The 57515-nt window shown below is 58.5% G+C and carries 54 protein-coding genes and 1 tRNA gene (2 of these 55 running past the window's edge); 23 read left to right on the top strand and 32 right to left on the bottom strand.

Features of this window, described 5'->3' with window-relative positions; all coding sequences use genetic code 11:
• Positions 1 to 36 carry the 5' portion of a peptidoglycan editing factor PgeF gene (gene pgeF, locus ACB034_RS15515; RefSeq protein WP_371173197.1) on the bottom strand. The gene continues 702 nt to the left of window position 1, outside the view, so the window shows 36 of its 738 coding nt (coding positions 1–36); it begins with the start codon at positions 34 to 36; the stop codon falls past the left edge of the window.
• Between the two features lie 118 nt (positions 37 to 154).
• A complete protein-coding gene (gene rluD / locus ACB034_RS15510; protein ID WP_371173196.1) occupies positions 155 to 1135 on the bottom strand; it encodes a 23S rRNA pseudouridine(1911/1915/1917) synthase RluD in 981 nt (326 codons plus the stop codon).
• A 118-nt stretch (positions 1136 to 1253) separates the two neighbouring features.
• Between rluD and ACB034_RS15505 the strand changes: the two genes are divergently transcribed.
• Positions 1254 to 2009, top strand: a complete 756-nt coding sequence (locus ACB034_RS15505; RefSeq protein ID WP_042025307.1) for an outer membrane protein assembly factor BamD — start codon at positions 1254 to 1256, stop codon at positions 2007 to 2009.
• A gap of 92 nt (positions 2010 to 2101) precedes the next feature.
• On the opposite strand, the gene ACB034_RS15500 is transcribed toward ACB034_RS15505, so the two are convergent.
• The 6 genes from ACB034_RS15500 to yqhD form a co-directional block, all read right to left on the bottom strand.
• Complete coding sequence (locus ACB034_RS15500) at positions 2102 to 3430, bottom strand: CoA-disulfide reductase (protein WP_342013664.1); 1329 nt, start codon at positions 3428 to 3430, stop codon at positions 2102 to 2104.
• An 81-nt stretch (positions 3431 to 3511) separates the two neighbouring features.
• Positions 3512 to 4912, bottom strand: a complete 1401-nt coding sequence (locus tag ACB034_RS15495) for an L-cystine transporter (RefSeq protein WP_026455966.1) — start codon at positions 4910 to 4912, stop codon at positions 3512 to 3514.
• A gap of 137 nt (positions 4913 to 5049) precedes the next feature.
• On the bottom strand, positions 5050 to 6348 hold the full coding sequence (locus ACB034_RS15490; protein ID WP_371173195.1) for a serine dehydratase subunit alpha family protein: 1299 nt from the start codon (positions 6346 to 6348) through the stop codon (positions 5050 to 5052).
• A gap of 423 nt (positions 6349 to 6771) precedes the next feature.
• Positions 6772 to 8256: a Re/Si-specific NAD(P)(+) transhydrogenase subunit beta gene (gene pntB / locus ACB034_RS15485; protein WP_042025258.1), complete on the bottom strand. Its 1485-nt coding sequence runs from the start codon at positions 8254 to 8256 to the stop codon at positions 6772 to 6774.
• Positions 8257 to 8267: 11 nt separating this feature from the next.
• Positions 8268 to 9794: a Re/Si-specific NAD(P)(+) transhydrogenase subunit alpha gene (gene pntA / locus ACB034_RS15480; protein WP_026455964.1), complete on the bottom strand. Its 1527-nt coding sequence runs from the start codon at positions 9792 to 9794 to the stop codon at positions 8268 to 8270.
• A gap of 506 nt (positions 9795 to 10300) precedes the next feature.
• Entirely contained in the window at positions 10301 to 11464 is a 1164-nt protein-coding gene (yqhD, locus tag ACB034_RS15475; RefSeq protein ID WP_371173194.1) for an alcohol dehydrogenase, read from the bottom strand.
• Positions 11465 to 11610: 146 nt separating this feature from the next.
• On the opposite strand from yqhD, the gene ACB034_RS15470 reads away from it, so the two are divergent.
• Entirely contained in the window at positions 11611 to 12513 is a 903-nt protein-coding gene (locus ACB034_RS15470; protein WP_223379707.1) for an AraC family transcriptional regulator, read from the top strand.
• Positions 12514 to 12531: 18 nt separating this feature from the next.
• On the top strand, positions 12532 to 13044 hold the full coding sequence (locus ACB034_RS15465; protein WP_371173193.1) for a lipocalin family protein: 513 nt from the start codon (positions 12532 to 12534) through the stop codon (positions 13042 to 13044).
• A 61-nt stretch (positions 13045 to 13105) separates the two neighbouring features.
• Here ACB034_RS15465 and ACB034_RS15460 read toward each other — a convergent pair whose 3' ends face one another.
• Together ACB034_RS15460 and ACB034_RS15455 are read right to left on the bottom strand one after the other, a co-directional pair.
• Positions 13106 to 14998: a methyl-accepting chemotaxis protein gene (locus ACB034_RS15460; RefSeq protein ID WP_371173192.1), complete on the bottom strand. Its 1893-nt coding sequence runs from the start codon at positions 14996 to 14998 to the stop codon at positions 13106 to 13108.
• 282 nt (positions 14999 to 15280) lie between these two features.
• A tRNA-Trp gene (locus ACB034_RS15455) sits at positions 15281 to 15357 on the bottom strand.
• A gap of 201 nt (positions 15358 to 15558) precedes the next feature.
• On the opposite strand from ACB034_RS15455, the gene ACB034_RS15450 reads away from it, so the two are divergent.
• The 4 genes from ACB034_RS15450 (at position 15559) to ACB034_RS15435 (ending at position 18463) form a co-directional block, all read left to right on the top strand.
• Complete coding sequence (locus ACB034_RS15450; RefSeq protein WP_042025265.1) at positions 15559 to 16101, top strand: hypothetical protein; 543 nt, start codon at positions 15559 to 15561, stop codon at positions 16099 to 16101.
• Between the two features lie 274 nt (positions 16102 to 16375).
• Positions 16376 to 17296: an aspartate carbamoyltransferase gene (pyrB, locus tag ACB034_RS15445; RefSeq protein WP_042025267.1), complete on the top strand. Its 921-nt coding sequence runs from the start codon at positions 16376 to 16378 to the stop codon at positions 17294 to 17296.
• Between the two features lie 10 nt (positions 17297 to 17306).
• Entirely contained in the window at positions 17307 to 17771 is a 465-nt protein-coding gene (gene pyrI / locus ACB034_RS15440; protein ID WP_026455957.1) for an aspartate carbamoyltransferase regulatory subunit, read from the top strand.
• Positions 17772 to 17971: 200 nt separating this feature from the next.
• Positions 17972 to 18463: an arginine repressor gene (locus tag ACB034_RS15435; RefSeq protein WP_042025268.1), complete on the top strand. Its 492-nt coding sequence runs from the start codon at positions 17972 to 17974 to the stop codon at positions 18461 to 18463.
• 187 nt (positions 18464 to 18650) lie between these two features.
• Here ACB034_RS15435 and ACB034_RS15430 read toward each other — a convergent pair whose 3' ends face one another.
• The 4 genes from ACB034_RS15430 to arcA form a co-directional block, all read right to left on the bottom strand.
• Positions 18651 to 20054 (bottom strand): YfcC family protein, encoded by a 1404-nt coding sequence (locus tag ACB034_RS15430; protein ID WP_026458484.1) that lies wholly within the window; start codon positions 20052 to 20054, stop codon positions 18651 to 18653.
• A 122-nt stretch (positions 20055 to 20176) separates the two neighbouring features.
• Positions 20177 to 21181, bottom strand: a complete 1005-nt coding sequence (gene argF, locus ACB034_RS15425; protein ID WP_042025270.1) for an ornithine carbamoyltransferase — start codon at positions 21179 to 21181, stop codon at positions 20177 to 20179.
• 49 nt (positions 21182 to 21230) lie between these two features.
• The gene (gene arcC, locus ACB034_RS15420; RefSeq protein WP_026456278.1) at positions 21231 to 22157 is read right to left on the bottom strand and encodes a carbamate kinase; all 927 of its coding nucleotides are present in this window, start codon (positions 22155 to 22157) and stop codon (positions 21231 to 21233) included.
• 62 nt (positions 22158 to 22219) lie between these two features.
• On the bottom strand, positions 22220 to 23440 hold the full coding sequence (arcA, locus tag ACB034_RS15415; RefSeq protein ID WP_026456279.1) for an arginine deiminase: 1221 nt from the start codon (positions 23438 to 23440) through the stop codon (positions 22220 to 22222).
• 748 nt (positions 23441 to 24188) lie between these two features.
• Between arcA and ACB034_RS15410 the strand changes: the two genes are divergently transcribed.
• From ACB034_RS15410 to ACB034_RS15400, 3 genes are all read left to right on the top strand, one after another.
• Entirely contained in the window at positions 24189 to 24365 is a 177-nt protein-coding gene (locus ACB034_RS15410) for a hypothetical protein (RefSeq protein WP_371173191.1), read from the top strand.
• A gap of 97 nt (positions 24366 to 24462) precedes the next feature.
• The gene (locus ACB034_RS15405; RefSeq protein WP_026456280.1) at positions 24463 to 25110 is read left to right on the top strand and encodes an AAA family ATPase; all 648 of its coding nucleotides are present in this window, start codon (positions 24463 to 24465) and stop codon (positions 25108 to 25110) included.
• A 1-nt stretch (position 25111) separates the two neighbouring features.
• Positions 25112 to 25480 carry a hypothetical protein gene (locus ACB034_RS15400; RefSeq protein WP_042025272.1) on the top strand — a complete coding sequence of 123 codons (369 nt, stop codon included), beginning with the start codon at positions 25112 to 25114 and terminating at the stop codon, positions 25478 to 25480.
• A 666-nt stretch (positions 25481 to 26146) separates the two neighbouring features.
• Here the strand turns inward: ACB034_RS15400 and hemN are convergent.
• The 4 genes from hemN to ACB034_RS15380 form a co-directional block, all read right to left on the bottom strand.
• Positions 26147 to 27520, bottom strand: a complete 1374-nt coding sequence (hemN, locus tag ACB034_RS15395; RefSeq protein WP_371173190.1) for an oxygen-independent coproporphyrinogen III oxidase — start codon at positions 27518 to 27520, stop codon at positions 26147 to 26149.
• Positions 27521 to 27551: 31 nt separating this feature from the next.
• Entirely contained in the window at positions 27552 to 27992 is a 441-nt protein-coding gene (locus ACB034_RS15390) for a DUF2489 domain-containing protein (protein WP_225634454.1), read from the bottom strand.
• Positions 27993 to 28003: 11 nt separating this feature from the next.
• Entirely contained in the window at positions 28004 to 28576 is a 573-nt protein-coding gene (gene yihI, locus ACB034_RS15385) for a Der GTPase-activating protein YihI (protein WP_216993246.1), read from the bottom strand.
• An 824-nt stretch (positions 28577 to 29400) separates the two neighbouring features.
• The gene (locus ACB034_RS15380; protein ID WP_026456285.1) at positions 29401 to 30018 is read right to left on the bottom strand and encodes a cytochrome c; all 618 of its coding nucleotides are present in this window, start codon (positions 30016 to 30018) and stop codon (positions 29401 to 29403) included.
• Positions 30019 to 30160: 142 nt separating this feature from the next.
• On the opposite strand from ACB034_RS15380, the gene yihA reads away from it, so the two are divergent.
• Positions 30161 to 30817, top strand: a complete 657-nt coding sequence (gene yihA / locus ACB034_RS15375) for a ribosome biogenesis GTP-binding protein YihA/YsxC (RefSeq protein ID WP_223379699.1) — start codon at positions 30161 to 30163, stop codon at positions 30815 to 30817.
• A gap of 778 nt (positions 30818 to 31595) precedes the next feature.
• Here yihA and ACB034_RS15370 read toward each other — a convergent pair.
• From ACB034_RS15370 to ACB034_RS15335, 8 genes are all read right to left on the bottom strand, one after another.
• Positions 31596 to 31856, bottom strand: a complete 261-nt coding sequence (locus tag ACB034_RS15370) for a DUF1488 domain-containing protein (RefSeq protein WP_026458214.1) — start codon at positions 31854 to 31856, stop codon at positions 31596 to 31598.
• Positions 31853 to 32674 carry a shikimate dehydrogenase gene (gene aroE / locus ACB034_RS15365; RefSeq protein WP_223379698.1) on the bottom strand — a complete coding sequence of 274 codons (822 nt, stop codon included), beginning with the start codon at positions 32672 to 32674 and terminating at the stop codon, positions 31853 to 31855. Before aroE ends, ACB034_RS15370 begins: the two co-directional genes overlap by 4 nt.
• Positions 32675 to 32777: 103 nt before the next feature.
• Complete coding sequence (gene hemF / locus ACB034_RS15360; RefSeq protein WP_223379697.1) at positions 32778 to 33686, bottom strand: oxygen-dependent coproporphyrinogen oxidase; 909 nt, start codon at positions 33684 to 33686, stop codon at positions 32778 to 32780.
• 101 nt (positions 33687 to 33787) lie between these two features.
• Positions 33788 to 34348 (bottom strand): Sua5/YciO/YrdC/YwlC family protein, encoded by a 561-nt coding sequence (locus ACB034_RS15355; RefSeq protein ID WP_042025283.1) that lies wholly within the window; start codon positions 34346 to 34348, stop codon positions 33788 to 33790.
• A gap of 596 nt (positions 34349 to 34944) precedes the next feature.
• Positions 34945 to 35502: a topoisomerase DNA-binding C4 zinc finger domain-containing protein gene (locus ACB034_RS15350; RefSeq protein WP_371173189.1), complete on the bottom strand. Its 558-nt coding sequence runs from the start codon at positions 35500 to 35502 to the stop codon at positions 34945 to 34947.
• A gap of 55 nt (positions 35503 to 35557) precedes the next feature.
• Positions 35558 to 36031, bottom strand: a complete 474-nt coding sequence (locus ACB034_RS15345) for a DUF494 family protein (RefSeq protein ID WP_042072540.1) — start codon at positions 36029 to 36031, stop codon at positions 35558 to 35560.
• The gene (dprA, locus tag ACB034_RS15340; RefSeq protein ID WP_371173188.1) at positions 36024 to 37139 is read right to left on the bottom strand and encodes a DNA-processing protein DprA; all 1116 of its coding nucleotides are present in this window, start codon (positions 37137 to 37139) and stop codon (positions 36024 to 36026) included. The genes ACB034_RS15345 and dprA overlap by 8 nt, the downstream gene beginning before the upstream one ends.
• Position 37140: 1 nt before the next feature.
• Positions 37141 to 38232: a LysM peptidoglycan-binding domain-containing protein gene (locus tag ACB034_RS15335; protein ID WP_224210806.1), complete on the bottom strand. Its 1092-nt coding sequence runs from the start codon at positions 38230 to 38232 to the stop codon at positions 37141 to 37143.
• 108 nt (positions 38233 to 38340) lie between these two features.
• Between ACB034_RS15335 and def the strand changes: the two genes are divergently transcribed.
• From def to ACB034_RS15310, 5 genes are all read left to right on the top strand, one after another.
• Positions 38341 to 38853 (top strand): peptide deformylase, encoded by a 513-nt coding sequence (def, locus tag ACB034_RS15330; protein ID WP_026456707.1) that lies wholly within the window; start codon positions 38341 to 38343, stop codon positions 38851 to 38853.
• A gap of 12 nt (positions 38854 to 38865) precedes the next feature.
• Positions 38866 to 39810 carry a methionyl-tRNA formyltransferase gene (gene fmt, locus ACB034_RS15325; RefSeq protein ID WP_371173187.1) on the top strand — a complete coding sequence of 315 codons (945 nt, stop codon included), beginning with the start codon at positions 38866 to 38868 and terminating at the stop codon, positions 39808 to 39810.
• 45 nt (positions 39811 to 39855) lie between these two features.
• Positions 39856 to 41148, top strand: a complete 1293-nt coding sequence (gene rsmB, locus ACB034_RS15320; RefSeq protein ID WP_371173186.1) for a 16S rRNA (cytosine(967)-C(5))-methyltransferase RsmB — start codon at positions 39856 to 39858, stop codon at positions 41146 to 41148.
• Between the two features lie 87 nt (positions 41149 to 41235).
• Complete coding sequence (trkA, locus tag ACB034_RS15315) at positions 41236 to 42612, top strand: Trk system potassium transporter TrkA (protein ID WP_042025290.1); 1377 nt, start codon at positions 41236 to 41238, stop codon at positions 42610 to 42612.
• A 96-nt stretch (positions 42613 to 42708) separates the two neighbouring features.
• Complete coding sequence (locus ACB034_RS15310) at positions 42709 to 44151, top strand: TrkH family potassium uptake protein (protein WP_042072547.1); 1443 nt, start codon at positions 42709 to 42711, stop codon at positions 44149 to 44151.
• A gap of 191 nt (positions 44152 to 44342) precedes the next feature.
• Here ACB034_RS15310 and typA read toward each other — a convergent pair whose 3' ends face one another.
• Positions 44343 to 46154 (bottom strand): translational GTPase TypA, encoded by a 1812-nt coding sequence (gene typA / locus ACB034_RS15305; RefSeq protein ID WP_026456607.1) that lies wholly within the window; start codon positions 46152 to 46154, stop codon positions 44343 to 44345.
• Positions 46155 to 46508: 354 nt separating this feature from the next.
• Between typA and glnA the strand changes: the two genes are divergently transcribed.
• The 6 genes from glnA (at position 46509) to ACB034_RS15275 (ending at position 53147) form a co-directional block, all read left to right on the top strand.
• Positions 46509 to 47918 carry a glutamate--ammonia ligase gene (gene glnA / locus ACB034_RS15300; RefSeq protein WP_371173185.1) on the top strand — a complete coding sequence of 470 codons (1410 nt, stop codon included), beginning with the start codon at positions 46509 to 46511 and terminating at the stop codon, positions 47916 to 47918.
• Between the two features lie 115 nt (positions 47919 to 48033).
• The gene (locus tag ACB034_RS15295; protein ID WP_371173184.1) at positions 48034 to 48612 is read left to right on the top strand and encodes a DUF4124 domain-containing protein; all 579 of its coding nucleotides are present in this window, start codon (positions 48034 to 48036) and stop codon (positions 48610 to 48612) included.
• A gap of 80 nt (positions 48613 to 48692) precedes the next feature.
• Positions 48693 to 49748, top strand: coding sequence for a nitrogen regulation protein NR(II) (glnL, locus tag ACB034_RS15290; protein ID WP_042025293.1), 1056 nt, complete (start codon positions 48693 to 48695; stop codon positions 49746 to 49748).
• A gap of 9 nt (positions 49749 to 49757) precedes the next feature.
• Positions 49758 to 51176 (top strand): nitrogen regulation protein NR(I), encoded by a 1419-nt coding sequence (gene glnG / locus ACB034_RS15285; protein WP_371173183.1) that lies wholly within the window; start codon positions 49758 to 49760, stop codon positions 51174 to 51176.
• A 142-nt stretch (positions 51177 to 51318) separates the two neighbouring features.
• Entirely contained in the window at positions 51319 to 52320 is a 1002-nt protein-coding gene (gene add, locus ACB034_RS15280; protein WP_371173182.1) for an adenosine deaminase, read from the top strand.
• 155 nt (positions 52321 to 52475) lie between these two features.
• Positions 52476 to 53147 (top strand): class I SAM-dependent methyltransferase, encoded by a 672-nt coding sequence (locus ACB034_RS15275; protein ID WP_342013683.1) that lies wholly within the window; start codon positions 52476 to 52478, stop codon positions 53145 to 53147.
• A 110-nt stretch (positions 53148 to 53257) separates the two neighbouring features.
• Here the strand turns inward: ACB034_RS15275 and rmuC are convergent, their stop codons facing one another.
• Together rmuC and ACB034_RS15265 are read right to left on the bottom strand one after the other, a co-directional pair.
• The gene (rmuC, locus tag ACB034_RS15270) at positions 53258 to 54598 is read right to left on the bottom strand and encodes a DNA recombination protein RmuC (RefSeq protein ID WP_371173181.1); all 1341 of its coding nucleotides are present in this window, start codon (positions 54596 to 54598) and stop codon (positions 53258 to 53260) included.
• Positions 54595 to 54810, bottom strand: a complete 216-nt coding sequence (locus tag ACB034_RS15265) for a hypothetical protein (RefSeq protein ID WP_026456343.1) — start codon at positions 54808 to 54810, stop codon at positions 54595 to 54597. Before ACB034_RS15265 ends, rmuC begins: the two co-directional genes overlap by 4 nt.
• Positions 54811 to 54950: 140 nt before the next feature.
• Between ACB034_RS15265 and ACB034_RS15260 the strand changes: the two genes are divergently transcribed.
• Positions 54951 to 55475, top strand: a complete 525-nt coding sequence (locus tag ACB034_RS15260; protein WP_042072556.1) for a ferredoxin-type protein NapF — start codon at positions 54951 to 54953, stop codon at positions 55473 to 55475.
• A 56-nt stretch (positions 55476 to 55531) separates the two neighbouring features.
• Here ACB034_RS15260 and ACB034_RS15255 read toward each other — a convergent pair whose 3' ends face one another.
• From ACB034_RS15255 to ACB034_RS15245, 3 genes are all read right to left on the bottom strand, one after another.
• Complete coding sequence (locus tag ACB034_RS15255; RefSeq protein ID WP_026456341.1) at positions 55532 to 55984, bottom strand: Rrf2 family transcriptional regulator; 453 nt, start codon at positions 55982 to 55984, stop codon at positions 55532 to 55534.
• Between the two features lie 288 nt (positions 55985 to 56272).
• Positions 56273 to 57112 carry a PfkB family carbohydrate kinase gene (locus ACB034_RS15250; protein ID WP_042025299.1) on the bottom strand — a complete coding sequence of 280 codons (840 nt, stop codon included), beginning with the start codon at positions 57110 to 57112 and terminating at the stop codon, positions 56273 to 56275.
• 111 nt (positions 57113 to 57223) lie between these two features.
• Positions 57224 to 57515, bottom strand: the end of a protein-coding gene (locus ACB034_RS15245) for a LysR substrate-binding domain-containing protein (protein ID WP_124239420.1). It continues 680 nt past the right edge of the window; 292 of the gene's 972 nt are visible here — the last part of the coding sequence; its start codon lies off the right edge, out of view; it ends in the stop codon at positions 57224 to 57226.

Raw genomic sequence — 57515 nt, 5'->3', positions numbered from 1 at the left:
AGCCGGTGCCGGCCAGTCGGGTTCAATCCATTTCATCTATGGCTCCTTTTGCATTCGTTCATATAAAAACGGGGCCCCTGGCTACAAGTCAAGGGGCCCCGTTTCGGCAGGAGGCGGCGCGACAACCGGCGTCAGCCCGTCCCCGCCCTCTGCATCATTTCCAGACAAGCTCGTCCGGATTGGCCAGGGTGTCGGCGCGCAGCACTTCCATCAACTCCACCATGTCCTGGGGCGTGGGAGAGTGCCATTGCATCACCTCACCGGTGATGGGGTGGGCCAGCTGCAGCATGGTGGCGTGCAGGGCCTGACGGTGGAAGTTGCGCAGTGCCTGGGTCAGTTCCGGGGTGGCGTTACGCAGCGGGCGCAGACGACCACCGTAGGCCGGATCGCCCACCAGCGGGTGCTTGATATGGGCCATGTGCACACGGATCTGGTGGGTACGACCGGTTTCCAGACGCAGCCGCAGACGGGTGTGGCCACGGAACTTCTCGTGCACCCGGTAGTGGGTGACGGAGGGGCGGCCATTGGGCACCACGGCCATGTGGGTACGCTGGGTCGGGTGGCGGCCGATGGGTGCATCGACGGTGCCACCAGCGGTCATGTGACCGATGGCGATCGCCTCGTATTCACGGGTGATCTGGCGCGCCTGCAGCGCTTCCACCAGGTGGGTCTGGGCCGGTACCGTCTTGGCCACTACCATCAGGCCTGTGGTGTCTTTATCCAGACGGTGGACGATGCCGGCACGGGGCACCTCGGCGATGTCGGGGTAGCGGTGCAGCAGGGCATTGAGGATGGTGCCATCCGGCGTGCCTGCCCCCGGGTGAACCACCAGGCCGGCCGGCTTGTCGATCACAAGGATATGTTCATCTTCATAGACGATGTTGAGCTCGATATCCTGCGCATCGAAGCGGGTATCGTCTGCCAGTTCGACATTCACATGCACCTTCTGCCCGGCCAGAATTTTCTCGCGCGGGGTGTTGGCAACCTGACCATCCAGGGTCACTCTGTCCTGTAAAATCCACTCCTTGATACGGGTACGGGAGTAGTCTGGAAACATTTCAGCCAGGGCCTGATCGAGTCGCTGCCCGAATTGGTGATCCTGGAATTCGCCTGTCAGTTCAATATGCTGGCTCATGTAAGGTCTCTTGAGCGGGGGGGTGTTAATTCGAAATAATCCGGGTATTCTAGCTTTTCTTTTAGCCAAGCATAACGGATACTTTGCCAATTTCGTGGAAATGGACCGGATGTTGTTGATGGGAAAGAAGTCTCACCTGCTGATGTCGCTCGCCTTGGTCGCTACCTTGATCACAGGCTGTTCCAGCACCAAACCCAAGGTACCCGACGAGCCGCCGGAGACCCTGTACCAGAAAGCACGGCTGAAACTGGACGTGGGCAACTACGTGCAGGCCACCGAATTGCTGGAGGCGCTGGACTCGCGCTATCCGTTCGGTGCCTACTCCAACCAGGTGCAGCTCGACCTCATCTATGCCTACTACAAGCAGGATGACACCGCCCAGGCGATCGCCAATATCGACCGCTTCATCCGTCTGAATCCGGCGCACAAGAACATCGATTACGTCTTCTATATGCGCGGTCTGACCAACATGGCGGCGGATTACAACTTCTTCCAGGACATGTTCGGGATCGATCGGGACGACAAGGACCCGGCCTATGCCCGTCAGGCATTCCAGGACTTCAAGACCCTGCTGCAGAACTACCCCAATAGCCAGTACGCCGCCGATGCCCGTGCCCGCATGGTCGGTCTGAAGAACCGTCTGGCCCGCTACGACCTGAGCGTCGCCGAGTACTATGTGAAGCGCGATGCCCTGGTGGCCGCCGCCAACCGGGCCAAGCAGGTCGTCGAGACCTACCCCGACACCGCCGAAACCGAGAAGGCACTGGAGATCATGGTCAAGGCCTACGACACCCTGAACATGCCTACCCTGGCCAAACATGCCCGGGAAGTGCTGGCGGAAAACTATCCGAAGAATCGTCTCGGCCGCAGCTGAGCAGCAAACTTCCAATGAAAAACCGGAGCCAGTGGCTCCGGTTTTTTTATGGGTGATGGTCACCAGGAGTCTTCCTGCCAGAAAGAAAAGCCTTACTTGGCGACATTGCCCGCCACGTTGAGCACATCCCAGGTGCGGGAGAAGGGCGGCGCGTAGGCAAAGTCGAGCATGCCAAGCTGCTCCGTGGTGACTTCCATGGTGATGGCGACCGCCAGGGCGTCAATGCGGTGCACAGCCCCCTTGCGACCCAGGATCTGGCCACCCAGCAGCCGCTTGCTGCCCGCTTCATAGACCAGCTTGACGTGGATGTCGGACTGGCCCGGGCAGTAGTTGGTGTGGCACTTGTCCTTGATCACCACGGTGCGATAGTCGATGCCAAGCTGCTGCGCCTCTTTCTCGGAGAGACCGGTACGCCCCGCCTCCAGTCCCAGCACCTGAAGCGCGGCCGAGCCCAGGGTGCCCGGGAAAGCATGCTCGGCGCCCGCCAGGTTCTCGCCTACCATGCGGCCCAGCTTGTTAGCGATGGTGGCAAGTGGCACATAGACCTGCTGCTGTTTCACGCTGTGCCAGACGCTGGCGCAGTCACCGGCGGCCCAGACGTTTGGCAGCGAGGTGCGGCCCTGGCGATCCACCTCGATGGCGCCATTACCCAGACGCGCGATGCCGGTGTCGGCCAGAAACTCGGTGTTGGGCTTGACCCCGGTGCAGACCACCACGATATCGGCCTCGTACTCGCCATGGCTGGTGCGCACACCGGTCACCCGGCCCTCTCCCAGCAGGGCTTCTACCCGCTCGCCGAGATGGAGGGAGACCCCCTGCTCGCGCAACTCGGTTTCGATATGCTGGGTGATCTCCTCATCAAACGCCTCCGGGATAACCCGCTCGGCCAGCTCGATAAGGCGCACCTCTTTACCCTGATGGACCAGCGCCTCGACCACCTCCAGCCCGATAAAGCCGGATCCGATCACCAGAGCACGGGTGTTGGCCTTGTCCTGCACGGCGGCCTTGAGCGCCAGCCCGTCGGCCATCCGGCGCAGGCCAAATACCCCTGCCTGCTGCAGACCGGGAATGGGAGGCATCACCTCGCGAGCACCGGTGGCGATCATCAGGCGATCGTAGCGATCGCTGAAGGTGTCGCCCTTGTGCTCCACCAGCAGGGTCTGGGTTGCAGCATCGACGCTCAGCACCCGGTGGCCGGTCTTGACCTCAATCCCCTTGGCGGCGAACTGCGCCGGAGTGAATTCGGCCATGTAGCCCGGCTCTTGGAACTCGTCCCCCACGAAGTAGGGCAGGCCGCAGGCGCCGAAGGAGATCACCTCGGAGGCCTCGTAGACGACGATTTCGGCATCCTTTGCCAGGCGGCGAGCCTTGGCCGCCGCGCTCATACCGGCGGCTTCACCACCGATGATCAGGATTCTCATGCTATTTCCTCGCAATGACGCAGGGAGGGCGAACCCTCCCTGTGATGGATGGCGGGAAGGCTTCCCCTTCCCCGCTGCGGATCAGATGGTGGACTCTTCGCCGTCCAGGCTCACTTCATGGTCGCTATTGAACACCGCCATGTCGGTCTGCCCCAGCACGCGACTGGTGATGGTCCCGGCGGTGATGGAGCCGGAGACGTTGAGGGCGGTGCGGCCCATGTCGATCAGCGGCTCGATGGAGATGAGCAAGCCCGCCAGCGCGACCGGGAAATCCAGGGCGGAGAGCACGATCAGCGCGGCGAAGGTGGCGCCGCCGCCGATCCCCGCCACCCCGAAGGAGCTGACGGTAATGATGGCGATGAGCGTCATGATGAAACCGGGATCCAAAGGGTCAATCCCCACGGTCGGCGCTATCATCACCGCCAGCATGGCCGGGTAGATGCCGGCGCAGCCGTTCTGACCGATGGTGGAACCGAAAGAGGCGGCAAAGTTGGCGATCCCCTCCGGAATACCCAGCGACTTGGTCTGGGTCTGCACGTTCATCGGGATGGAGCCCGCACTGGTGCGCGAGGTGAAGGCAAACGCCAGCACCGGGGTGATCTTCTTCAGGTAGCGCATCGGGTTGATCCCCACCAGGCTCACCAGCAGCAGGTGCACGGCGAACATGATGGCGATGGCGCCGTAGGAGGCGAGCACGAAGTTGAGCAGGTTCAGGATGTCGGCATAGTTGGAGCCGGACACCACCTTGGTCATCAGGGCCAGCACGCCAAACGGGGTCAGACGCAGTACCAGGGTCACCATGCGCATCACGATGGCGTGAGCCACGGCGATGAAGTGGCTGAAACTCTCGAAGATCTCCGGTTTCTTGCGGGCGATGCCGGTGGCCGACAGGCCGATGAAGATGGAGAAGATCACCACGGCGATGGTGGAGGTCTTGCGTGCCCCCGTCATGTCGAGGAAGGGGTTGGCCGGGATAAACTCCAGCACCATCTTGGCAAACGACATGCTTTCAACCGAGCCCAGGGTGGTCTGCAACGCAGCACCACGGGCGCTCTCGGCGGCCCCGGCGGTCAGCCCTTCGGCGGTCAGACCGAACAGGTTGGACATCAGGATGCCCGCCCCGGCGGCGATCATGGTGGTGAAGATCAGCACTCCTATGGTCATGGCGCTGATCTTGCCAAGGGCGGTGCCGCCATTGAGCTTGAGGATGGCGCTGATGATGGAGACCATGATGAGCGGAATGATGATCATCTGCAGCAGCTTCACATAGCCGCTGCCAACGATATCCAGATAGTCGATGGTCTGGGTAATCACTCCCGACCCCGTGCCGTAGAGCAGTTGCAGGGCCGCCCCGAACAGGATACCGAGCCCCAGGCCCGCGAAGACCCGGCGGGTGAAGCTCACGTGTTTTTGCTGCAACCGGTAGAGGAAGAGCAGCAAGAGGGCCGCAATGGCCAGATTGCCGATAACGCTAAGTGTCATGTGATGACTCCCCAAAAAGCGGGCCGTGCCCGAGAAACGAGAGCAGGCCTCATGCCTGCCCTGGCAACCTTGCGGTCAGACGGCGTAACCGTCATGACATGAACAAGGGGGTCTTGCTGCCCCCTTTGTTCGCAAACTTATGACTTCTGCTTGGCGCGCATGATGTTGATGATTTCGATATCCGTGTCCAGCATCCCCTGTTTGGAGAGCTGCCCCAGGTTGGCGATGGTCTGATCCACGTCGTCAGAGACGATCCCCTCGCTCTGGGGAACGCGCAGGTTGTTGATGGCCATCAGCGACGACTTCACTGCCGCCGAGGTGGAAGTGGAAACCTTCATGGAACAGGCGCTGCCGGCGCCGTCACAGATGATGCCGGAGACATCGCCAATCATGTTGTTGATGCAGTGGCTGATCTGCTCGAACTGACCGCCCAGCAGCCAGGTGATGGCAGCCCCCGACCCCATGGCGGCGGTGCTGGCGGCGCACAGGGCAGACAGCTTGTTCTGATAGGTCTTGATGTAGATGGCCACCAGATGGCTCATCACCAGGGCGCGGGTGAGCTGCTCGTCGCTCGCATTGAGGAAGCGGGCGGCGGCAACCACCGGCATGGTGGCGGCGATGCCCTGGTTGCCGGAGCCCGAGTTGGACATGGCGGGCAGCATGGCGCCATCCATCCGCGCATCGGAGGCGGCGGAAGAGAGGCGCATGGCCAGTGTCATCAGATCGTCGGAGAGCAGCTTGCGCTCCACCTGCTCGGTAAGGATCTTGCCAATGCGCAGGCCATAGCCTTGCAACCCTTCGTCCGCCAGGGCCTGGTTCATCGAGGCCGCCTCGCGGATGAAGTCGATCTCGGCAAGGGGCACCTGCAGGGCAAAGTCGACTATCTCGCGCAGGCTCATAGTGGGCTTGTCGGCCTTGGCTGGCTGGATCTGCACGCCCGGAGCGCTGTCTTGCGCCATCAGCACCTCGCCATCCTTCTCCATCAGGATGATGCGGGTGTGATCGGTGCAGATCACCACCCGGGCACTGTGGCCGTCCACTTCCGTCAGCACCTCGGCGTAGAGGACATCAGGCACATCCTTCACATCCACCTTGATGGTCGGCAACAGCCCCTTGGCCGCCTCGACCTGCTCTGTGGTGAGACCCTTGAGCACCTCCAGTCCGGCATCCGGATTGCCACCCGTGATGCCGACGGCCGCCGCGACAGGCAGGCCTATCATGCCGGTGCCGGGTACCCCGACCCCCATGCCGTTCTTGAACAGGTTGCCGCTGACCCAGACGTTGACGCGGGTCGGCACCTGCCCCAGCAGCTTGCGGCAGTTGGCCGCCGCCAGTGCTACCGACATGGGTTCGGTGCAGCCCAGAGCCGGCACCACTTCACGCTTGAGCAGGGTAATAAAGTCGGTCCATTGTGCGTTCATTGCTGTATGTCTCATCTTCGTGGTGCCCGCGGGGCAATCTCGATTGTTCGTGGCCACCGCCATGCGGCGAGCCTGATAAAGAGTATGGTTGCTGATGTCAGGTGATCTCTTGGCCTGCCTGGCCGGAACGCGGATTAACGTTCGTCCCCTGGTGGTGGCAGCGACCATGGCATACGCCATCCGGGTCAGCCCAGCATAGTCAACCAAAGTTGACTTTACGCCCAATGCATTCAACTAATGTTGAGCCACATCCCCTTTTTGCACGCCATTATGCCCGCCTTTGTATAAAGTGCGACAAAATGTGAAGCATTACACATTTCACTCTGCAAATAACTTAAAACTCAGCATAAAAATTCGCTCACGTACAGGGTGTTCGGATTGCCCCCGACAATAAAAAAGGAGGCCGAAGCCTCCTTTTATTCGTTTTCTGACAGGCACTTACAGTGCTTTCAGGATAGCCTCGACGCTGGCCTTGGCATCGCCGAACAGCATCTGGGTGTTCTCCTTGAAGAACAGCGGGTTCTGCACACCGGCATAACCGGTATTCATGGAACGCTTGAAGCCGATGACGTTTTGCGCCTTCCACACTTCCAGCACCGGCATACCGGCGATGGGGCTGCCCGGATCTTCCATGGCGGCCGGGTTGACGGTGTCGTTGGCACCGATCACCAGTACGGTATCGGTATCGCTGAAGTCTTCGTTGATCTCGTCCATTTCCAGCACGATGTCGTACGGGACCTTGGCTTCCGCCAGCAGCACGTTCATGTGACCCGGCAGACGACCGGCCACCGGGTGGATACCGAAGCGTACCTTGACGCCACGATCACGCAGCTTCTGGGTGATCTCGGCCACCGGATACTGGGCCTGCGCCACCGCCATGCCGTAACCCGGGGTTATGATGACGGAGCTGGAGCTCTTGAGCAGCTCGGCCACGTCTTCGGCGCTGGTCTCGCGATATTCACCCATCTCCTGGTCGCCGCTGGAGGCAACGCCGTCGGAGCCGAAGCCACCGGCGATCACGGAGATGAAGGAGCGGTTCATCGCTTTACACATGATGTAGGACAGGATGGCACCGGAGGAACCCACCAGGGCACCGGTGACGATCAGCAGGTCGTTGGAGAGCATAAAGCCCGCCGCCGCAGCCGCCCAACCGGAGTAGGAGTTCAGCATGGAGACCACGACCGGCATGTCGGCGCCGCCGATGGAGGCAACCAGGTGCCAGCCAAAGGCAAACGCGATCAGGGTCATCACCAGCAGGGCGAAGGTGGAGCCACCCGCGTTGACGAAGTAGATCATCAGCAGCACAGAGACCACCACGGCCAGCAGGTTCAGCTTGTGGCGGTGCGGCAGCATCAGCGGCTTGGAGGAGATGAGACCACGCAGCTTGCCAAACGCCACCACGGAGCCGGTGAAGGTCACCGCACCGATGAAGACGCCCAGGAACACTTCAACCAGGTGGATGTTCAGCATGGCGCCGGTCAGGTGCTCGACTTGGGCCACGCTGGCCGCCTGTTCGAACGCCGCACGGGCGGCCGCCAGGGTGGCATCCAGGTTGGAGGTGATGGGCACCACCACCTCGGCCGGGGCCGACGGGTGCAGATCGATGAAGCTGTTGAAGCCCACCAGCACCGCTGCCATACCGACGAAGCTGTGCAGCACGGCCACCAGCTCGGGCATCTCGGTCATCTCGACCTTGAGTGCCAGACGCACGCCGATGGCACCGCCGATCACCATGGCCAGAATGATCCAGTGGACACCACTGGTCTCCGGGTTGAACACGGTGGCGAGCAGGGCGATGGCCATACCCGCGATACCGAACAGGTTGCCATGCTTGGCCGTCTCTTGCTTCGACAGTCCCGCGAGACTGAGGATGAAGAGCACGGCGGCAACGATATAGGATGCTGTTACCAGTCCTTGAGACACGTTAAACCCCCTTAATCCTTACGGAACATCTTCAGCATGCGCTGAGTGACGGTGAAACCGCCGAAGATGTTGATACTGGCAATCAGCACGGCAATAAACGCCAGCGCGGTGACCAGGGTCGACCCTTGCCCGATCTGCAGCAGGGCACCGACCACGATAATGCCGGAGATGGCATTGGTGACCGACATCAGTGGCGTGTGCAGGGCGTGAGAAACGTTCCACACCACGTAGTAACCGACCACGCAGGCCAGAACGAACACGGTGAAGTGAGAGAGGAACGCGGCCGGCGCCACGGCAGCCACCCAGCCAAAGGCGGCGATGCCCAGGGCACCCCAGACAAATTTCTTGTTGGAGGGCTTGGCCTCTTCTTTCTTGGCAGCCGGTTTGGCGGCAGCCGGCTTCTGCGGGGCGGCAGAGACGGAGATGGCGGGCGGCGGGAAGGTCACTTCACCGGCCTGGATCACCGTCATGTTGCGCTGCACCACGTCTTCGAAGTTGATGGCGACGTTGCCGTCCTTCTCCTTGCACATCAGCTTCATCAGGTTGACCAGGTTGGTACCGTAAAGCTGGGAGGATTGGGCAGGCAGACGACCCGGCAGATCGGTATAGCCGATCACCTTGACGCCACGATCGGTGACGTGCAGCTGGCCCGGCACAGTGTATTCGCAGTTGCCACCAGCCTGAGCGGCCATGTCCACGATCACCGAGCCCGGCTTCATGCTGTCGACCATCTCTTTGGTGATCAGCTTGGGTGCTGGCTTGCCCGGGATCAGGGCGGTGGTGATGATGATGTCCACCTCTTTGGCCTGCTGGGCGAACAGCTCCATCTCGGCCTTGATGAACTCTTCGCTCATCACCTTGGCATAACCATCGCTGGAGGAGCCATCCTCGCCACCGAAGTCCAGCTTGAGGAATTCCCCACCCATGGATTCGATCTGCTCGGCCACTTCCAGACGGGTGTCGAACGCACGCACGATGGCGCCGAGGGAGCCGGCGGTACCGATGGCGGCCAGACCGGCCACACCAGCACCGATCACCAGCACCTTGGCGGGCGGGACCTTACCGGCAGCGGTGATTTGACCGGTAAAGAAGCGGCCGAACTCGTGGGCGGCTTCCACCACGGCGCGATAGCCACCGATGTTGGCCATCGAGGAGAGGGCATCGAGAGACTGGGCACGGGAGATCCGCGGCACCATATCCATCGCCATCACATTGATGTTGCGCTCGGACAGCTTCTTGACCAGCTCGGGGTTCTGGGCAGGCCAGATGAAGCTCACCAGAGTGGCACCATCCTTAATTTGTGCGATCTCGGCATCGGTCGGCGCGTTGACCTTGAAGATAAGGTCGGCTTGCCAGACATTCGGCACCACGCTGGCACCGGCCGCCTCGAAGGCAGCATCATCGAAGCTGGCCAACTGGCCTGCGCCAGACTCGATGGCGACCTCGAAGCCGAGCTTTTTCAGCTGCTCGACGGTAGCCGGTGTCGCTGCGACCCGGGTTTCACCGGCGAGACTCTCTCTCGGTATTCCAATCTGCATGACTATTCCCTGATGGTTAATAAACAATCGCTGCCCAGTGTCTCATTTCTGGCGAAACAAGACAGGACCAAAGTGCAGGTCCAGGGCTCTTTGTTATGAAAATCAGTAGGCTTTACCGCAACCTCCTGTCATGGTCAGGCCCCCGCTTTTCAGGCGCGAAGGTGATTAGTATCAAATTTTGGAGTTTTATTACAACCGCAGTCCCGACAGCGCTCGTACAGAATTCAGCCCATCCCTGGTCGCGATTAAAAAAAACAAACCAAATTAGAGGCTTATACCAGTAAAAATGGCTGAAAAAAGTGATCCAACCAGTCAAAAAAAATGTTTTACCGGCCCTCTATCTTAGCGTTTTTTGTTATTACGAAATCCGGCCGTGTCTCATTTTTCGCAACGAAATGCCATAAAGTAACAATTTAATAACGAAAGAGGGCCGTCCGACCGCCAAATGGCGGGCGTCGGCCCCACGTATTCAATCGTTTCGCGCAGATGATGGTAAGGGTATGCCGTTACCAGGCGGCTTCATAAATATGCTGACTCTGCACCAGGTCGATGTCGCCGTGCTCGCCGAGTCGGGTCATGCCGTGTTCCGCCAATTTGCCCAGCAAGGCATCGATGTCGAGCGAACCCAGATCGTAATCCCGCAGCCGGGTCTTGAGCCCCATCCGGGTGAAGAAGTCGCGGGTGGCGGCAATGGCCCCGTCGATGCGCTCCGCTTCGCTGCCCTCGCGCAGATCCCACACCCGCTCGGCGTATTGCAGCAGCTTGGCGTGTTTCTGCTCGCGCTTGGCCTCGAGCAGGGCAGGCAGCACTACCGCCAGGGTCTGGGCATGATCCAGGCCATAGAGTGCAGTGAGCTCGTGACCCAGCATGTGGGTGGCCCAGTCATGGGGCACACCGGCACCGATCAGGCCGTTGAGGGCCATGGTGGCACTCCACATGATGTTGGCGCGCACGTCGTAGTTTTCCGGCTCGGTCAGCGCCTTGGGCCCCTCCTCGATCAGAGTCAGCAGCAGCCCTTCGGCGAAGCGATCCTGCACCTTGGCGTTGACCGGGTAGGTGAGGTACTGCTCCAGAATGTGGATGAAGGCATCCACCACGCCGTTCGCCACCTGACGCGCCGGCAAGGTATAGGTGAGCACGGGGTCGAGCACGGCGAAGCGCGGCATCACGAAGGGGGAGAAGAAGTGCTGCTTGTCGCCGGTGCGCTTGCGAGTGATGACGGCCCCCATGTTCATCTCGGAGCCGGTGGCAGGCAGGGTCAGCACAGTGCCGAGCGGGATAGCGGAACGCACCTCGCTGCCGACCGTCTCGAGAATGTGCCAGGGATCCCTGGCCGGATCGTAAGGGGTAGCTGCGGCGATAAATTTAGTGCCATCCAGCACGGAACCGCCACCGACAGCGAGCAGGAAGTCGACCTTCTCGGCACGGGCCAGTTCGACCGCGCCCATCAGGGTCTCATAGGCGGGGTTGGGCTCGATGCCGCCAAACTCGAACAGGGTCATGCCCGCCAGTTCGCTGCGGATCTGCGCCAGCAGGCCGCTGCGCACCACGCTGCCACCACCATAGGTGATGAGGACACGGGCATCGGCGGGCAGCTGCTCACGCAGCTGGGCGATCTGGCCCTTGCCAAACAGGACCTTGGTCGGGGTATGCAGGGTAAAGTTGTTCATCGGTATCACCTTCTCTGACAGCTGTGCGGCAGGGCCGCGAAATCATGATTGCATTTTTCTCCTGAACAGCCATACCATCAAGGTCACATCCTGCTTTTTTATTGCCTATTTCTGCAAGCGCACCAATTTAAAGAACAAGGGGCTCCATGCCTGACCGTTACACCGACCTGGCCACCAGGCTGACTCGCCACGTCACCGCTCCCGGCATCACCTCCTCCCCGGTGGAGCAGGTGAACCTCATCTATACCACCGAGTACCATGGCCGCACCCCGGTGCTCTACCAGCCGCGGATGATAGTGATCCTGCAGGGGCACAAAGTGGGTTATCTGGCGGATCAGGTGTTTCGCTACGACCCCAACCATTATCTGCTGATGACCCTGCCGCTGCCCTGCGAGTGCGAATGCTTCGCCTCCCCCGAGCAACCCCTCATCGGCTTCACCCTCGAAATCAATCTGGTCACCCTGCAGGAGCTGCTGCTGGAGCTGGGTGATGCCCTGCCAGCGCCAGCCCCGCAGAAGAGCGGCGTGCACTCGGTGCCCATGTCGGAGGCCATGTTCTGCGCTGCCGAACGGCTGATCGATCTGATGGACAACCCCCTCCACGCCAGGGTGCTGGGACCACAGACGGTGCGGGAGATGCTGTTCTATGCTCTTGGCGAGGGAGGTGGCCCGGCCCTGCAGGCGCTGGCCAACCGTCACAACCATGTGGGTCAGATCGCCCGGGTGCTGCGTATGATAGAGCAACGTTTCGCCGACAACCTGACCATGGAAGAGCTGGCGCGGGAGGTGAACATGAGCGTGTCTGCCTTCCACCACCACTTCAAGGCGGTCACCTCTACCTCACCGCTGCAGTACATCAAGTCGTTTCGCCTGCACAAGGCGCGCCTGATGATGCTGCATGACGGCGTCAAGGCGGGGGCGGCGGCTGCCCGGGTCGGTTACGAGAGCAACTCCCAGTTCAGCCGGGAGTTCAAACGCTTTTTCGGCAGTACGCCGACGGATCAGGCTTCCCGCTTCCGGGAAGGCCAGCTGCGTATCATCGAAGGATAATAAAGAGAGGGACTACCCATGCGTTCACTGCTTTGTCTGCTTGCCACCTTGCTGCTAACGGCCTGCACCGGCCTTGCCGACGGCATTCGTCCGGTCACCGGCTTCCAGCTCGACCGCTATCTTGGCACCTGGTACGAAATCGCCCGCCTCGATCACGGCTTCGAGCGAGGGCTGGAGCAGGTAAGCGCCACCTACAGCCTGCGGGACGATGGCGGCGTCAGGGTGATCAACCGCGGCAAGCAGAGTGATGGCAGCTGGCGCGAGGCACAGGGCAAGGCCTACTTCGTCGATCGGCCGGATGAGGCCCGGCTCAAGGTGAGCTTCTTCGGGCCCTTCTATGGCGGCTACAACGTCATCGATCTCGACCCCGACTACCAGCTCTCCCTGGTGACAAGCTACAACCACGACTACCTCTGGATCCTCGCCCGCTCCCCCAATCCGCCCAAGGAGAAGGTGGCTGCGCTGGTCGCCAAGGCCAAGGGGCTGGGCTTTGCCACCGACCAGCTGATCTGGGTCAGGCAGATCCCCTGAATCGTCAGGATCAACAAGGGCAGCCCGCAGGCTGCCCTTTTTCATGAAAATAACCGGGAGGTCAGAGCCGGAAGCGGCCTATCTCCTGCTCCAGCCGCTCGGTCAGTGCCTTGAGTTCGGCCGCCTGGGCTGCCTCTGCACCTGCCTGCTCGGCCAGCTCCTGGGAGACATGGCGAATGTTCTCGGTGTTGCGACTGATCTCGCTGGTGACCGAGGTCTGCTCTTCGGCCGCCGCTGCGATCTGGGTCGCCATGTCGCTGATGGAGCCGATCGCCTCGTTGATCCGGGCCAGGCTGTGGTTAGCGGACTCGGCATCCTCCACGCTGGTGCCCGCCAGCTGGCGGCTGGTCTCCATGCCGTCGACCGCCCGGCGGGTAGTCTGCTGCAGGGTCTCGATCATCTGCTGGATCTCGGCGGTAGAGTCGTGGGTGCGGCGTGACAGCACCCGCACTTCGTCCGCCACTACCGCAAAGCCGCGGCCCTGTTCGCCAGCCCGGGCCGCTTCGATGGCGGCGTTGAGCGCCAGCAGATTGGTCTGCTCGGCGATCCCGCTGATGGTCGCCAGAATGCCGCTGATCTTCTGGGCATGGGAATCCAGCTCGTGGATGATCTGGCTGGCATCGGCCACTTCATCTGCGAGCCCGGTTATGCTGCGCTGGCTCTGGCCCACCTGGGATTGACCGGCGACGGCCAGCTGCACCGCTTCTCCGGCGGTAGTGGCCGCAAACTCGGCATTGCCGGCGATCTCCTGGGTGGCGGAGGCCATCTCGGTCACTGCGGTGGCCACCATGACGATCTCGTCCTGCTGCTGGCGTACCCGTTGACTACGGGCATGGGCGCCGGCGGCCTGGGTGCGGGACTGGCCAGCCAGCTCCAGGGTGACGTCCCGCAGCCGGCTGACGATGCCGTGCAAGCGGGCCACAAACTGGTTGAAGCTTTCGGCAAGCTGGCCCACCTCATCCTGACTGCGGGTCTTGATATGAACGGTGAGATCCCCCTCGCCATGGGCGATGTCGTGCAAGGCGTTTGCCACCCGGCCCAGATCCGCAAACAGATATTTGAACAGGGCGGTCAGCAGGGTGCTGAACAGCAGCAACAACACCAGGGTCAACCCCATCAGTTGCCACAACAGGGTGGTGAGCGGCGCTTCCAGCACGTCGCGGTACATCACCATGGCGAGCAACCAGTCGGTGCCGGGCACTGGCTGCACCGCCAGTAATACATCACGACCATCTATGTTGGCGGCATGCAGCTCGCTGTTTTCACGTCCCCACTGCTGGAAGGTGGCGGCCGACAGATCAGGCGCCAGTTCGGAGACCTGCTTGAGCGCCAGCTTCTTGTTCGGGTGGCCAACAATCAGGCCGCTGTTGTCGAGCAGCATGGCGTAGCCTTCCCCCTGCACCTGCATCGCCAGCACTTCATCGATCAGCTTGTCGAGCGCCAGATTTGCCCCCACAGCCCCCACCAGCTCACCCTGATGACGAACCGGCTCGGAGAGGGTCACCACCAGCTTCTGCATGGTGACGCTGACATAGGGGGCCGTGATGATGAGGTGGCCTGCCTTGACCGCATCCTGATACCAGGGGCGCTCGCGAGGGTCATAGTTGCCGGTATTGAGCGAGGGATCCTGGCGGGTCATCACCCCCTGCTCCGAACCGAAATAGGTGAGCCCGAAGCCCCCCGAGGTGAAGGCCTGCTTCAGGTGAGGTACCAGTTCGGCCTGAGGATTGTCGGCGATCAGGCTGACCAGGGCGTGCACCACATTCTTGCGGTCCGCCATCCAGTCACCGATGGCCACCGAATAGGCGTGACCATAGTTGACCGCTTCGCTCTGGATGGCGTTCATGGTCCGGGATTTGAGGGTGTGAAATGCCACCACACCGAGCAGTGATGCCATCAGCAGCACCACGCCAAGGCTGGTTGCCAGCAATTTGCCGCGCAAAGAGAGTGTCATGACTACGAATCCTTGTTGTTGTATCGGACAGGGAAAAGGCCCTACTCATTTGTGGTTATCGGCGGCGAGATGAACAGACTTTAGTGAATCTGTATATTTTCACATCCATCAACAACACAAGGCGCTATCGGTGAGAAAAGAGACAAAATTCCATGCTGACAAGCAGAGGTATGCCGCCAGATTGATGACAGCGACGCAGAGGGCAAATGGGGTCAGAAAGTGCGAATAAGGAAGGTGCAGAAATGCGAAAGGCCAGCTCAATGAGCTGGCCATTTCTGAAAATGGCAGGGGCGGCAGGACTCGAACCCGCAACCATCGGTTTTGGAGACCGCTGTTCTACCAATTGGAACTACGCCCCTGCAACAAACGAGGCGTAGTATACAAAGTGGAGATCAAAGGTAAAGGCTTTTTTCACACTTTCGCTGCGATTGCACAAATCCCGAACAAGTCGCGGTGATTTGCGCAGCAATGCGGGATAACTTGCTGTATTTGCAGCCTCATCAGGGTAGGAATAGGCCATAAATGGGGGTAGGGTAAAGTGTGGAACAGGGAGGTTGTCCATGCTCAATTACCGATTGCTCCAGCAACTGGCGCCGCTTAACTTCAGGGATGAAAGCAAAACGGAGTCGCTGTCCGATTATCTCGCCCGGGTAGCCCCGCTGGTGCCCTTTATTCCGGAAAATGTGCTTTCTCAGTGGATTTATCGCCATTGGCGCGGTTTTGAGTCCAACTGGAGCTTTATCGATCTCGCCAACTACCGCTTCGAGTGTGAACGCTGGCCCACCGAGCGCCTGATCACCCAAGTCGATTCCCGTCATATGGAGGTGATCGAACGCTGGGGCGAGATGCTGCAAAACAATCGTTACGTGCGTCGCTCCTGGCTAGGTGACTACATGCTGGGCCATGGCACCTGGCCCGAACCCATCATAGTGCTGATCCCGGGGGAAGAGGATCACCACCCGAGTGGACAACCGCTGCCAGGTCCCTGCTGTCTGCTGGAGGGACACCACAGACTCGGTTATCTGCGCGCAATGGCCCGTGACAGCGAGCCATTGCAAAGCGAACACCAGGTGTGGGTTTGTCGGCAACTTCACGACACATAAACGTTTTTCAACACCAAAAAGGCATCTGAAATAAAATTTTGACAAATAAAAAACCAGCCCTATAATCTGTCCGGTTTTGAAAAAGGTCGGGACATAAGATGCCGTTTTTATTGCAAACAACAGCCTTGCAAACGGGTGGAACACACCAGTGCGGCCCCGTTGTTTCCGGTTTCCGACCCAAAGATCTCCCGTTATTTTTTGAAAAAAGCCCCTGTTTCAGGGGCTTTTTTTTGTGCCTGAAAAACCTTCATTGATGCCAAAGGGAATGCAGACGATGACCAATCCACTCTATAAGAAACATGTCATCTCCATCTCGGACCTGACCCGGCCCGAAATGGAACTGGTAGTCGAAACCGCACAACGGTTGAAGGCTGAACCCAACACCAGCCTGTTGCAAAACAAGCTGGTCGCCAGCTGCTTCTTCGAAGCGTCAACCCGTACCCGCCTCTCGTTCGAGACCGCAGTCCAGCGCCTGGGCGGCAACATCATCGGCTTTGCCGACGGTGGCAACACCAGCGCCAAGAAGGGCGAGACCCTGGCCGACTCCATCAAGATCATCGGCTCCTACAGCGATGCGGTAGTGATGCGCCACCCGAAGGAAGGCGCAGCTCGCCTCGCCTCCGAGTTCTCTCGCGTGCCGGTCATCAATGGCGGTGATGGTTCCAACCAGCATCCGACCCAGACCCTGCTCGACCTCTTCTCCATCCGCGAGACCCAGGGCAAGCTGGACGGCCTCAACGTCGCCTTCGTCGGTGACCTGAAATATGGCCGCACCGTGCACTCCCTGGCTCAGGCCCTGAGCCTGTTCAACTGCCGTTTCTTCTTCATCTCCCCGGAAGCGCTGGCGATGCCGGACTACATCTGCGAGGAGCTGGAAGAGAAAGGCATCCAGTTCAGCGTCCACGAGACCATGGAAGAGGTGATGCCTGAGCTGGACATCCTCTACATGACCCGCGTCCAGAAAGAGCGCTTCGACGAGACCGAATACAAGCACATGGCCGCCAAGTTCGTGCTGGAAGTGGCCACCCTGGAAGGGGCCAAGCCCACCATGAAGATCCTGCACCCCCTGCCCCGCGTCGACGAGATCGATGTGGCGGTCGACAAGACTCCCCACGCCTACTACTTCGAGCAGGCGGAAAACGGGGTCTATGCACGCCAGGCTCTGCTGGCACTGGTACTGAACGAAACTGTCTGAGGGGAACATCATGTCTGAGAAGAACCAACTGCAAGTCGAAGCCATCCGTCACGGCTCCGTCATCGACCACGTCCCCGCCGGCCAGGGCATCAAGATCCTCAAGCTGTTCCAGCTGGTGGAGACCCAGGAGCGGATCACCGTCGGCTTCAACCTGAAATCCGGCGCGCTGGGCAAGAAAGACCTCATCAAGATCGAGAACACCCGCCTGACCGAACAGCAGGCCAACCAGCTGGCGCTGTTCGCCCCCAAGGCGACCGTCAATATCATCGAAGACTTCAACGTGGTGAAGAAGCACCAGCTGGAACTGCCCGAGTTCATCGCCGGCGTGTTCCACTGCCCCAACTCCAACTGCATCTCCCACAACGAGCCGGTGGACAGCTACTTCCGGGTACGCGAGGTAAAAGGCGTGGTCCGGATGAAGTGCAAGTACTGCGAGAAATCCTTCACCCAGGATATCGTCAGCGAGCGTTATTGATATCTGAATGGGCCCTACGGGGCCCATTTTTGAACCCTGTCACATCACCAGATTCCCAGTCAGTTATAATTTGCCATCCAAAGATGGTTATCCCAGCTCATTCCCTGCCAGCATCATGATTGCCAGTATTTTTTGCTGCTAACCAGCGAATATGGCAGATATCGAGCACTTGTTTCCTGTCATCGTCAAAGGAAGTTGCCGTGGTCAAAACACTCAGCCGCCCCGTTGCCCAGGAGCCCGAACTGGCCCAGCTGGATGCCTGTCGCCAGATCATCGGCCAGCACTGTTACAGCACTCAGGAAGAGATCCGTCGCGAGCTGTCGGAGCGCGGCTTCGCCGATATCAGCCAGTCCACCATCTCCCGCCTGCTGCGCCGTCTCGGCGTCGCCAAGGCGCAAAATGCCAACGGCAAGAAGGTCTACACCCTGGTGGACGAACAGCTGGAACCGGCCGGCAGCACTCGCTCCATCCACGAGATGGTGCGCGCCGTGGTGCACAACCAGCAGATGGTGCTGATCCATACCACCCCGGGCGCCGCCACCGTGGTGGCCCGTCTGCTGGATCGCAATGCCAATCCGGAGATCATGGGCGCCGTCGCGGGCAACGACGTGGTATTGGTCGCCCCCCGCCATATCAGCCGCACCCGCCAGGCCCATGCCGCCGTGGTACGCACCCTGGAACAGGCGCGCTAGGCCCCTCCCCCGCATTAAGCGAGGCGACCCCGGGGTCGCCTTTTTATTTCCTGCTTGTCGCCGGGAGCTCACTTCTGTTTCACTTGCCCCTCCCCTTATGACCCAGGCGATAGAACCACAGCCGCCTGTTGCACATATAAAAAAACGGGAGCCTGCAGGCTCCCGTTTGAATATAGAAAGAGGGTGGTCAGATCAGGGTACCCACGCTCAGGCAGACCACGATCAGTATGGTCAGGATGCCGAGCAGCGGTGCCACCCACTTCAGCCAGCGCACATACGGCACCTTGGCGATAGCCAGGCCACCCATGACCACGGCAGAGGTCGGGGTTACCAGATTCACCAGACCGGAGGCGGACTGATAGGCAGTCACTACCAGGTCGCGGCCCACGTTGGCGAAGTCGGCCAGCGGCGCCATGATCGGCATGGTCAGCACAGCCAGACCGGAAGAGGACGGCACCAGGAAGGAGAGCACCACTTCCAGCGCGAACATCACGTTGATGAACACCACGGTGGAGAGACCGGTCACGATCCCTTCTGCGCTGTTCAGGATGGTGTGGGTGATCATGCCGTTGTCCATCACCACCACGATACCACGGGCGATACCGATGATGAGGGCCACACCGAGCAGGTCGCGGGCACCGTCAATAAAGTTGGAGGTCAGCTCTTCCTCGCTCATGCGGGAGATGAGGCCCACGATGATGGCGGAAGCCAGGAACACACCGGAAATCTCGGCCATCCACCAGCCCAGTACGGCCACACCGTAGATCATCACGGCGAAGGCGGCGACGAAGATACCGAGCACGATTTTGCGGGTAGTGGTGAACTCCAGCATCTCGTCACTCTTGTTGCCGAGGAAGTGGGCACGGTTCTCTTCCCACTTGTCAGCCACCAGGGACTTGCTTGGATCGTTGCGCACCATCTTGGCGTAACGCATCACGTAGGCAACGCAGATCAGCCAGCCGGCGATCAGCATGGCCACGCGCAGCCAGATACCGTCGGTGAAGGAGATGCCAGCGGCGTTGGCGGCGATAACGGTAGCAAACGGGTTGATGGTGGAGCCCAGGGTACCGATACCGGCACCGAGCAGCACGGTAGCGGCGGCGACGACCGGGTCAAAACGGGCGGCCATCATCACCGGTACCAGCAGTGTGTAGAACGGCAGGGACTCTTCCGCCATGCCGTAGATGGTGCCCCCTGCGGCGAACAGCGCCATCAGGATGGGGATCATCCACTCTTCGCGGCCGCGCAGGCGATCGGTGACACGCTCGATACCGGCGTCGATGGCGCCAGTCTTGGTCACTATGCCGAGAAAGCCACCGATGATCAGGATGAAGAGGGAGACGTCGATAGCGCCTGCCTCATAGGTATCGTGGTTGTAGAGACCATCGATAGGGGCCAGCAGCACGTCGACGATCCCCTGGGGATTGCTCTCAACTTGCTTGTAGGTACCCGCCACCGGCACTTCCTTGCCGAGGGCTTCGTTCATGGTCATCTCGTATTTGCCGGCAGGCACTACCCAGCTCAGGGCGGCTACCAGGGCGATCAGCACAAACAGTATCGTGTAGGCTGACGGGAACTTGAATTTGGTCATGGTCCAGCTTCCTTCTGTGGTGTGGTATCCATGCTGGCTGCGGGTTGTAGGGTTAGAGGTATTGTTCCGCTGTCACATGGTCGAAAAGCCGGGGGTCACCCCCCGGCACCACTACTGCGACCTTAGTCGCCCAGCGTAGCAACCATCACTGCCTTGATGGTGTGCATCCGGTTTTCGGCCTCGTCGAACACGATGCTGTGCTCGGATTCGAACACGTCCTCGGTCACTTCCAGGCCTTTCATGCCATATTTGTCAGCCACTTCCTTGCCCATGGTGGTTTCATCGTTGTGGAACGCCGGCAGGCAGTGCATGAACTTCACATCCGGGTTCTTGGTGGCGTTGATGACGTCCATGTTGACCTGATACGGAGTCATCAGTTTCACGCGCTGATCCCAAGCTTCTTTCGCTTCACCCATGGATACCCAGACGTCGGTGTAAAGGAAGTCGGCACCCAGCACGCCCTCTTTCACATCTTCGGTCAGGTGGATACGGGCACCGGTCTCTTCGGCGATCTGGCGGCACTGGGCAACCAGCTCTTCTTCCGGCCAGAAGGCTTTCGGAGCAACCAGGCGGATGTCCATGCCCATCTTGGCAGCACCGACCATCAGGGAGTTACCCATGTTGTTGCGGGCATCACCCAGGTAGGCGAACTTGATTTGATCCAGACGCTTGCCCTTGCCGTGCTCCAGCATGGTCATGAAGTCGGCCAGGATCTGGGTCGGGTGGAACTCGTTGGTCAGGCCGTTCCATACCGGTACACCGGCATAGGCACCCAGCTCTTCCACGATTTCCTGGCCGTAGCCACGGTATTCGATACCGTCATACATGCGGCCCAGTACACGGGCGGTGTCCTTCATGGACTCCTTGTGACCGATCTGGGAACCGCTCGGGCCAAGGTAGGAAACCTGGGCACCCTGGTCGAAGGCCGCCACTTCAAAGGCACAACGGGTACGGGTAGAGGTTTTTTCGAAGATCAGGGCGATGTTTTTGCCGACCAAGTGCTTGCGCTCGTAGCCACCGTATTTGGCTTTTTTCAGGTCGATGGCCAGGTCGATCATGTACTGGATTTCGCGCGGGGTGAAGTCCAGCAGTTTCAGGAAGTTACGGTTACGCAGATTAAAAGCCATGATGAGTTCTCTCTATATTTATTCAGACCAAGTAGGGCAGTGTTATTGACTACGCATTCACGGTGCGAGTGGCGACGATATTGGTACCGGCTTCACCCTTGAGGATGGCCAGGCCATCTTCCAGAGAACCGATCCCGACCATGCCACCGGTCGCTTTGACAAATTCACAGGACGCTTCGATCTTCGGCCCCATGGAACCGGCATCGAACTTGACCCCTGCCAGCTCGTCCGGGCTGGTGACCCGCAGCGGGTGCTGGGTCGGCTTGCCCCAATCCAGATAGACGGCATCGGCATCGGTCAGGATCAGCAGGGCGTCGGCCTTGATCTGCTTGGCCAGGTAGGCGGCAGACATGTCCTTGTCGATGACGGCCTCGATGCCGGTCAGGGTCTGACCGTTCCAGGTCACCGGAATACCACCACCACCGGTACAGATGATGAGGTGGCCCTGGGCGATCAGGGTTTCGATGGCATCGCCTTCCACGATCCGCTGGGGCAGCGGGGACGGCACCACGCGGCGGAAGAACTTGCCGTCAGCCTTGACCACCCAGTGCTTCTCTTCGGCCAGGGTGCGGGCTTCGGCTTCTTCATAGACGGGGCCGATAAATTTGGTCGGATTGGCGAACGCCGGATCCTGCGGGTCTACCTGCACCTGGGTCAGCAGGGCGGTGACGTTGCGGCTCGGCATCAGGTTCTTCAGCTCCTGGATCAGCATGTAGCCGATCATGCCCTGGGACTCGGCGCCCAGCACATCCAGGGGATAGGGAGAAACCTTGGTATAGGCGCTGTTTTGCAGGGCGAGCAGGCCGACTTGCGGGCCGTTGCCGTGCACCAGCACTACGTTGTACTCCTCGGCGATGCGAGCGATGGTCTTGGCGGCAGTTGCAATATTCTTGCGCTGGATGTCGGCTTCAAGCGGCTCACCACGACGGAGCAGTGCATTACCACCCAGAGCGACGACGACAGTTGGTTTTTTCATAGTGGTTGATCTCGTGTGCTTGTCTGTGTGGCGCCAGCCTCTGCCGGCGCCACGCCGTATCATCAGATGCTGTCGCGTTCCATCGGGCAGCTCATGCAGCGGGCGCCGCCGCGGCCACGGCCCAGTTCTTCACCCGGGATGGGCAGAACTGTGATGCCGGCTTTGTCGTACTTCTCGTTGGTGTAGGTGTTGCGCTCGTAACCCACGACCACGCCAGGACGTACGGTCAGTACGTTGTTGGCATCGTTCCACTGCTCGCGCTCGGCCTCGAAGCTGTCGCCACCTGTGGTGATGAGCTTGAGCTGATCCACACCCAGGGCCTTCTCGATGGCGGTGACGAAGTAACCCTCCTCTTTGATGTTCATGCCGGTAGCACCACCCGGAGTCAGGCTCCAGCAGTTCACATCTTTACGGATGACTTCCGGATAGACGGAGAAGGTGTCGATATCCATGTGGGTCATGACGGTATCCAGGTGCATGCAGCTGCGGTGTTTCGGCAGTTCCATGGCGATGACCTGTTTGGCCTGACCGTGCTTGAACAGGTTGCGGGCCAGGTGCTCAACCCCTTGCGGAGTGGTGCGCTCGGACATGCCGATGAGCACGGAGCCGCGGCCGATGACCAGTACGTCACCCCCTTCGATGGTGGAGTTGTCGTAGTCACGCTCCTCGTCACCGAAGTACTTGATGAAGTCCTGACCGGCGAACATGGGGTGCCAGCGGTAGATGGCCTTCACATGGTTGGTTTCGCGGCGACGAGCCGGTTTGGCCATCGGGTTGATGGAGACGCCACCATAGACCCAGCAGGAGGTGTCACGGGTAAAGAGATGGTTGGGCAGCGGCTCGATGATGAAATCGGTCGGTGCGTGCATGCCGACTACCATGTTGACGCCACTGTAAGGCATCTCGGAGTAAGTCAGGCCACCGGAAAGAATGCGGGCCAGCTCACGGTGCGGCATGTCAGCCAGGAAGCAGCGCACGTCGTTGGCAAAAGAAGTGCCGAGGCGATAGTCGGAGACCTGGTTTTGCAGCAGCCAGGCTTTGGCTTCTGGCACATCCAGGGTTTCAGCCAGCAGATTGGTCAGCAGGAAAACTTCGACATTCTGATCGCGCAGCACCTGAGCGAATTTGTCGTGCTCCTGACCGGCGCGTTCAACAGACAAGACGTCATCAAACAGCAGGTCCTGGCAGTTGGAGGGGGTCAGACGCTTCAGACTGAGGTTGGGGCGGTGCAACATGACACGGCGCAGTTGGCCAACTTCAGAACCTACATAAAATTTGCTCATGATTATATTCCGTTTAGCAGTGGTCCATGCGAGTGATTGAATAGATTCCTTCTATTCATGCTCGTGGCTAAGGCGGGATATTCTTTATGTAGGGTATTCGGCTTGTGTTCTATCCTGCCTTTGCCTTTCGAGAGCGAGGTTAGACCTGCCAATGAAGTTAAACTTAGACATTGATCACATTCACTCAGAACTGAATAAATTCACGAAGAGATCTTTGACTGGGGTAGCAGAAATGGCATTTCCCCATTCAGACAACATGAATAGATAGCTAAAAAAACGCCTCTAAATTTCATAAATGAATCTATTTGATTCAACCACTCCCTCTCTAAAGGGGTAATCAAAAACAATTAAATTGTTATATTTCAATAAATTAACTTCATCATTAGTTTTGATGTGAATTTTGCATTCACTTTTATGAATAATTCACTGCTTTTATTCCGCCATCGAGAGAAATAAATAGTCATATTTCAAATTCTCACTGCATAAATCTTTTCTTGCTCCAGATCATGGCATTGTCGTCACGCCCCATGAGCCTTGCCTCATATCCTCCTCCTGATGCCCGTCTTGCCCCATGAATATGCACACAGCCAGCATCTTGCCAATCAACCATTCATCCTACGACAAAGGGACCAGTTCGGCACTTTTTTCATTAATTGAATTTATTCATCCTCCTTGCGCCACTCCAAACCTCGGCTTAACTCAAAAAGTGATTTAGATCACATATAAACGGTATTAACAAGGAGTCGTTATGAAGATGAAATCCTTACTGCTGCTCGCCAGCCTGTTGCTGCCCGTGGTACCGGGTATCAGTCATGCGGAGGGAGCCCCAGCCATGCCCATGGTGGTCTGCCAGGTCGATCAAGCTCCCCAGATGCTGGTGCCCGAGTATGTCTGCCGCTGGCAAGGTGGCATCCAGCGTTACTAGCCCGCTGCGCGAGAGGAGCCATCTCCTCTCGCCTTGTCTTGAAGAAAGCCCCTCCTATACTCAAAACAGCTGTGTCATCAGGGAAAGGGGCGCGACAATGATCCTGCTGGTTGGTGGAGAGAAGGGAGGCAGCGGCAAGAGTTGCCTGGCACAAAATCTGGCTGTCTATCTCAGGACCCAGTTTCAGGGGGAAGTACTACTGGTCGACTGCGACCCGCAGCGCACCACCTCCGACTGGATCCAGGAGCGCAATGACAATCCCGACCTGCCCCAAATCAATTGCGTGCAGCTGTATGGCAATATCCGCAACGATCTCATTAGCCTGAAGAATCGCTACGACTACGTCATCGTCGATTGTGGCGGCCAGGATAACCGGGCATTACGCTCCACCATGGCAGTCGCTACCCATGCCCTGATCCCCCTTCGCCCCAAACGCCGCGATCTCAAGACCCTGCCGCATATGGAAGATCTCATTACGACCTGCAAAATGGTCAATCCGACCCTCAATGCGGCCGTGGTGCTGACCCAGTGCCCCGCCCTGCCCAACCAGGCAAAGCGTATTCTGGAGGCAAAGGAGGTCTGTGCATCGTTTGGCGTCGATGTACTCAATGCCATTACTTATGGCCGCAATGTCTACGACGACAGCGAGGAGAAGGGGCTCTCGGTAATGGAGATAGAGCCGGATGGCAAATCCGCCGAGGAGATCCGGACCATCGCCAAAGAATTTCTGACATTGGGAGTGTGATATGGGCCTTGCCGACCTGAAGAAAAAGCACCAGTTGCATCACCAGAAGAAATTTACCGTCGACGAGTTCATTGAGGACGCGGAGTTCTATGCCAAGGGGAAACCCAAGGTGGTCAGCTTGGAACTGAGCCTGCACAGGGATGAGGCTCTCTCGGCGTTGGCGTTCATCGAACGCGGCGACCATCTGAAGCCCAGCTATAAAAAGGCTACCTTCTCCATGAGTACGGCGGCCATCAGCGAGCTGGGCAGCCTGACACAACAGGATGGCATGAACAAATCTCTGTTGCTGCGCCTTTTCACCCACTACTTCGCCTCCCTTAGCCCTGAGGAGCGCCAGACCATCTATGAGCGACTGAACCAGCAACTTTAATACCCTCTTTCACCTCGCCATTACCTATGGCATCCCTCCTGACTTCATTCCTGGCAAGCCCCCTATCCGGTTGCACCAGCAACCAACCACTGCATGTAAGAGATCTGCCATACAAGCCGTAAGCAAATGCCGTAAAAGTTCCTCGAAATAATCGGAAAAGTCGATCCTAAAAAATGACAACAACACACTTAATTCATTGTTTTTATACAAAAAATAAAAACATTAGCACTTTCTTAAATTAGCAAAATAAAAACGTTTTTCACCCTGGCGTTGTACGCAACCGGAAAATCCTTATAGTTACTCATGCACGGACGCAATGAAGTCGGTCAGGAAGACTGGCTGCCAGGGTTGGGCAAATGGACTCACCACAGGATGTGGTAAAGGACACCTCCCGGGATGGAGAAAGTGCGGCGAGAAAGGATGACTCGTCAGGCCAAGATGGCTAAAGGACACCCCAAAGGATTGGGAAGGGGAAACCTAAAGGAAGAGGTAAACAGTCAGGGATTGCAGGGAGCAACTTCGTTCAAGGATCTGAGCGATACGACTACCGGGGGCGACACAAGTCGCCCCCATCTTTTTATCTGCGTTTTCCGCTCACCCCATATCGAGCGTGTTTCCCAGTCGCAAATACACAACGGGCGCCAAAATGGCGCCCGTTGTGTATTGTCAGATCACCCGCGAAAACTGCTGTTGGCGCGCCTTGTTACGCAAGTAGACATCGAAACACATGCAAATGTTGCGAATGAGCAGATGCCCCGTGGACGAAACTTCCAAGCCTTCATCGGTCATACGAACCAGGCCATCGTCGACAAAGGTCTGCAACAGCTTGAGGTCATCAGCGAAGTATTCTTTGAAAACCAGACCATGCTCTTGCTCTACCGCAGCAAAGTTCAGACGAAAATCGCAGATCAGCCGCTTGATCACCTCACGGCGGATCAGGTCATCCCGATTGAGCGAGCATCCCTTCCACTGGGCATGGCCCAGCTCGTTCACTTGGGCGTAATAGGCCTTGAGCTCTTTCTGGTTCTGGGAATAGGCATCGCCGATCATACTGATGGATGAAACCCCCAACCCCAACAGATCACAGTCCCCCTGGGTGGTATAGCCCTGGAAGTTGCGGTGCAGCTTGCCTTCACGCTGGGCCACAGCCAGCTCGTCATCAGGTTTGGCAAAGTGATCCATGCCGATAAACTGGTAACCCCGCCCGGTCAGGAAGGCGATGGTGTCCTGCAGCATGGCCAACTTCTCTTGTGGCGCAGGCATATCCTCTTCTTTCAGCTTGCGCTGGGCAGCAAAACGGCTTGGCAGATGCGCATAATTGAAGATGGAGAGACGCGCAGGATCCGTTTTGAGCACTTCTTCCAGGGTGTGATGGAAGCTGCCCTGATCCTGATGTGGCAGACCATAGATAAGGTCGAGGTTGGTAGAACGAAAACCGAGTTCACGCGCCCGCTCCAGCATGGCGCGAATAAAGTCGTTATCCTGTTCGCGATTGACGGCTAGCTGCACATCCTTGTTGAAGTCCTGCACACCCAGGCTGATGCGGTTGAAACCAACCTCCCGCAGTACATCCAGCATGGTGAGTTCGATCTCGCGGGGGTCGACCTCGATGCTGAACTCTCCCTGTTCGGCAAACCGGAAGTGTTCGCGCAACATGCCCATCAAACGACGGGTTTGGGGCTCGTTCAGATAGGTTGGTGTACCACCGCCCCAATGCAGTTGGGTCACCAGACGATGTTTGAACAGGGGGGCCTGCGCCTTGATCTCTTGCTCAAGGTGATCAAGGTATTCATCGGCCTTGTGCTGGTGGCGAGTGATCACCTTGTTGCAACCGCAGTAATAGCAAAGCTTGTGGCAGAAAGGGATGTGCACGTAGAGCGACAGATTGCGCTCGGGATACTGACTGGCGGCCTGGACAAAATCGCCGTAACCAAAGCTCTCATTGAACTCCAGCGCGGTAGGATAGGAGGTATATCTCGGGCCACTGTAGTTGTATTTTTCGATCAGGGCCTGATCCCACACAATCTGTTCTGCTTGCACGCTCGCTTCCTCTCTTCTTGTTATTGATGGCTCACTGACTCAACTGCAGATCTTTCAACTGGGCGACATCCTTGAGGAGCTGGGTTTCCAGCTCGGCTTCATAGCCACTGCGTTCAAGATCCAGCTTCATCACTTCGTTGCGTTTGAGCGCACGGCGTGCCTCGTGAGTCGGCATCTCTTTCACCTTCTCGTAGAGGCCATAAAGGCCCGGGAATTCAGCAGCAAAAGCGCGTCCTTCCTTGATCTGCAAGGCATCCAGCAGATTGGTCAGGCGAATAGCCCCTTCGGAATAATCACACTGTCCTTCCAACACGGCGTGGGCGATCACTCGCACGCTATCCAAGATCCGCTCGTTACGCGCATTGATCGCCTGTAACTGCATCTCTTGCTGCCGTTTCAGCCGGGCCAACAGCATGCCGGCATAAATCGCCAGACCTGACAAAATCAGGCCGCCCAACAGGGCGGCCAGCATCCATCCACTCATCACTTCTTCTTCGGTTCGGGTTGATAATCAACCTGGGTGAAACGATCCCACAGCTCCTCTTCAGAGGCCGGCTGCTGAGGTTCATCGTATTCAGCTTCCTCATCGGCGAAGGAGAACTCCTCTTCATCATCGTCGTTGTCGATGATGCCAAGTTCATCCATCAGCTCCTGATAACGATCAACACGCTGATCGACCCAGGCCTGCTCGGCGGCATCCAGCGTCTCACCGGCATCGAGACGATCCAGCAGGGCATTCAGACGATCATCATTCTCGATGGCCGCCAGTTCCTGCTCCGGAGTCATCGCCAGCTTCTTCTCTTTCACCGGCTTGGATGCTGCCGCCTTGATGCTCTTCTCTTCAACAATCAGAGCAATCGGCTTGCGAGAGCCGATACGGGGATCTTTTGCCTGTTTGGCGCCGGATTTTTTGCCTTGCTGTTCGACCTGCTGGCGAGAGCCCGCCTTCAGCCCCTTACGTTTGGCAGCCCGTTTACGCTCACGACCTTCCTGAGCACTGGCTTCTGATTCTTTGCGCTTGCCAGTAGGCTTGCGAGTGGGTTGTTTGGCAGACATGAATGGCTAACTCCGAAAATAACTTGGTTTGAACCCTATCCGGGGTGGTGTCACCCGGCGGGACACGATACGGGGAGCAGTGAGGCTGGAACAAGAGCAGGAACCCGCACCAATCCGGCCTTTTCAGGCCACTGAACACCGCAGGATCGGTATCCTCTGGGCATATTGCTGGCATTTTGACACAGAATGGCGGGCTGGGTTAATGACCCAACAGAAAAAAGGCAGCCGAAGCTGCCTTGATATGTGTATGCGAACACCTCCCGAAATGGCAAGACCGCGTATTTCATCCGTCCGTAACGGCAAATGATCACATCATATCCGGGTAGGGTCTTCCTGACCTTGTTATTGAGTCGTCCTGAATGTGCGTGTGCTTGCTTGACCCACGCCGACAACATCCTGTTATCGCGAAGGAGAATGCGCATCCCGCCCCCCCATCCCGCTCCGGAGATGGTCACCATCCTGATCCTTCAATCCCTTGCCGACTCCAAAGAGCCCATGGCGTCCACCATGCCTGACATCCTGTTGTCACTGCGTCCTGCAATGAGCCTTTCGGAGAAATCCTTTGCATTAATGGTATCAACACCATAAAGCGGCTCAATCACTCAGGGATCAATTCTATGCATCATAAAAGTGCATTTTCAATTTAACTACATGATTAATTGGGGCTATTTGAAAAGACACAGAGATATTTGAGCCTTGGCCGACCCGATAAATGGAAGATCTCTTACAAACAACAAGGACTATTACGAGAATGGAAAGGTGAAAGCAAAAACAACGGGGAACAGAAGCTCCCCGTTATGCAACTCTATGGTGAGATCGTTTAATCAGTGCAGTCCGGCAATATACTTGGACAACACATCGATATCTTGATCGGTCAGTTTCTTGGCCACATCGCGCATCATGCCATTCGGATCGTTATCCCGAGTGCCAGCACGGAACTTGGTCAACTGATCCTTGATGTAGGCCGGATGCTGCCCGGACAGATTCGGATACTTGGCCTGCTCGACTCCGGAACCACGCGGACCATGACAGGCGGTACAGGCAGCCAAACCACGACTCAAGTCGCCTCCCATATAGAGAGCCTTGCCTGCTTCGACGACATCGTCAGGGACGGCGATCGGCGTCACCTTCTGGCTGGAGAAATAAGCCGCCAGGTCATCCATGTCCTGTTCAGACAAAGGCAATGCCATCGGCCCCATCACGGGCGCGACCCGACCAGTTTGGCCGGAAGCGGCTGCCTTGAGTTCAATCAACTGCTTTTTGATATATGATGCGTGCTGACCAGCAATTTTGGGGTACATATCAACCAGGCTGTTTCCGTCCGGTCCATGACAAGCCGCACAAACGGCAGCCTTGGTCTGTCCCGCAGCGGCATCGCCTGTGGCTTGTGCCATCCCCGTTACGCCAACCATCAGAGCAAGAGTAATGACTAGGTTCTTCATGGCGTTCCAACTTTTCGTTATTAGGCTTCCAGATCCCATGCCGCTGAAGGCATGTTAAAATAAACGCGTTTAAGCGACGCCATTTTACACTATTTTACAAAAAAGTAACTCCATAACCCTCTATCTCCATAGGGAATTTACGTTGGATACACAAATTCTGAATTTCAATAAGGTGCATTTTGTGACCAGCGCACCCGACATCCGCCACCTGCCAAATGATGGGGGTGTCGAGATCGCGTTTGCAGGCCGTTCCAATGCCGGCAAGTCATCTGCTTTGAACACCTTGACCAAACACAAGAACCTGGCTCGGACCAGTAAGACCCCAGGTCGTACCCAGCTCATTAATCTGTTCGAACTGGAACCGGGCAAACGCTTGGTCGACCTGCCAGGCTATGGTTATGCCCAAGTTCCGCTGGAAATGAAGCTCAAGTGGCAAAAGTCACTGGCAGAGTATCTGCAGCGTCGTGAGTCATTGAAAGGACTGGTGATCCTGATGGACATTCGCCACCCGCTCAAAGACACCGATATGAATATGCTGGAGTGGAGTACTCACCGCGAGTTGCCGGTAATGCTGCTGCTGACCAAGGCGGACAAATTGAGCCCGGGCCCCCGCAACAATCAGGTGATCAAGGTACGTCAAGCTGTTGCCAGCCTGGGTCCGCAGATCCAGGTGGAAGCCTTCTCGTCACTCAGCAATATCGGCGTAGAAAAGCTGGCGAAGACCCTGACCGACTGGTATTTGGCTGATGCGGATGAAGGTCTCGTCGATGCCGACGAACAGGAGTCTAGCGAGGAGTAATCCGCTCCTCGTCTTTCCTTGCAATTGGCGGAGATCCCCCTCCGCTGATTGAAAGGGTTTCAGATTGATATTTTCTCTCCATTCTTTCTCCCCATCCCCACCCCTTACCCGCATCAAACAGATTCATTCTTAATTATCAGATAGATAGAGATTTAATTTTCACGGAGAATTAACCTTTCAAAATCCTGATATCGTTTTCACGCTGGTGCGTGCAAGAAGTAATAAAATCACCTAAAAAGACAATACTGTAATTTAATTACATTACACGTATGAGATGGGATAAAAATGAGGCCGAATGACTATGCTGTCACCCGGCCTGAAACAAGAAGTTCAAAAAATTGGGAAGAAGCTGATTCTTGAGAACCACGACGATAGGTATTTCCTCAAGAAGCACCTCATTCTAACAAATGCACAGGTAAATTAAAGCATTTACTCTAAATGCTGCGCATAAAAAAACACCCCGACGAGAATCTCATCGGGGCTGCTATTCAGCCACATTCAATTACGTGAAATAAAAGGTCTGAAAGATAGAACATCTTACCTCTGTACCCTACGCCGAGAATCGTACAACAAAGCAGCAAAAAGTGAAAGTAATTTATGTAATTAAATTCCAAACTCAAGATTGAACAAAAAATCTTTATTTTTCATTTAGATAAAAAAATCCCCAGTACGAATACCGGGGAGTTATAAAGGTGACTAGCTAGCACTTCCTCAACTATCTAGTTAGTCCACGGCGGGCCATAGAAGTTCCGACGCGAAGAAAAAAAACCTGAAAAAATCAAAGGTAGATGGCACCATCTTCGCCAAACTCTTGTTCTTCAATGAGTTTTTCCGCTATATCCTCAATGTCAAAGCGCACACTTTCGAATGCCCGCACTATGTCACCTTCCTTCGTCAGTACAAGCCCGGTCATTTTCTCCAGTCTGCGGCGGCTGATGTAGCAATTGATCAGCGCACCCATCTGCTGGGCTGGGAAGTGCACCCGCTGCTCTTGAGCTTGCCACTCCATCAAGTCGGGAAAAAGAATACCTTGGTTCATAGAATCCCCAGATTACGCTTCAGCTCTCTCAATACTTGTTTAGTACCTGGCCGGATGCCACGCCACACGGTGAACGCCTCTGCGGCTTGCTCCACCAGCATGCCTAGTCCGTCCATGGCATGACGGGCCCCCTGCTGCCTGGCCCAGGTGATGAAAGGCGTGTCCGTAGCACCATACATCATGTCATAGATGGCGATATCAGCATGGATCAGGGCAGGCGACAGCGGAGGCAACTCACCTTGCAAACTGGCAGAGGTTGAATTGATGACAAGATCGAAAGATCCGCTCAGCTGTTCATAAGTTTGCGCCGTTACCGCGCCCAAATCACTAAACTCGGCAGCCAGCTGTTCGGCTCTGGCGTGAGTACGGTTGGCAATCACCAGTTCGCCTGGTTGTTCTGCCAATAACGGTGCCAAGGCCCCACGAGCCGCGCCACCGGCACCCAGCAACAAGATCCGGCAACCAGCCAGAGACACCCCATGGGATTTCAGGTCGGCTACCAGGCCGGCGCCGTCGGTATTGTCTCCAAGCAACACACCATCGTCGGTCAGCTTGATGGTATTGACTGCCCCAGCCCGCTTGGCCCTGGGGCTCAGTTGATTCACCAATGCGAACGCCTGCTCTTTAAATGGCACCGTGACGTTGCACCCCTTGCCCCCCTGGGCAAAAAAATCGTGCAAAGCAGCAGCAAATTGATCGACGGCAGGCTCGGCCAGCCCGTACTCCAACTCTTGTTGAGTCTGTCTGGCAAACAAGGTGTGGATGAAGGGAGATTTGCTATGGCGCACCGGGTGGCCAAAAACCAGATAATGATCCATCAAAGCATTCCAGCAGAGAGCGATGTCCCGATTTAACGGGTTTTCCTTCTCAGGGACAAGCCGAATCTCGGCAACAGAAAGGGGCCGCAAGCGGCCCCTTTTGTCACAGCCACTCTCGAGGCGTGAGGTAATCGCTGTAGAGCAGGGCCTCCGGGCTACCAGCAGCAGGCTGCCAGTCATACTCCCAGCGCGCCAGAGGCGGCATCGACATCAGGATGGATTCGGTGCGCCCTCCTGTCTGCAGCCCGAACAAGGTGCCACGGTCATAAACCAGGTTGAACTCTACATAGCGGCCACGGCGGTAGAGCTGGAATTCTCGCTCCCGCTCACCATAGGACAAGGCCTTGCGTCGCTCGACAATCGGCAGATAAGCCTCGAGATAGCCTCGGCCCACCGCCTGCATGAAGGCGAAACAATCGGCAAATGGCCAACGGTTCAAGTCATCGAAGAATAGTCCCCCTACCCCACGCGTCTCGTTGCGATGCTTGAGATAGAAATAGCGGTCACACCACGCCTTGAACTCGGGGTAAATCTCCTCGCCAAAGGGCTGGCAAAGATCATGGGATATCTGATGCCAGTGCCGCACATCCTCTTCGAACGGGTAAAACGGCGTCAGATCGAAACCGCCCCCGAACCACCAGATGGGTTCTTCACCCTCTTTCTCGGCAATGAAAAACCGGACATTGGCATGACTGGTCGGTACATAGGGGTTGTGCGGGTGGATCACCAGCGACACCCCCATGGCTTCGAACCGGCGCCCCGCCAACTCGGGACGATGGGCTGTCGCCGATGCCGGCATCGCATCACCATAAACGTGGGAGAAGTTGACCCCACCCTGCTCAATGACGGCGCCATGGCGCAGCACCCGGGTACGGCCACCGCCGCCCCCCTCGCGCAACCAGGCATCCTCAACAAAGTGTCCAGTGCCATCGGCCTGTTCCAGACCACGACAGATTTCGTCCTGTAGCTGCAACAGGAAGGCCTTGACCTTGGCCACATCCGGTTTGCTCATCTTGTCTCCAGTGAGGCAGGATCTGTTCGCCCTGTCCTTGTTATTGTGCGATTGTGGCGCCCTCGACGCCCGTCATAGCCAAGCCAGGTTCACCACCCGGGTCAGGAAGCCCGGATGATGGCGCCGGTTCTGGCATCCTTGATTTCTGATGGATTCGCCTGACCACCAACTTCTCCGGGTAGAATATAGGCCAGCTGACTGGCCAGCAATTCTCCGATATCCGCCACCCGGCGGGCAGGCTCCTCACCGGTCAGGTTGGCACTGGTAGAGACCAGCGGCTTGCCAAAAGCACGGCACAGGGCCTGCACCTGAGGATGCGCCGTCACCCGAACAGCCAGAGTATTGAACTGGCCAGTCAACCATGAAGGGGTATTTGGTTTGGCGGGCATGATCCAGGTAAAGGGGCCAGGCCAGCTCTCTTCAACCCGTTGACGCTGTTCATCGCTCAGCTGATCCAGGTCGATATAATCCTGCAACTGCGCCAGCTCGGCTGCGATCAGGATAAGGCCCTTCTCCACCGGACGTTGCTTGATGGCCAGCAAGCGCTGGACCGCCGGCTCGGAATCAGGATCACAACCCAGACCAAATACGGCCTCGGTGGCATAGGCAATCACCCCTTCCTGGCGAAGGGCGGCAACGGCGAGTTCAAATTCGTTGGACATAACACATGCGGCAGTCGGGCTGCCACCTCATCATTGGGTTGAACCTGTTACATGACCGCCACCGCTGTGATCGTACTTTCCGGAGAGGAAAATAGCGCTCAATCGGATAACAGCCACATCATTTAATCTACGTTGAGTCGTACTTGCAGTGCGGCATCCCTGGCTACCGTCTCCTCGACCTTGAGCTGGCGTTTGGCACACCCTTGGCTGCCCACGCATCATCCCTCACCACCAGCATCTGAGCAACCAGCTCTTTGAGTAAACCGCTATCGATGGGAACACCAATCATGGAACGGGCGCGATGCTAGCAATGGCCTGTCTGATGAACAGTCCAGCCAATGGCACATTATTGAGAACTGGCAGCCACGGGCCTCTAGGTCGGTCACCGACTGGGAGATGACTGGCAAAGTACGGAGATGACACTGACTGCAGCCTTGATCTCAAACGAGTTGAGCTTATCGAGAGCAGTCTGTATTACGGGAAAGGTTGGATCAGAACCCATTGATACGTTAATGAAAGGCTATGTATGGCAGGTATTACACTAACCTAAGGAATTGAATTTACTAGCAATGCCGCAACTTGGTTGTGCAGCTGACTTATAACCGCTCACTTTGATGGCCACATTTCTTCTGCGGGCACACCCAGCGCAACGCCCCCCTCACTTTTTTCTCCACCATAATGCCCCAACCACACTCGGGACATGGCATGGGGATGGGTTTGTCGTTCACCACATATTTGCAATGGGGGTAAGCATCACAGGAGTAAAACTGCTTGCCATAGCGGGAGGTTCGGCTCACCAGATGCCCCTTGACACAATCAGGACACAGGATCTGGGTGTCATCGCTTTCCTGCAGGGATTCGATATGCTGGCAGGCCGGATACTGGGTGCATCCCACAAACAAGCCATAACGCCCCTTTTTGATCGCCAGGGGATGACCACAATCCGGGCAGGCCGAACCTTCGAGCACTTTCTCTATGTCGCGACCGGATGGCGTCAGGGAGCGGATATAGTCGCAGGAAGGGTAGGCGGAGCAGCCAAGAAACAAGCCATGTTTGCCCTGACGGATCACCAGCTCGGCGCCACATTGCGGGCAGGGCTCGCGCTCGAACGCATGCTCATGGGCAGAGAAGAGGTGGTGATCGATTTTTGACATGTGCCGCGCCTTGAAATCCAGATGCTCCAGATTCTACCAGCGCGGCGGCGGACTGTCAGTGGATGACGCCGTCTGACTCGTCAAACACCAGCTCTTCCATCTGCTGATAGGCATTTTCACTACCGGGAACGTTGAACAGCACCATCATGACCACCCATTTCAGGTCATCCAGCTCGATATCCGGCTTGTCCAGCTCGAGCAGGCGCTCGATGCAGATTTCACGGGTTTCGGCATTCAGTACCTGAGCCTGCTCCAGGAAGAGCAGGAAGCCACGACATTCCGTGCTGAGGCGAGCCAGCTCTTGCGGGGCGTAGATACGCATCGAGCCTTGCGCGCTGGCGGAGACGTACACCTCCCGCTCGCTATCATGCAGATTGGCCAGCCGCTCCAGCCAGCTGAGCGCTTTTTCGATCTCGTCTTTGTCGAAACCGGCACGGCTCAACTCGTCGGTGAGCTCGTCCTGTTCCACCATCACATCTGCATCGCTGTGGATGTAGGTCTCGAAAAGGTACATCAATACATCAAACATGATTCGCCCTCCTCGTTCTGACGTATCCACCGGCTACCGCCATCACTGCCCCGGCCAGTTCCAGCTCCACCAACTTGCCCAGTACCACTTCGACAGGGAGCTGAGTCCGTTCGGCGACGGTATCCACGCTCGTGGTCTCATAACCTACGTTATCCAACAAATCGGCATAAGGCAATTCGCTATTAATCTGTGGCGCAGGAGCCACTCGTTGCCTTTGCCAAGATCCCATCAACATGGGCAGCTCTTCCACTATATCGGCCGCATTCAGCACAAGTTTGGCACCTTGTTGAATTAATCTGTTGCAGCCCGTCGCTTGTTCATTTTGAGGGGCACCGGGAACCGCAAAAACCTCGCGCCCCTGCTCAAGCGCATAACGAGCGGTGATCAGCGAGCCACTCTGCTCGGTCGCCTCCACCACCAGAGTCCCCAAAGAGAGGCCGCTGATAATACGATTGCGACGGGGAAAATGCTCGGCAAGCGGCCCCTTGTCCGGCGCAAACTCGGAGACAAGCAAACCACCACGCTCCAGGATACTAACCGCCAGTCCCTGATGACGCTTGGGATAGATGCAGTCAAGGCCGGAGCCCAATACGGCAAGTGTGACACCGCCACCCGTCAAGGCCTGCTGATGACAGATGCCATCGATCCCCAGCGCCAGTCCTGAGGTTATCGCCAGCCCGCACGCTACCAGCTCGGCACACAGACGCGCAGCATTGTCTTTGCCGGCATAGGTAGGATGACGGGTGCCGACCATGGCCAGCTGCGGCAACACCAGGGCTGACAAATCACCACGACAATAGAGCAACAAGGGGGCCGCCGGGATTTCACCCAGCAAAGCCGGGTAGGCCGGATGATCACGAGGAACAAGATGATTACCGGGATCACAGGCCCACCTCAGCCCCCCTTCAACAACCGGTGATGGCCATCTTAACTGTCTGATCTGCTCGGAAGAGAGCCCCATGCCATGCAGACTGGCTTCATCGCTCTCAAACAATGTCAGGATGTCGCCACCCACCCGTTCCAGCAAACGAGAAGCCGTCACAGGGCCGATCCCCGTGACGGCTTCCAATGTCAGCCAGAGGGCCAGCCGCCCGTCGGGATAGTTCACCTCAGAAATGGGTAACCTGATAACCCGAACTCACCATGTCGTTGCTCTGCATGATGAGACCGTAACTCAGCTTGTCATACACCTTGAACAACATGACTCTGGCAATGGCTTCAGAAGGCAGAGCCGCTTTGCGGTTGTTGCTGTGAAACACCTTGTCATAGACAGATGACAGCTCTCTGTACTGCACCTTGCCACTCTTGGTCACCAAGCCGGCACCCGGGCGACGTATGTCCAGCACATCCCCTGCCGACAACAGATCCCGGCTTCCCTTGTTGATCAGCACCACGTCAAATTTGCCACCACCACGGGTCTTGTTGGGCAAGTCGATAACATAGCCCGGAGTAATGGTCGGCGCCGCCTTCGGCATAAATACCGCTGGCAAATTCTCCTGCTCGGGCAACACCATCACCTTGTCACCCTGCATGACTTCACGCTGGTTATGGGTCAGGGTTGCCTCGGTCCTGTTGCCATCCAGGCGGGCCACGGCACGGATCGTGCCAGCAAAAATCGCTTCCTGGCCAAGCAATTCACCCGTGTCGCGATCCTTGTAGATGACGCCGGGATGATAGATGCCATAATTCTGGCCCGGTACCAGATCTCCTTGCACGTAGAGGGTATCCCCCTCCAGCATGCCAATATGTTTCTTGTCCGACCCCAGCACATAAGGCAGGCTCTTCTGCTGGCGAGTGTCCGCCAGAATATGATCGGTTTGCAGGAAGGGGCCTATCTCGCTGATGGGCAGCGTGGGAATCGGGTTGGCCTTGTTCTCGTAACGGCTCTTGGGGCTGAGACGGATGACCTGCTTGCCCCCCTGCGTCGCTTTGCCCAAGCGTGGTTCGCCATTGACCCAGCTCAGGTGCAGCACATCACCGGGGTAGATCCAGTGCGGATTGGCAATCTGCGGATTGATGTTCCAGAGACGGGGCCAGAGCCAGGGCTCGGCCAGATACTTGCCGGAGATATCCCACAGGGTGTCTCCTTTCTGCACCACATAGCTCTCGGGGTAGCCTGCTTTCAGCTTCAGCTGATCGGCCAGAATGCCCTGACTCACGGTGGCCAGCAGGCAGGCAAAGATGGTTTGCTTCAGATACATAACACTCCCTGTTACTTCTGCGCGCAAAGTGTTGCTGTTTTTTGTCGGCGTAAATGACTAGAATTACGCCAATATTGACTGCATTTATACGAAACTAAAGAAAAAACTATGGCCATTCTAGATGTATTGCGTTTCCCCGATGAGCGTCTGCGTACAATCGCAGCCCCTGTCGAGACCTTTACACCCGAGTTACAACAGATTGTAGATGATATGTTCGAAACCATGTACGCGGAGGAAGGCATTGGCCTGGCCGCGACTCAGGTCGACATTCATCAGCGCATCATAGTGATCGATGTCTCTGAAAACCGTGAACATCCTCTGGTATTGATCAACCCGGAGATAATTGCGCAGAGTGGCAGCACTGGTATCGAAGAAGGCTGTCTCTCCGTCCCGGGCAGCCGGGCTCTGGTTCCCCGTTTCGAACAGGTCAAGATCCGGGCTTTGGATCGTCACGGCAAGCCCTTTGAACTGGAGGCCGACGATCTGCTCGCCATCTGCATCCAGCATGAGATGGATCATCTCATGGGCAAACTCTTTGTGGATTACTTGTCGCCGCTCAAGCGCCAGCGCATCCGCCAGAAGCTGGAAAAAATGGCCCGAGAAGATCGCAAAGCCCTTTGAGGATCTGCTGCATTGAATAAGTTGAAACTGATTTTTGCCGGTACTCCCGACTTCGCCGCCCGTCACCTGGCGGCGTTGTTGTCTTCCGACCATGAGGTCGTCGCCGTTTACACCCAGCCGGACAAGCCGGCCGGCCGCGGCCAGAAACTCACCGCCAGCCCGGTCAAGGAACTGGCCCTCGCCCATAATCTGCCGGTCTACCAGCCCGCCTCCCTGCGCAACGAAGAGGCGCAGGCTGAACTGGCGTCACTGGGCGCCGATCTGATGGTCGTGGTGGCCTATGGCCTGATCTTGCCCAAGGCCGTGCTCGATACCCCGCATCTGGGTTGCATCAATGTGCATGGCTCCCTGCTGCCGCGCTGGCGTGGTGCTGCTCCTATTCAGCGTGCCATCTGGGCTGGCGATGCCGAGACCGGCGTGACCATCATGCAAATGGATGTGGGGCTGGATACCGGCGCCATGATCCGCAAGGTGAGCTGCCCCATCGCAGCCGACGAAACCTCCACCAGCCTCTATGACAAGCTGGCAGAGCTGGGCCCGCAGGCACTGGTCGACACCGTCGATGCCATGGCTGCCGGCAACACGACTACCGAGCCGCAGGACGATGCCCTGGCCAACTATGCCCAGAAGCTCTCCAAGGAAGAGGCCCGCATCGACTGGACGATGGACGCCGTCGCTATCGAGCGCTGCATCCGCGCCTTCAATCCCTGGCCCATCAGTTGGTGCGAGGTCGCCGGCCAGACCATCAAGGTGTGGCAGGCCGAGGTCATTGAGCACGAACACGGCCAGAGTGCCGGCACCCTGCTCAAGGCCGACAAGCAGGGGATCGATATCGCCACCGGCAAGGGTGTGCTGCGCCTGCTGACCCTGCAACCGCCCGGCAAGAAAGCCATGTCCGTCACGGATCTGCTCAACTCTCGCCGCGACTGGTTTGAACCCGGCACGCAATTGAATTGAAACAAGCGGGGCCCAGGCCCCGACTTGCGCATCTAAGGTTATCATATGAAAACACGTGCACAGGCCGCTCTCGTCATTCAACAGGTGCTGGATCAGGGCCAGTCCCTCTCAGCCGTACTGCCTGCTGCTCAAGAGAAGGTTGCGCCTCGCGATCGCGCCCTCCTGCAAGAACTCTGCTACGGCACCCTGCGCTGGCTGCCCCGCCTCGATGCGGCGGTCGGCGAGATGATGGACAAACCGCTCAAAAACAAGAGCCGCATCTTTCACTACCTGATCCTGGTCGGCCTCTACCAGCTTATCTACACCCGCATCCCGGCCCACGCCGCCGTGGCCGAGACCGTCAATGCCGTCAAGCTGCTCAAGGGATCTTCCTTGCGCGGCCTCATCAACGGCGTGCTGCGCAACTTCCAGCGCAGCGCCGAAGTCATTCTGCTGCGCATCGACCGCGTCCCCAGTATTCGCCTCGGTCATCCCGAGTGGCTCACCAAGCGCCTGCGTCAGGCCTATCCCGACGAGTGGGAATTCATCATGGAGGCCAACAACCTGCGCCCTCCCATGTGGATCCGCAACAACGGCCAGCGCCAGAGCCGCGACCAGATGCTGGCGCGCATGGCCGAAGCCGGCATCAATGCGGTAGCTGGTGAAGAGGGTAAGGATTGCATCCTGCTGGAACGCCCCTGCGACGTGGCGAAGCTACCCGGTTTCGAGGTGGGTGACTGCTCGGTACAGGATGGCGCGGCCCAACAGGCCGCCGCCCTGCTCGACCCGCAGCCGGGTGAGTGGGTGCTGGATGCCTGTGCCGCCCCTGGCGGCAAGACAGCACACCTGCTGGAGCGCCAACCCAAGCTGGCAGGCGTTGTCGCGGTAGATGCCGACGAACACCGCCTGACTCGAGTACGGGAAAACCTGGAGCGCATCGGCCTCACCGCCCAAGTGATCCACGGCGATGCCAGCGCGCCGGAACAGTGGTGGCCAGAGGGGCAGTTTGATCGCATCCTGCTGGATGCCCCCTGCTCCGCGACCGGCGTCATCCGCCGTCACCCCGACATCAAGTGGCTGCGCCGGGATCAGGACATCCGTGAGCTGGCTGAGCTGCAGCGCCGCATCCTCAACGCACTCTGGGCAAAGCTGAAGAGCGGCGGTACCCTGCTCTACGCAACTTGCTCCGTACTGCCGGAGGAGAATCGCGAACAGATCCGCGCCTTCCTGGCGGCAACGCCGGATGCCACCCTGGTGCCACTGCACGCAGAGGACACGCCGGAGTGCCCGGGGCGTCAGTTCCTGCCGGGCGAGGCCGAGATGGACGGCTTCTACTATGCCAAGCTGATCAAGCAGTGAGCCCGGCATGTCCGGCATCATTCGGGAGTCCCGCCTGGCCTGTGCTGGCGGCCCCTTTTACCGCACCAACGTGAGTAAACGGTCCGTATGAAGATCATCATTTTGGGCGCCGGCCAGGTCGGCGGCACCCTGGCCGAGAACCTGGCCGGGGAGAACAACGACATCACCATCGTTGATACCGACAGCGAGCGGCTGCGCGAGTTGCAGGACAAGTTCGATCTGCGGGTGGTCAATGGCCACGGCGCCCACCCCAAGGTGCTGCGCGAGGCTGGGGCCCAGGATGCCGACATGCTGGTAGCCGTCACCAACAGCGACGAAACCAACATGATCGCCTGCCAGGTGGCCTACTCCCTGTTCAACACGCCGAACAAGGTGGCGCGGATCCGCTCGCCGGCCTATCTGACCGAGCGGGATCGTCTGTTCTTGCCGGAATCCGTGCCGGTGGATCACCTGATCGCCCCCGAGCAACTGGTGACCGACTATGTGCGGCGCCTCATCGAATATCCGGGGGCTCTGCAGGTAGTGGATTTCGCCGGTGGCCGGGTCGGCCTGGTGGCGGTCAAGGCCTACTACGGCGGCCCGTTGGTGGGCAATGCCCTCTCCACCCTGCGTGAACACATGCCCAACATCGAGACCCGGGTGGCGGCCATCTTCCGTCAGGGACGCCCCATCCGCCCGCAAGGCACCACCATCATAGAAGCGGATGACGAGGTCTTCTTCGTCGCCGCCGCCGGCCATATCCGTGCCGTGATGTCGGAGCTGCAGAGACTCGAGAGCCCCTACCGGCGCATCATGATCGTCGGGGGCGGCAATATCGGCGCCGGCCTCGCTCGCCAGCTGGAGAAGCGCTATAGCGTCAAGCTGATCGAGCGCAACCTGAAGCGGGCCGAGCAACTCTCCGAGTTGCTGGAGAACACCATCGTCTTCTGCGGCGATGCGGCGGATCAGGAGCTGCTGGCGGAGGAGCACATCGACCAGATCGATGTCTTCATCGCGGTGACCAACGAGGACGAGGCCAACATCATGTCGGCCCTGCTCGCCAAGAAGATGGGCGCCAAGAAGACCATGGTGTTGATCCAGCGCGGCGCCTACGTGGATCTGGTGCAGGGTGGCTCCATCGACATCGCCATCTCGCCCCAGCAGGCCACCATTTCGGCCCTGCTGACCCACGTGCGACGGGCCGATATCGCCAACGTCTACAGCCTGCGCCGCGGTGCCGCCGAGGCCATCGAGGCTATCGCCCACGGCGACGAAAACACCTCCAAGGTGGTGGGCAAGACGGTGGGCGAGCTCAAGCTGCCGCCCGGCACCACTATCGGTGCCGTGGTTCGGGGGGATGAAGTACTGATCGCCCACGACCGCACGCAGATCCAGCAAGATGACCATGTGGTCATGTTCCTGGTGGACAAGAAGTACATTCCGGAAGTGGAGCGGCTGTTCCAGCCAAGCCCCTTCTTCCTGTAACGTTCAAATGCGTACAGACAGCCAAATCCGACCCGGCCTGCTCCCTCCAAGGGAATGGTCCGGGTCTTTTTTTAATCAACGACCAGGTTATCCGGCATGATCAAGCTGCGACCTATCATCTTCACCCTCGGACTGGTGCTCTCCAAGCTGGCGCTCTTCATGTGGCTGCCCACCCTGCTGGCACTGCTGACCGGCTCCGAAGGCTTCGTCGAATTTCTCAAGTCGGTGCTCATCACCCATGGCGCCGCCCTGCTCTGCCTCCACTATGGCCGCAAGGCGGAGTTTCACCTCGGGGTGCGGGAGATGTTTCTGCTCACCACCTCGGTCTGGGTGGTGGCCTGCGTCTTCGGTGCCTTGCCGTTCGTTTTCATCACTCACATCACGTTTGCTGACGCCTACTTCGAAACCATGTCGGGAGTGACCACCACCGGCTCCACCGTGCTCTCCGGGCTCGACAACATGGCCCACAGCATCCTGTTGTGGCGATCCATCCTGCAGTGGCTCGGCGGGGTCGGTTTCATCGTGATGGCGGTAGCAGTACTACCCTACCTCAACGTCGGTGGCATGAAGCTGTTCCAGACCGAAAGCTCGGATTGGTCCGACAAGAGCGCTCCGCGCGCCAAAACGGTGGCCAACAATATCGTCGTGGTCTATCTGGTGCTCTCCATGCTCTGCTTCATGGCCTACTGGGCGAGCGGCATGACCATGTTTGAGGCGGTCAATCACGCCATGACTACCCTGAGTACCGGCGGCTACTCCACTTCTGACCAATCCATGTCCCACTTCTCCCCCTCTGCCCACTGGATCGGTACCGTCTTCATGTTCCTGGGCGGCCTGCCCTTCCTGCTTTATGTGCAGAGCCTCAATCACAGGGACTACAGCCTGTTCAAGGATGCCCAGGTGCGGGGCTTCTTCTGGCTGGTGGTTTGGGTCACCCTCATCATGACCCTCTACCTGTGGCAACGGGACGTATTCGATTTCTGGGACGCCCTGCGCATCAGCAGCTTCAATATCGTCTCTGTACTCACCACCACGGGTTACGGCCTCGGCGACTTCGGCACCTGGGGGCCGCTCACCAGCATTCTCTTCATCGTGCTGCTGGCGCTGGGGGCCTGCTCCGGCTCGACGGCGGGGGGGCTGAAGATATTCCGTATTCAGGTTGCCTTCGCCCTGTTCAAGAAGCAGATGCGCCAGCTGATGCACCCCTCCGCCGTGTTCCCACAGAAATACAACGGCCGCACCGTCAATGACGCCATCATCCGCTCCATGATCTCCTTCGTGCTGGCCTACTTCGCCATCATACTGGTGATCGCGGCCCTGCTCGGCGCCATCGGGCTGGATCCGCTCACCTCCATCTCCAGCGCCATCACGGCGGTGGCCAACGTAGGCCCCGGGATGGGACCTGTGGTCGGTCCCAGCACCAACTTCGCCAGCCTGCCCGATTCGGCCAAGTGGTTGATGTCGTTCGGCATGCTGTTGGGACGCCTCGAGATCCTGACCGTCGCCGTGCTCTTCTTCCCCTCGTTCTGGCGCCAGTAAACGCTACCGACGAGTCAATGAAAAAGCCGCGAGTCTCACGACCCGCGGCTTTTGTATATCCGCTGCCCCTATCTCGCCATCAGTAATGCATGGGTTGAACAGCGCAGTGCCAGACAATAAAAACGGGCCCAAACCAGAGGTTTGGGCCCGCTTGCCTGCATGGAGTGGCCATGGCCACTCAACGCATCATATCAACCACGACCGGCGCGCTTGCGATCCAGCTCGGTCAGCAACTTCTTGCGAATGCGGATGCTCTTCGGAGTCACTTCTACCAGTTCGTCGTTGTCGATGAACTCGAGGGCCTGTTCCAGAGACATGCGGATCGGCGGAGTCAGTACCTGGGCTTCGTCGGTACCAGAGGCACGCATGTTGGTCAGCTGTTTGCCCTTCAGGCAGTTGACGGTCAGGTCGTTGGAGCGAGAGTGGATACCGATCACCTGGCCTTCGTACACTTCGGTCGCGTGACCGATGAACAGACGACCACGGTCCTGCAGACCGAACAGGGCGTAGGTCAGGGCCTTGCCGGTTGCGTTGGAGATCAGCACGCCGTTCTGACGCTCACCGATGTTGCCACCCTTGTGCGGACCGTAGTGGTCGAAGGTGTGGTACAGCAGACCGGTACCTGAGGTCAGGGTCATGAACTCGGTCTGGAAGCCGATCAGGCCACGGCTCGGGATCATGAAGTCGAGGCGAACACGGCCCTTGCCATCCGGGGTCATGTTGGTCATTTCGCCTTTACGCAGACCCAGTTGCTCCATGACGGAACCCTGGTGCGCTTCTTCCACGTCCACGGTGACGGTTTCGAACGGTTCTTGCAGTTCGCCATCGACGGTGCGCAGGATAACTTCCGGACGGGATACCGCCAGCTCGTAGCCTTCGCGACGCATGTTTTCGATCAGGATGGAGAGGTGCAGCTCACCACGACCGGATACGCGGAACTTGTCCGGATCATCGGTCTCTTCCACGCGCAGGGCCACGTTGTGGACCAGCTCCTGGTTCAGACGCTCCAGGATGTTGCGGGAGGTGACGAACTTGCCTTCTTTACCGGCGAACGGCGAGGTGTTGACCTGGAAGGTCATGTTCACGGTCGGCTCGTCAACGGAGAGCGGCGGCAGCGCTTCAACGGCACCGGTGTCGCAGATGGTGTCGGAGATCTTCAGCTCGCCCAGACCGGTGATGGCGATGATGTCGCCCGCTTGCGCGTCGGTCACTTCGGTACGGGACAGACCCAGGTAACCCAGCACCTGGCCAACCTTGCCATTGCGGGTCTTGCCATCGGCGCCAACCACGGTCACCTGCTGGTTGGTCTTGACGCGACCGCGGGTGATGCGGCCGATACCGATAACACCCACGTAGGAGTTGTAGTCCAACTGGGAGATTTGCATCTGGAATGCGCCGTTGGTGTCAGCTTTCGGAGCTTCCACGTTATCGACGATGGCCTGGAACAGGGGTTCCATGTTCTCGGACGGAGTGTCCAGATCCATGGTGGCCCAACCGTTCAGTGCAGAGGCGTAAACAACTTTGAAGTCCAGCTGCTCGTCAGTGGCACCCAGGTTGTCGAACAGGTCGAATACCTGATCCATTACCCAGTCAGGACGGGCACCCGGACGGTCAACCTTGTTGATCACCACGATCGGCTTCAGACCCTGGGCGAATGCCTTCTGGGTCACGAAGCGGGTTTGCGGCATAGGGCCGTCTACCGCGTCAACCAGCAGCAGCACGGAGTCAACCATGGAAAGTACGCGCTCAACTTCACCACCGAAGTCGGCGTGACCCGGGGTATCCACGATGTTGATGCGGTAGTCGTTCCAGCGGATCGCAGTGTTCTTGGCGAGAATGGTGATGCCACGTTCCCGTTCCAGATCATTGGAGTCCATGATCCGTTCCTGACCTTCCGTGGAGCGGTCCAGGGTACCGGACTGCTGCAGCAGCTTGTCCACCAGCGTGGTTTTGCCGTGGTCAACGTGCGCAATAATCGCAATATTGCGTAAATTATCTAACATTCTCGCCTCAATACACCGGGTAAAATTGGGCGCTAATTGTACTCTCGCCTTTGTGATCTGCCTAGCAGAATTGCAGTACATTCGCGCACATCAACGGATCTGGATCATAGACCCGTCCCACAAAGCCTGCTTGGGCGTCTCGTGACTCCGTTATTGCGCACCATTTCAGTGCACCAAAACGATCCAGTGGCGCACTAATTTGATGCATTCCGACGCGAAAGCGCCTACTTTTGGGGAGCCATCCTGCCGGGACTGCCCTGAAATCAAGCTGTCACAAACTTGGCACGATACTGGCTTATGTGAATACGACGACGCATTCACCCAAAAGAGTTTTAACACCGGAGGTTACTTAGCATGTCAGCCCAGAACGTTTTGGCCCTGATCCAGGAACACGAAGTCAAGTTTGTTGATCTGCGCTTTACCGACACCAAGGGTAAAGAGCAGCACGTATCCATCCCTGCTCATCAGGTTGATGAAGATTTCTTCGAAGACGGCAAGATGTTTGATGGTTCTTCCATCGGCGGCTGGAAGGGCATCAACGAGTCCGACATGGTACTGATGCCGGACCCGGCCTCCGCCAAACTGGATCCCTTCACCGAAGAGACCACTCTGAACATCGTCTGTGACGTGCTGGAACCTGCCACCATGCAAGGCTATGACCGCGATCCGCGCTCCATCGCCAAGCGTGCAGAAGATTTCCTGAAGTCCAGCGGCATCGCCGACACCGTGCTGTTCGGGCCGGAGCCGGAATTCTTCATGTTCGACAACATCACCTTCTCCAACACCATGGGCCACAGCTTCGTGAAGATCGAATCCGAAGAAGCTGCCTGGAACTCCGGTACCAACTACGAGCACGGCAACAAGGGTCACCGTCCTTTCGTCAAGGGTGGTTACTTCCCGGTTGCCCCGGTTGACTCCTCCCAGGACATCCGTGCTGCCATGTGTCTGGTGCTAGAAGAGATGGGCCAGGTTGTTGAAGCTCACCACCACGAAGTGGCCACTGCCGGTCAGAACGAGATCGCGACCCGCTTCAACACCCTTACCCTGAAGGCTGACGAAGTACAGGTACTGAAGTACGTGATCCACAACGTGGCCCACGCCTACAACAAGACCGTCACCTTCATGCCGAAACCCATGTTCGGTGACAACGGCTCCGGCATGCACTGCCACCAGTCCCTGGCCAAGAATGGCGTCAACCTGTTCGCCGGCGACCTGTACGGCGGTCTGTCCGAAATGGCGCTGCACTACATCGGCGGCATCATCAAGCACGCCAAGGCCATCAACGCCTTCGCCAACCCGACCACCAACTCTTACAAGCGTCTGGTGCCGGGCTTTGAAGCCCCGGTCATGCTGGCCTACTCCGCCCGCAACCGCTCAGCGTCCATCCGTATCCCGGTGGTACCGAGCCCGAAAGCCCGTCGTATCGAAGTGCGCTTCCCGGACCCGGCTGCCAACCCGTACCTGGCGTTTGCAGCCCAACTGATGGCCGGTCTGGACGGTATCATCAACAAGATCCATCCGGGCGATGCCATGGACAAAAACCTGTACGACCTGCCGCCGGAAGAAGCCGCAGAAGTGCCGACCGTAGCCGGTTCTCTGGACGAAGCCCTGGCAGCCCTGAACAGCGATCGCGAGTTCCTGACCCGTGGTGGCGTGTTCAGCGACGACTTCATCGACTCCTACCTGGAGCTGAAGCAGCAGGACGTTGACCGCGTACGCATGACCCCGCACCCGCTGGAGTTCGAGCTGTACTATTCCGTCTAAACCCGGACAGTCTGCCCGTTTAAATCCGGCCAGCTTGCCTAATCGTGACAAAACCCGCCATCTGGCGGGTTTTTTCTCTGATAGGATTAAGCAAAATACCGTCAAGGAGAGATGGATGAACAGAAGCTACATCGCATGGACGCTCACCCTGTTGCTGATCACTGCCGGTGCCGAGGCCGCCAAGGTTTATTCCTGGGTTGATGGCAATGGCGTGACCCACTACACGGATGCCCCGCCCCCCGGCAAGAAGGCCCGGGAGGTCGATCTGCGCACGGCCCCCCTCATCGGCAGTTCGCCCCGTTCGGTGCAGGTGGAGAACTTCAATGCCCTGACCGGCGCCGATGCCAAGAAAGAACAGGAGGCCGCCAAGCTGGTCATCGAGCTGCTCTCCCCCGAACAAGGCAGCACCCTGCGCGACAACACCGGCAACATAGTGTTTCAGGGACAGATCACCCCCCAGCCGCCGACGCAATATGACGTACGCCTGAAACTTGATGGCAAGGCCGCTCCCATCGTCAGCAACAGCCTGGCGATCCGGGTTGAAAACCTCGATCGCGGCGCCCACGAGGCACAACTAGAGCTGCTCGCCAAAGACGGTACGATCCTTGCTAAATCAACCCCAGTCACCTTTTACCTGCATAGAGCGAGTGTGGCTGCGGCTCCCAAACCCACCCCGAAGGCCAATCAGGGGTGATATAGCGCACCGATGCGGGTAAACTCAATGCACCATATCGGTGCATTACAGGTGCAAAGCACCGTTTTAGGGAGAAACCTGTGCCAACCCGCTCGGATAGTGCCAAGACACTCTTGGATAATCTGCTGACCGCCGTGATCCTCATGGATGAGCGGCTCTGCATTCAATTCGTCAACCCGGCGGCCGAACAGCTGCTCTCCCTCAGTGAACGGCGACTGATCGGCATCGAACTGCCCCACCTGCTGGAACATATCTCCCTCGATCTGCAGCGGCTCAAGCATTGCCTCATCTCGGGGCAGGGCTTCACTGATAGCGAAGTCACCCTGGTGGTGGAAGGGGAGCCCCGCCTGGTGGAGCTCAGCGCCACCCCCATGGCCGATCACGAGCAGCGACTCCTGGTGGTGGAGCTGCGCAAGATCGATCAGCAGAAGAAGATTAGCCAGGAACAGCAGCAACACGCCCAGCAGCAGGCGGCCAAGGAGCTGGTTCGCGGCCTGGCCCACGAGATCAAGAACCCCCTCGGCGGTCTGCGCGGCGCGGCTCAACTACTGCAAAAGGAGCTGCCAGACCCTTCCTTGCGCGAGTACACCGGCATCATCATCGAGCAAGCAGACCGGCTGCGGGTACTGGTCGATCGCCTGCTCGGCCCCCAGCGTCCCGGTCGCCACCAGATGCACAATGTCCACTCGGTGCTGGAGCAGGTGCGCCGCCTGGTGGAGCTGGAGTTGCCCCCCTCGGTACGCATCGAGCGAGATTACGATCCCAGCATTCCCGAGTTCGAGATGGAGCCGGACCAGCTGCAGCAGGCGTTTCTCAACATGGTGCGCAACGCCGCCGAAGCCATCGGCGATCAGACCGGCCTTATTCGCATCAAGACCCGCACCGCCTTCCAGATCACCATCCACGGCCAGCGTTACCGGCTGGCGGCGGAGATCAAGATCATCGACAACGGCCCCGGCATTCCCGATGCCATCCGCGACACCCTGTTTTATCCCATGATCACCGGCAAGGAGGGGGGCACCGGGCTCGGTCTCTCCATCGCCCAGAACCTGATCGATCAGCACAAGGGACGCATCGACTGCATCAGCTGGCCGGGCCATACCGAATTCACCATCTTTCTACCGCTTCGCAAGTAAGGGACCACCATGACCGCCAAAGTGTGGATCGTCGATGACGACAGTTCTATCCGCTGGGTGCTGGAGCGCACCCTCGGCAGCGAAGGCTTCACCTGCGAGAGTTTCGCCGATGGCGAAGCCCTGCTCCATGCCCTGGAGCTGCGCTCCCCCGACGTGATCCTCTCCGATATCCGGATGCCCGGGATCGACGGCCTGAGCCTGTTGGAGCAGATCCACCGCCGTCAGGCCGACCTGCCCATCATCATCATGACCGCTCACTCGGATCTCGACAGCGCGGTCAACGCCTACCAGCGCGGCGCCTTCGAATACCTGCCCAAGCCGTTCGACATCGACGAGGCCGTGGCCCTGGTACGGCGCGCCGAGAATCACCTCAAGGAGCAGCGCACCAAGCGCAAGGCGCGCCAGCAGGAGGCCAGCAGCACCCCGGAGATCATCGGCGAGGCGCCGGCGATGCAGGAGGTGTTCCGCGCCATCGGCCGCCTGTCGCGCTCCAGCATCTCGGTGCTCATCAACGGCCAGAGCGGCACCGGCAAGGAGCTGGTCGCCCATGCCCTGCACAAGCACAGCCCGCGCGCCCACAAGAATTTCATCGCCCTCAACATGGCGGCCATCCCGAAAGATCTCATCGAATCCGAACTGTTCGGCCACGAGAAGGGGGCCTTCACCGGCGCCAACAACATCCGTCACGGCCGCTTCGAGCAGGCCGACGGCGGCACTCTGTTTCTCGACGAGATAGGCGACATGCCCCTTGATGTGCAGACCCGATTGCTGCGGGTGCTGGCGGATGGCCAGTTCTACCGGGTCGGTGGCCACCAGCCGGTGCAGGTAGATGTGCGGATCATCGCCGCCACCCACCAGAACCTGGAGAAGCGGGTCGCCGACGGCGAGTTTCGTGAAGACCTGTTCCACCGCCTCAACGTCATCCGTATCCATATTCCGGCCCTCAAGGAGCGCCGCGAGGATATCCCCCAGCTGGCCCGCCACTTCCTGCTGCGCGCTGCCAAGGAGCTGAACGTAGAAGCCAAGAGCCTGCATCCGGATACCCAGACCTACATCAGCCGCCTGCCCTGGCCGGGTAACGTCCGTCAGCTGGAGAACGTCTGCCGCTGGCTCACCGTGATGGCCTCCGGACAGGAGGTGCTGGTAAGCGACCTGCCCACCGAGCTGCTCACCCCCATCACCAGCACCGCCGAGCCGGGTCAGCCGGCCCTGTCCGGCGGCTGGCAACAGCAGTTGCAGGAGTGGGTGGCCGCCAAGCTGGCGCTGGGGGAGATCGACATCCTGGCGGATGCCATGCCCCAGTTCGAACGGATCATGCTGGAGACGGCGCTGGAACATACCCACGGCCACAAGCAGGAGGCCGCCCGCCTGCTCGGCTGGGGTCGCAACACTCTGACCCGCAAGCTGAAAGAGCTAGACCTCTCCTGAGTCCAGAGGAAAAACGATTCCCATCACGCCTTGGTAAATCATTGCGCAACAAGAGCCCCGTTTGATTTCAAACGGGGTATCTTTTTTGAAAGCCCCCCCTAGAATGGCAGGCTTTCAACCCCGACTCGAAGAAGGCGATATCATGATTGACAGATCTCTCCCCCTGACCGACCTGCACCGCCATCTGGACGGCAACATCCGCCCGCAGACCATCCTCGAGCTGGGACGTCAGCACAATATCCGGCTGCCTGCCGATGAACTGGAGGCGTTGCGCCCCCACGTCCAGATCGTCGAGAACGAGCCAAGCCTGGTCGCTTTCCTGAAGAAGCTGGACTGGGGCGTGGCCGTGCTGGCCGACTATGACGCCTGTCGCCGGGTCGCCTACGAGAACGTGGAAGATCTGCTGCGCGCCGGCATCGATTATGCCGAGCTGCGCTTCAGCCCCGCCTACATGGCGATGGCCCACAAGCTGCACCCGCAAGGAGTGGTGGAAGCCGTCATCGACGGCGTGGCCGCCGGCAGCCGCGATTTCGGCATCAAGACCAACCTCATCGGCATCATGAGCCGCACCTTCGGCACCGAACAGTGCCGCAGCGAGCTGGAAGCCTGCCTGGCCCATCGCGACCAGCTGGTCGCCATCGATCTGGCCGGCGACGAGCTGGGTTTCCCGGGCGAGCTGTTTACCGATCACTTCCGCCAGGTGCGGGATGCCGGCATGCGCGTTACCGTGCACGCCGGTGAGGCCGCCGGCCCCGAGAGCATGTGGCAAGCCATTCGCGAGCTGGGTGCCGAGCGTATCGGCCACGGCGTCAAGGCAATTCAGGATCCGGCCCTGATGGCCTATCTGGCCGAGCACCGCATCGGCATCGAGTCCTGCCTCACCTCCAACATTCAAACCACCACGGTTGCGAGCCTGACCGAACACCCGATCCGCCAGTTCCTGGCTGCCGGCGTGCTGGTCTGCCTCAACACCGACGATCCGGCGGTGGAAGGCATAGATCTGCCCTATGAATACGAGGTAGCCGCCCCGGCCGCCGGCATGACGGCGAGCGAGATCCGCACCGCCCAGCAAAATGGCCTGACCCTGGCCTTCCTGAGCGATGCCGAAAAAGCCGAGCTGAGTGCCCGCGCCGCCAGTCGCTGATTAGCTGCCCATTTAAATAAAAACGGCCCACTGAAGTGGGCCGTTTTTATTTGGCTATGACAACTCATAGTTTCAAAAACATCGTGTTCTCCACAAATTCAATATCGACAACATGAGATATCTGGGCCGAGTTTGGCATAAGGGGAAACATAGCCATGGGAAAGAATCTGGATATATTCGGCAAGGCTCTACGAGATCACTACCTGAATCAAGGTAATGAGATGCTACAAATTAATATTGAAGGACAAGAATCATACCGTCTCCCATTATCGATATTTTTTCGACCGGCAGATTACTATGCCATTGATCGTTTAGCCTTGTCCCTGTGTTCCGGACGTATTTTAGATATAGGTGCGGGGGCAGGTGAACACTCGCTATTCCTGCAAAAGCATCGCCGTGATGTGACCGCGTTGGACATATCACCATTGGCTTGTGAAGTGATGCGGTGGAGAGGGGTCAATAGGGTCATCAACGCGGACATCTTTTCCGCCCGTTTCGATGCAGAATTCGATACATGGTTGCTTTTGGGCCGTAGCATAGGCGCTGTGGGGGGCCTTCCCATGCTCTCTTGCTTTCTCTCTCTTGCCCATCAATATCTGTCGGCAAATGGCCGGCTCATTCTGAACTCGACCAACGGCACAACCAACCTGACGACAATACGCAAACTCTCTTTTGAATATAACGGCGAAACTGATGAAACCGTCAGCTGGCTGGATATCGATCAGGAGACATTGCGCCACCAGAGCGAAATATATGGCTTCTCAACTGAAATACTTCATAAGGAGGACGATGGTAATTACTTGGCTATTTTGAAAAAACAGCCATGACTATTTCCCCTGGTAATGAAGACGCTGGCAAGCCATCGCGTATGATTCCCCTCCCCCGGAGTGCATAGCGCTCATGGTTGGGCTTGGCTAACGCCGAAGAAAGTGAGCGATTAATCCCGCGCCTGGTCGCGCTCCAGCGCCCGCTCCACCAGCGGCTCGGGCAGGGTCTTGGTTACCTCCACCCCCAGCTCGCGAAAACGCTCGGCCTGGGCGATCAGGTTACCACGGCCATTGACCAGCCGCCCCATCGCCTTGTCATAGCTCTCCTGCGCCTTGTGCAGGCTGCCGCCCATCTGCTGCATCTCTTCGACAAACAACCGCAGCTTCTCGTAGAGGCGCCCCGCGCGCTCGGCGATATGACGGGCATTCTGGTTCTGCCGCTCGTAGCGCCACAGATTTTCGATGGTGCGCAGCGCCACCATCAGGTTGGTGGGGCTCACCAGCAGTATGTTGTTGTCGAGCCCGTAGCGCACCAGCGAGGGATCCGCGTCGAGGGCGGTGAGAAAGGCGGGCTCCACCGCCACAAACATCAGCACATAGTCGAGGGTACGCACCCCGGGCAGCTGCTGATAATCCTTGCGGCCCAGTTCGCGGATATGGTTGCGCACCGAGGCGACATGCTCCTTGAGGGCGACCGATTTCTCCAGCTCGTCGTCGCTGTTGTACCAGCGTTCGTAAGCGGTCAGCGACACCTTGGCATCGATGATGATGTCTTTTTCCTGCGGCAGGTGGACGATGACGTCTGGCTGATAGCGCTTGCCCTTGTCCACCTCGATATTGACCTGGGTGTGGTACTCGTGCCCTTCGCGCAGGCCGCATTCGCTCAGGATGCGGGCCAGCACCACCTCGCCCCAGTTACCCTGCTGCTTGCTGTCCCCCTTGAGGGCGCGGGTCAGGGCCGCCGCCTCTTCGGTCATGCGAGCGTTGAGCTCGGCGAGACGCTCCAGCTCGAACTTGAGGCTGTGACGCTGGGCCGTCTCCTGGGCGTGGGTTTCCCCTACCTGACGACGAAATCCCTCGAGCTGCTCTTTCAGCGGTGTCAGCAGCAGATCGAGACTGTTCTGATTCAGTTCGCGGAAGTTGCCCGAGTTTTGCTCGAAGATGCGGTTGGCGAGATTTTCGAACTGCTGGCTGAGGCGCTGCTCCGCTTCCTGCTGCAACTGCAGCTTCTCGGCGGCAGCCAGCCGCTCGCTGCGCAGGGTCGCCTCGGCATCCTTGAGACGGGCGGTGAGCTTGATCAGCAGGGTCTGCTGCTGATCCAGCTTCTGCTGGCCCAGCATCCGCTCATCCTGCAGCTCGTCGAAACGATCCTGCAGCGCCTGATAACGCTCCTGAGCCAGCAACAGCTCCCTGGCCTGGGCGGCACTGACACGGCGTCCGGCCAGCCAGCCAATCCCCAGGGCCAGCACGGCGGCAGACAGCAGGATCCCCCAGAGCCCGGGCTCGATCATTTGCGACTCCGTTGACGCAGAAAGAGTTCAAGATAGCGGTTGGCCAGCAACCAGATCACCACATAGAGGAGATAGGCGGCCAGCACCACCCACTTGTGCATGTTGACGCCGGTATCAAGCTCGACAAACTCGATACCCTTGATGCGACAGTAGATCCACATCAGCAGAGGAAAAACATACAGCAGGGAGGCACGCCAGAGAAATAACCACATATGTTTTCATTCAGTCACGCAAAAAGACCCGCCTAGCTTACACAAGGGCAACCGCCCTTGCGATCCTGACGGCCGCGATTCTCTGGCTTGCGTCCATAAACTCCGATAAAATTAACCCCTAATAGGTATTAGGGGTGGGCATGACTCATTATTTCCTCCGTTGGCTGACACAAGGTTGGCAGGCTTCCCGCGCACCCGCCGTAGTGTGCCAGGAAGCACGCCCGCCATGGGCTATCGAGGAATCCCAGTATCTTTCCCTCTGTACCCGCTGCGGTGAGTGCTTCAAGGCATGCCCGCGCGGCCTGCTCAAACCCGCCTCCCAGGAAAAATATCAAGGCAGCCCGATCGCCGGCACCCCGGTGCTGGATCTCGAATGCGGCCAGTGCAGCTACTGTGGCAGTTGCGCCAGAGCCTGCCCCACCGGCGCCCTCGACCTGCAGCTGGGACGCCAGGTGCAAACCCGGGTCCAGATCGACGAGGCCAGCTGCCAGGCCCGTCAGGGCTTCTACTGCCTGCTGTGTGAAGATGCCTGCCCCCAGCAGGCGATCAAGGCCACCGCCGATGGTGTCAGCGTCAACATGGAGGCGTGCGACGGCTGTGGCGCCTGCGGACTGGCCTGCCTGCACGGTGCCATCACCCTGATCCGCCAGCCGGGCAACCGCTGATACGAAAAAGGAGCCAACAAGGGCCCCTCTTATGTCTTGTGCGTTCCCGTTTCGGATCACGCCATCGCCAGGATGGACTCCTGTTCTATGCCCAGCAGGTGGCACAGACGGGTGGGATCGCGTACCGCATCGGCCAGGGTGTATTCACCCAGCACTTCCAGGAAGGCGTTCATGGCGCGACGCAGGATCCCCTGAATGCGGCAGCCGCCGGAGAGGCGGCAGTTCTCGCGCTTGCAGTCGACCGGGCAGAGCACATGCTCCATGTCCATCACTACGTCCCGCAGATTGATGGATACCGCCGCACGGCCAAGGCGGATGCCACCATGCTTGCCACGTACCGTCTCTATGTACCCCTTGATCCCGAGCTGGTGCACTATCTTGACCACGTGGTTGCGGGAGATACCGAAGGTGTCGGCAACTTCGGTGATGGTCGACAGGCGGTCGCTCGGCTGGACGGCCAGGAAGGTCAGGGTACGCAGGGCATAGTCGGTAAATCGTGTCAGTTGCATGGTCGCACTTGCCTCTTACTACAAGCCAGAAATCAGGACGACAACATTGAGCTAAGAGGCAGGAGACAACCGCGTCGCCTGTGCGGGCCTGTCTCTTAATCTGAGTTGCGGAATGACAGGTTAAGAGCAGCACCACCGGGTGTCGATGAAGATGCACATAAATCGACACTTTCTTTGATTGATCGCAAACTTGCCGGGTTATCCCGGCGTTTGGTGGCATTATGGCGGGGAAATTTCCAGAACTTGGCACACTGCCAGCTCTCGCGTTCGCCCCTTGTCAGGGAAACTTCAGTGGGGCTGTTTCAGCCATTTCTTGAGGGCAAGGGAAGGGATGGAGCTCTCGGAAGCGACCGCAAAGGCGCCCCAGTCCACCGCGCACTGCAGAGCCTCCTCGATTGCCATGCCCCGCGCCAACCCGTGGATCAGGCCGCCGGCGAAGGCATCCCCCGCCCCCGTGGTATCGACCACGGAGACAGGCCGCGCCGCCACCCGGATCTGCTCCTCGTCATGAATGGCCACGGCGCCGGCCTTGCCTTCCGTCAGCACCAGCCACTCCAGCTGCTCACCGGCCAGCTGGCGGGCATGTTGCCAGGGGTCCCCCACCTCCCCGAGATCGGAGCGAGAGGCGATCAGCACGTGACAGGGGCGGCGCACCTGCCCGCCCTTGGGGTACTGGGCTACCACGAAGCTCTTGCCGAGCATCTGGCGCATATAACCCACCATGGCAGTGCCCGGATAGTTCACATAGAGGCAGTCCACCCCCTCCAGCGGCATGTCGCCGGGCAGATCCGGGCGCCGGGGGCGCCTGAGGATGGTGCGCTCGCCGGTGGCATCCACCAGGATCAGCAGTTCGCCGGTCTCGCCCCCGAAGCGCTCCACGTGGCTGCAATCCAGCCCGTAACCGGCCGCCTGTTCCAGCAGCCAGTCCCCCGTCTCGTCCAGTCCGATGCGGGAGGCGATAGTCACCTCATGACCGGCCCAGACCAGCCCGATGCCGGTGTTGGCGGCGCCGCCACCCAGCCTGCGCCCCTGATCCACATATTGCAGACGGGCACCGGCCACCAGGGGTTCGGAGAGGGAGAGCACATGATCACAGTTGAGATTGGCAAGCAGCAGAATCCGGGACATAGCGACCTCTAACGACGAGTCTGAAAACGACACTGGCAGCATCCGGAGTAGAACTCAGCCAGCCGGGCGCTGCAACCGGCAGAGGGGCATGAACCGATCTGGATCACCGAATCAATAGATGGGCAGCTCCACCCCGGCCATCAGCTCATCGATGCGCGCCTGGGTCGGCTGCTGCATCACATTCTGGATCACCTCCTTGGTGAGGTGGGGCGAGAAGGAGCTGATGAAGTCATACATGTAATTCTGCAAGAGGATGCTCTTGCTGAAACAGATCTGCGCCGGGCAGGGTTTGAACAGGTGTTCCAGATTGATGGAGACCAGCCCGGGGCTGTCGGTATCGTTGGCCACCAGCGACGAGATGATGCCGATGCCAAAGCCCAGCTCCACGTAACGCTTGATCACC

The sequence above is a fragment of the Aeromonas sp. S18(2024) genome, from assembly GCF_041402525.1.
In the GTDB taxonomy this organism is placed as follows: domain Bacteria; phylum Pseudomonadota; class Gammaproteobacteria; order Enterobacterales; family Aeromonadaceae; genus Aeromonas; species Aeromonas enteropelogenes.
Note: the sequence above shows the minus strand (reverse complement) of the source record. Positions and strands in the feature narration are given on the sequence as shown.

Bases quoted from the DNA above. Each gene is read 5' to 3' on its own strand.
- ACB034_RS15490 (WP_371173195.1), bottom strand. From the start codon at position 6,348: ATGAGACATACAGCAATGAACGCACAATGGACCGACTTTATTACCCTG.
- ACB034_RS15460 (WP_371173192.1), bottom strand. From the start codon at position 14,998: ATGACACTCTCTTTGCGCGGCAAATTGCTGGCAACCAGCCTTGGCGTG.
- ACB034_RS15295 (WP_371173184.1), top strand. From the start codon at position 48,034: ATGAACAGAAGCTACATCGCATGGACGCTCACCCTGTTGCTGATCACT.
- ACB034_RS15390 (WP_225634454.1), bottom strand. From the start codon at position 27,992: ATGCTGGCCGCCCTGTTGGGCGGCCTGATTTTGTCAGGTCTGGCGATT.
- ACB034_RS15495 (WP_026455966.1), bottom strand. From the start codon at position 4,912: ATGACACTTAGCGTTATCGGCAATCTGGCCATTGCGGCCCTCTTGCTG.
- ACB034_RS15410 (WP_371173191.1), top strand. From the start codon at position 24,189: ATGAAGATGAAATCCTTACTGCTGCTCGCCAGCCTGTTGCTGCCCGTG.
- ACB034_RS15350 (WP_371173189.1), bottom strand. From the start codon at position 35,502: ATGTCAAAAATCGATCACCACCTCTTCTCTGCCCATGAGCATGCGTTC.
- glnA (WP_371173185.1), top strand. From the start codon at position 46,509: ATGTCAGCCCAGAACGTTTTGGCCCTGATCCAGGAACACGAAGTCAAG.
- def (WP_026456707.1), top strand. From the start codon at position 38,341: ATGGCCATTCTAGATGTATTGCGTTTCCCCGATGAGCGTCTGCGTACA.
- ACB034_RS15465 (WP_371173193.1), top strand. From the start codon at position 12,532: ATGCGTTCACTGCTTTGTCTGCTTGCCACCTTGCTGCTAACGGCCTGC.
- typA (WP_026456607.1), bottom strand. From the start codon at position 46,154: ATGTTAGATAATTTACGCAATATTGCGATTATTGCGCACGTTGACCAC.
- ACB034_RS15275 (WP_342013683.1), top strand. From the start codon at position 52,476: ATGGGAAAGAATCTGGATATATTCGGCAAGGCTCTACGAGATCACTAC.
- ACB034_RS15450 (WP_042025265.1), top strand. From the start codon at position 15,559: ATGCTCAATTACCGATTGCTCCAGCAACTGGCGCCGCTTAACTTCAGG.
- ACB034_RS15505 (WP_042025307.1), top strand. From the start codon at position 1,254: ATGGGAAAGAAGTCTCACCTGCTGATGTCGCTCGCCTTGGTCGCTACC.
- ACB034_RS15355 (WP_042025283.1), bottom strand. From the start codon at position 34,348: ATGTCCAACGAATTTGAACTCGCCGTTGCCGCCCTTCGCCAGGAAGGG.
- arcA (WP_026456279.1), bottom strand. From the start codon at position 23,440: ATGAGCAAATTTTATGTAGGTTCTGAAGTTGGCCAACTGCGCCGTGTC.
- ACB034_RS15470 (WP_223379707.1), top strand. From the start codon at position 11,611: ATGCCTGACCGTTACACCGACCTGGCCACCAGGCTGACTCGCCACGTC.
- ACB034_RS15370 (WP_026458214.1), bottom strand. From the start codon at position 31,856: ATGAACCAAGGTATTCTTTTTCCCGACTTGATGGAGTGGCAAGCTCAA.
- ACB034_RS15345 (WP_042072540.1), bottom strand. From the start codon at position 36,031: ATGTTTGATGTATTGATGTACCTTTTCGAGACCTACATCCACAGCGAT.
- aroE (WP_223379698.1), bottom strand. From the start codon at position 32,674: ATGGATCATTATCTGGTTTTTGGCCACCCGGTGCGCCATAGCAAATCT.
- yihI (WP_216993246.1), bottom strand. From the start codon at position 28,576: ATGTCTGCCAAACAACCCACTCGCAAGCCTACTGGCAAGCGCAAAGAA.
- rsmB (WP_371173186.1), top strand. From the start codon at position 39,856: ATGAAAACACGTGCACAGGCCGCTCTCGTCATTCAACAGGTGCTGGAT.
- ACB034_RS15405 (WP_026456280.1), top strand. From the start codon at position 24,463: ATGATCCTGCTGGTTGGTGGAGAGAAGGGAGGCAGCGGCAAGAGTTGC.
- glnG (WP_371173183.1), top strand. From the start codon at position 49,758: ATGACCGCCAAAGTGTGGATCGTCGATGACGACAGTTCTATCCGCTGG.
- argF (WP_042025270.1), bottom strand. From the start codon at position 21,181: ATGGCTTTTAATCTGCGTAACCGTAACTTCCTGAAACTGCTGGACTTC.
- ACB034_RS15260 (WP_042072556.1), top strand. From the start codon at position 54,951: ATGACTCATTATTTCCTCCGTTGGCTGACACAAGGTTGGCAGGCTTCC.
- ACB034_RS15380 (WP_026456285.1), bottom strand. From the start codon at position 30,018: ATGAAGAACCTAGTCATTACTCTTGCTCTGATGGTTGGCGTAACGGGG.
- arcC (WP_026456278.1), bottom strand. From the start codon at position 22,157: ATGAAAAAACCAACTGTCGTCGTCGCTCTGGGTGGTAATGCACTGCTC.
- ACB034_RS15500 (WP_342013664.1), bottom strand. From the start codon at position 3,430: ATGAGAATCCTGATCATCGGTGGTGAAGCCGCCGGTATGAGCGCGGCG.
- add (WP_371173182.1), top strand. From the start codon at position 51,319: ATGATTGACAGATCTCTCCCCCTGACCGACCTGCACCGCCATCTGGAC.
- hemF (WP_223379697.1), bottom strand. From the start codon at position 33,686: ATGAGCAAACCGGATGTGGCCAAGGTCAAGGCCTTCCTGTTGCAGCTA.
- ACB034_RS15250 (WP_042025299.1), bottom strand. From the start codon at position 57,112: ATGTCCCGGATTCTGCTGCTTGCCAATCTCAACTGTGATCATGTGCTC.
- yqhD (WP_371173194.1), bottom strand. From the start codon at position 11,464: ATGAACAACTTTACCCTGCATACCCCGACCAAGGTCCTGTTTGGCAAG.
- ACB034_RS15255 (WP_026456341.1), bottom strand. From the start codon at position 55,984: ATGCAACTGACACGATTTACCGACTATGCCCTGCGTACCCTGACCTTC.
- ACB034_RS15265 (WP_026456343.1), bottom strand. From the start codon at position 54,810: ATGTGGTTATTTCTCTGGCGTGCCTCCCTGCTGTATGTTTTTCCTCTG.
- ACB034_RS15310 (WP_042072547.1), top strand. From the start codon at position 42,709: ATGATCAAGCTGCGACCTATCATCTTCACCCTCGGACTGGTGCTCTCC.
- rluD (WP_371173196.1), bottom strand. From the start codon at position 1,135: ATGAGCCAGCATATTGAACTGACAGGCGAATTCCAGGATCACCAATTC.
- ACB034_RS15430 (WP_026458484.1), bottom strand. From the start codon at position 20,054: ATGACCAAATTCAAGTTCCCGTCAGCCTACACGATACTGTTTGTGCTG.
- ACB034_RS15400 (WP_042025272.1), top strand. From the start codon at position 25,112: ATGGGCCTTGCCGACCTGAAGAAAAAGCACCAGTTGCATCACCAGAAG.
- ACB034_RS15335 (WP_224210806.1), bottom strand. From the start codon at position 38,232: ATGTATCTGAAGCAAACCATCTTTGCCTGCCTGCTGGCCACCGTGAGT.
- trkA (WP_042025290.1), top strand. From the start codon at position 41,236: ATGAAGATCATCATTTTGGGCGCCGGCCAGGTCGGCGGCACCCTGGCC.
- pntA (WP_026455964.1), bottom strand. From the start codon at position 9,794: ATGCAGATTGGAATACCGAGAGAGAGTCTCGCCGGTGAAACCCGGGTC.
- rmuC (WP_371173181.1), bottom strand. From the start codon at position 54,598: ATGATCGAGCCCGGGCTCTGGGGGATCCTGCTGTCTGCCGCCGTGCTG.
- pyrI (WP_026455957.1), top strand. From the start codon at position 17,307: ATGTCTGAGAAGAACCAACTGCAAGTCGAAGCCATCCGTCACGGCTCC.
- pyrB (WP_042025267.1), top strand. From the start codon at position 16,376: ATGACCAATCCACTCTATAAGAAACATGTCATCTCCATCTCGGACCTG.